The organism is Streptomyces sp. H51 (assembly GCF_035656535.1).
Classification (GTDB): Bacteria; Actinomycetota; Actinomycetes; order Streptomycetales; family Streptomycetaceae; genus Streptomyces.
The window spans coordinates 1-56325 of record NZ_JAYMHD010000022.1 but is presented as its reverse complement, the minus strand read 5'-3'; the positions used below and the strand labels follow the sequence as shown (position 1 = coordinate 56325).

The 56325-nt window shown below is 73.1% G+C and carries 51 protein-coding genes (1 of these 51 only partly in view); 14 read left to right on the top strand and 37 right to left on the bottom strand.

Annotated elements, in window-relative coordinates:
* Positions 1 to 170: the 3' end of a TetR family transcriptional regulator gene (locus tag VKA29_RS07310; RefSeq protein WP_324784389.1), read on the top strand. It extends 448 nt beyond the left edge of the window; 170 of the gene's 618 nt are visible here — the last part of the coding sequence; its start codon lies off the left edge, out of view; its stop codon occupies positions 168 to 170.
* Positions 171 to 340: 170 nt separating this feature from the next.
* Positions 341 to 1126: an SDR family oxidoreductase gene (locus tag VKA29_RS07305; RefSeq protein WP_324784388.1), complete on the top strand. Its 786-nt coding sequence runs from the start codon at positions 341 to 343 to the stop codon at positions 1124 to 1126.
* A gap of 254 nt (positions 1127 to 1380) precedes the next feature.
* On the opposite strand, the gene hsaA is transcribed toward VKA29_RS07305, so the two are convergent.
* The 14 genes from hsaA to VKA29_RS07235 all read right to left on the bottom strand — a co-directional run bounded on the left by hsaA (position 1381) and on the right by VKA29_RS07235 (position 16712).
* Positions 1381 to 2547, bottom strand: a complete 1167-nt coding sequence (gene hsaA / locus VKA29_RS07300) for a 3-hydroxy-9,10-secoandrosta-1,3,5(10)-triene-9,17-dione monooxygenase oxygenase subunit (RefSeq protein WP_324784387.1) — start codon at positions 2545 to 2547, stop codon at positions 1381 to 1383.
* A gap of 23 nt (positions 2548 to 2570) precedes the next feature.
* Positions 2571 to 4253: a FadD3 family acyl-CoA ligase gene (locus tag VKA29_RS07295; protein ID WP_324784386.1), complete on the bottom strand. Its 1683-nt coding sequence runs from the start codon at positions 4251 to 4253 to the stop codon at positions 2571 to 2573.
* Between the two features lie 5 nt (positions 4254 to 4258).
* Positions 4259 to 5053 carry an SDR family NAD(P)-dependent oxidoreductase gene (locus VKA29_RS07290; protein ID WP_324784385.1) on the bottom strand — a complete coding sequence of 265 codons (795 nt, stop codon included), beginning with the start codon at positions 5051 to 5053 and terminating at the stop codon, positions 4259 to 4261.
* A 101-nt stretch (positions 5054 to 5154) separates the two neighbouring features.
* Entirely contained in the window at positions 5155 to 6087 is a 933-nt protein-coding gene (locus VKA29_RS07285) for a 3-oxoacyl-ACP reductase (protein WP_324784384.1), read from the bottom strand.
* A gap of 129 nt (positions 6088 to 6216) precedes the next feature.
* A complete protein-coding gene (locus VKA29_RS07280; protein WP_324784383.1) occupies positions 6217 to 7005 on the bottom strand; it encodes a 2-keto-4-pentenoate hydratase in 789 nt (262 codons plus the stop codon).
* Entirely contained in the window at positions 6998 to 7882 is an 885-nt protein-coding gene (locus VKA29_RS07275) for a MaoC/PaaZ C-terminal domain-containing protein (RefSeq protein ID WP_324784382.1), read from the bottom strand. Before VKA29_RS07275 ends, VKA29_RS07280 begins: the two co-directional genes overlap by 8 nt.
* Complete coding sequence (locus tag VKA29_RS07270) at positions 7879 to 9060, bottom strand: lipid-transfer protein (protein WP_324784381.1); 1182 nt, start codon at positions 9058 to 9060, stop codon at positions 7879 to 7881. Before VKA29_RS07270 ends, VKA29_RS07275 begins: the two co-directional genes overlap by 4 nt.
* The gene (locus tag VKA29_RS07265) at positions 9057 to 9503 is read right to left on the bottom strand and encodes a MaoC family dehydratase (RefSeq protein ID WP_324784380.1); all 447 of its coding nucleotides are present in this window, start codon (positions 9501 to 9503) and stop codon (positions 9057 to 9059) included. Before VKA29_RS07265 ends, VKA29_RS07270 begins: the two co-directional genes overlap by 4 nt.
* Complete coding sequence (locus VKA29_RS07260) at positions 9500 to 10609, bottom strand: acyl-CoA dehydrogenase family protein (protein WP_324784379.1); 1110 nt, start codon at positions 10607 to 10609, stop codon at positions 9500 to 9502. The genes VKA29_RS07265 and VKA29_RS07260 overlap by 4 nt, the downstream gene beginning before the upstream one ends.
* The gene (locus VKA29_RS07255; RefSeq protein WP_324784378.1) at positions 10609 to 11706 is read right to left on the bottom strand and encodes a bifunctional MaoC family dehydratase N-terminal/OB-fold nucleic acid binding domain-containing protein; all 1098 of its coding nucleotides are present in this window, start codon (positions 11704 to 11706) and stop codon (positions 10609 to 10611) included. Before VKA29_RS07255 ends, VKA29_RS07260 begins: the two co-directional genes overlap by 1 nt.
* Positions 11703 to 12869 carry an acyl-CoA dehydrogenase family protein gene (locus VKA29_RS07250; protein ID WP_324784377.1) on the bottom strand — a complete coding sequence of 389 codons (1167 nt, stop codon included), beginning with the start codon at positions 12867 to 12869 and terminating at the stop codon, positions 11703 to 11705. The genes VKA29_RS07255 and VKA29_RS07250 overlap by 4 nt, the downstream gene beginning before the upstream one ends.
* A 42-nt stretch (positions 12870 to 12911) precedes the next feature.
* Positions 12912 to 14570: an AMP-binding protein gene (locus VKA29_RS07245; protein WP_324784376.1), complete on the bottom strand. Its 1659-nt coding sequence runs from the start codon at positions 14568 to 14570 to the stop codon at positions 12912 to 12914.
* Positions 14571 to 14581: 11 nt separating this feature from the next.
* Entirely contained in the window at positions 14582 to 15817 is a 1236-nt protein-coding gene (locus VKA29_RS07240) for an NADH:flavin oxidoreductase (RefSeq protein ID WP_324784375.1), read from the bottom strand.
* Positions 15818 to 15950: 133 nt separating this feature from the next.
* The gene (locus VKA29_RS07235) at positions 15951 to 16712 is read right to left on the bottom strand and encodes an SDR family oxidoreductase (RefSeq protein WP_324784374.1); all 762 of its coding nucleotides are present in this window, start codon (positions 16710 to 16712) and stop codon (positions 15951 to 15953) included.
* A gap of 260 nt (positions 16713 to 16972) precedes the next feature.
* On the opposite strand from VKA29_RS07235, the gene VKA29_RS07230 reads away from it, so the two are divergent.
* Positions 16973 to 18616, top strand: coding sequence for a class I adenylate-forming enzyme family protein (locus VKA29_RS07230; RefSeq protein WP_324784373.1), 1644 nt, complete (start codon positions 16973 to 16975; stop codon positions 18614 to 18616).
* 241 nt (positions 18617 to 18857) lie between these two features.
* Here VKA29_RS07230 and VKA29_RS07225 read toward each other — a convergent pair whose 3' ends face one another.
* The 15 genes from VKA29_RS07225 to VKA29_RS07155 form a co-directional block, all read right to left on the bottom strand.
* Entirely contained in the window at positions 18858 to 19514 is a 657-nt protein-coding gene (locus tag VKA29_RS07225) for a PaaI family thioesterase (protein ID WP_324784372.1), read from the bottom strand.
* On the bottom strand, positions 19511 to 20383 hold the full coding sequence (locus tag VKA29_RS07220) for a MaoC family dehydratase (protein WP_324784371.1): 873 nt from the start codon (positions 20381 to 20383) through the stop codon (positions 19511 to 19513). Before VKA29_RS07220 ends, VKA29_RS07225 begins: the two co-directional genes overlap by 4 nt.
* A complete protein-coding gene (locus VKA29_RS07215) occupies positions 20380 to 22602 on the bottom strand; it encodes an acyl-CoA dehydrogenase (RefSeq protein WP_324784370.1) in 2223 nt (740 codons plus the stop codon). Before VKA29_RS07215 ends, VKA29_RS07220 begins: the two co-directional genes overlap by 4 nt.
* A gap of 6 nt (positions 22603 to 22608) precedes the next feature.
* The gene (locus VKA29_RS07210; protein ID WP_324784369.1) at positions 22609 to 23769 is read right to left on the bottom strand and encodes a steroid 3-ketoacyl-CoA thiolase; all 1161 of its coding nucleotides are present in this window, start codon (positions 23767 to 23769) and stop codon (positions 22609 to 22611) included.
* Positions 23770 to 23922: 153 nt separating this feature from the next.
* The gene (locus VKA29_RS07205) at positions 23923 to 24717 is read right to left on the bottom strand and encodes an SDR family oxidoreductase (protein ID WP_324784368.1); all 795 of its coding nucleotides are present in this window, start codon (positions 24715 to 24717) and stop codon (positions 23923 to 23925) included.
* A gap of 253 nt (positions 24718 to 24970) precedes the next feature.
* Entirely contained in the window at positions 24971 to 25723 is a 753-nt protein-coding gene (locus VKA29_RS07200; RefSeq protein ID WP_324784367.1) for an SDR family NAD(P)-dependent oxidoreductase, read from the bottom strand.
* A gap of 9 nt (positions 25724 to 25732) precedes the next feature.
* A complete protein-coding gene (locus VKA29_RS07195; protein WP_324784366.1) occupies positions 25733 to 25867 on the bottom strand; it encodes a hypothetical protein in 135 nt (44 codons plus the stop codon).
* Between the two features lie 2 nt (positions 25868 to 25869).
* Complete coding sequence (locus VKA29_RS07190; RefSeq protein ID WP_324784365.1) at positions 25870 to 27357, bottom strand: FAD-dependent oxidoreductase; 1488 nt, start codon at positions 27355 to 27357, stop codon at positions 25870 to 25872.
* Positions 27354 to 28301 (bottom strand): VOC family protein, encoded by a 948-nt coding sequence (locus tag VKA29_RS07185; RefSeq protein WP_324784364.1) that lies wholly within the window; start codon positions 28299 to 28301, stop codon positions 27354 to 27356. The genes VKA29_RS07190 and VKA29_RS07185 overlap by 4 nt, the downstream gene beginning before the upstream one ends.
* Positions 28302 to 28344: 43 nt before the next feature.
* The gene (locus tag VKA29_RS07180) at positions 28345 to 29529 is read right to left on the bottom strand and encodes an acyl-CoA dehydrogenase family protein (protein WP_324784363.1); all 1185 of its coding nucleotides are present in this window, start codon (positions 29527 to 29529) and stop codon (positions 28345 to 28347) included.
* Positions 29530 to 29537: 8 nt separating this feature from the next.
* A complete protein-coding gene (gene dmpG, locus VKA29_RS07175; RefSeq protein WP_324784362.1) occupies positions 29538 to 30602 on the bottom strand; it encodes a 4-hydroxy-2-oxovalerate aldolase in 1065 nt (354 codons plus the stop codon).
* Between the two features lie 20 nt (positions 30603 to 30622).
* Positions 30623 to 31531 (bottom strand): acetaldehyde dehydrogenase (acetylating), encoded by a 909-nt coding sequence (locus VKA29_RS07170; RefSeq protein WP_324784361.1) that lies wholly within the window; start codon positions 31529 to 31531, stop codon positions 30623 to 30625.
* Positions 31532 to 31873: 342 nt separating this feature from the next.
* The gene (locus tag VKA29_RS07165) at positions 31874 to 32908 is read right to left on the bottom strand and encodes a ferredoxin--NADP reductase (protein WP_324784360.1); all 1035 of its coding nucleotides are present in this window, start codon (positions 32906 to 32908) and stop codon (positions 31874 to 31876) included.
* A gap of 30 nt (positions 32909 to 32938) precedes the next feature.
* Positions 32939 to 34651 carry an FAD-binding protein gene (locus VKA29_RS07160; protein ID WP_324784359.1) on the bottom strand — a complete coding sequence of 571 codons (1713 nt, stop codon included), beginning with the start codon at positions 34649 to 34651 and terminating at the stop codon, positions 32939 to 32941.
* Positions 34648 to 35514, bottom strand: coding sequence for an alpha/beta fold hydrolase (locus VKA29_RS07155; protein ID WP_324784358.1), 867 nt, complete (start codon positions 35512 to 35514; stop codon positions 34648 to 34650). The genes VKA29_RS07160 and VKA29_RS07155 overlap by 4 nt, the downstream gene beginning before the upstream one ends.
* A 265-nt stretch (positions 35515 to 35779) precedes the next feature.
* On the opposite strand from VKA29_RS07155, the gene VKA29_RS07150 reads away from it, so the two are divergent.
* Entirely contained in the window at positions 35780 to 36361 is a 582-nt protein-coding gene (locus VKA29_RS07150; RefSeq protein ID WP_324784357.1) for a flavin reductase family protein, read from the top strand.
* A 156-nt stretch (positions 36362 to 36517) separates the two neighbouring features.
* On the opposite strand, the gene VKA29_RS07145 is transcribed toward VKA29_RS07150, so the two are convergent.
* Positions 36518 to 37414 (bottom strand): IclR family transcriptional regulator, encoded by an 897-nt coding sequence (locus tag VKA29_RS07145; protein WP_324784356.1) that lies wholly within the window; start codon positions 37412 to 37414, stop codon positions 36518 to 36520.
* Between the two features lie 219 nt (positions 37415 to 37633).
* On the opposite strand from VKA29_RS07145, the gene VKA29_RS07140 reads away from it, so the two are divergent.
* Both VKA29_RS07140 and VKA29_RS07135 read left to right on the top strand, forming a co-directional pair.
* The gene (locus tag VKA29_RS07140; protein WP_324784355.1) at positions 37634 to 38488 is read left to right on the top strand and encodes an LLM class F420-dependent oxidoreductase; all 855 of its coding nucleotides are present in this window, start codon (positions 37634 to 37636) and stop codon (positions 38486 to 38488) included.
* A gap of 32 nt (positions 38489 to 38520) precedes the next feature.
* Positions 38521 to 39093, top strand: a complete 573-nt coding sequence (locus tag VKA29_RS07135) for a nuclear transport factor 2 family protein (RefSeq protein ID WP_324784354.1) — start codon at positions 38521 to 38523, stop codon at positions 39091 to 39093.
* Between the two features lie 345 nt (positions 39094 to 39438).
* On the opposite strand, the gene VKA29_RS07130 is transcribed toward VKA29_RS07135, so the two are convergent.
* The 3 genes from VKA29_RS07130 to VKA29_RS07120 all read right to left on the bottom strand — a co-directional run bounded on the left by VKA29_RS07130 (position 39439) and on the right by VKA29_RS07120 (position 44020).
* Positions 39439 to 40947 carry an MFS transporter gene (locus tag VKA29_RS07130; RefSeq protein WP_324784353.1) on the bottom strand — a complete coding sequence of 503 codons (1509 nt, stop codon included), beginning with the start codon at positions 40945 to 40947 and terminating at the stop codon, positions 39439 to 39441.
* A gap of 113 nt (positions 40948 to 41060) precedes the next feature.
* A complete protein-coding gene (locus VKA29_RS07125) occupies positions 41061 to 42476 on the bottom strand; it encodes an amidase (RefSeq protein ID WP_324784352.1) in 1416 nt (471 codons plus the stop codon).
* A gap of 632 nt (positions 42477 to 43108) precedes the next feature.
* Positions 43109 to 44020 (bottom strand): SDR family oxidoreductase, encoded by a 912-nt coding sequence (locus VKA29_RS07120; protein WP_324784351.1) that lies wholly within the window; start codon positions 44018 to 44020, stop codon positions 43109 to 43111.
* Positions 44021 to 44128: 108 nt separating this feature from the next.
* Between VKA29_RS07120 and VKA29_RS07115 the strand changes: the two genes are divergently transcribed.
* The 4 genes from VKA29_RS07115 to VKA29_RS07100 are packed head-to-tail and all read left to right on the top strand — an operon-like array spanning position 44129 to position 47686.
* The gene (locus VKA29_RS07115; protein ID WP_324784350.1) at positions 44129 to 44884 is read left to right on the top strand and encodes an enoyl-CoA hydratase family protein; all 756 of its coding nucleotides are present in this window, start codon (positions 44129 to 44131) and stop codon (positions 44882 to 44884) included.
* Positions 44881 to 45753: a CoA transferase subunit A gene (locus tag VKA29_RS07110; RefSeq protein ID WP_324784349.1), complete on the top strand. Its 873-nt coding sequence runs from the start codon at positions 44881 to 44883 to the stop codon at positions 45751 to 45753. The genes VKA29_RS07115 and VKA29_RS07110 overlap by 4 nt, the downstream gene beginning before the upstream one ends.
* Positions 45750 to 46520, top strand: a complete 771-nt coding sequence (locus VKA29_RS07105) for a CoA-transferase subunit beta (protein WP_324784348.1) — start codon at positions 45750 to 45752, stop codon at positions 46518 to 46520. Before VKA29_RS07110 ends, VKA29_RS07105 begins: the two co-directional genes overlap by 4 nt.
* Positions 46517 to 47686 (top strand): NAD(P)H-dependent flavin oxidoreductase, encoded by a 1170-nt coding sequence (locus VKA29_RS07100; protein ID WP_324784347.1) that lies wholly within the window; start codon positions 46517 to 46519, stop codon positions 47684 to 47686. The genes VKA29_RS07105 and VKA29_RS07100 overlap by 4 nt, the downstream gene beginning before the upstream one ends.
* A gap of 291 nt (positions 47687 to 47977) precedes the next feature.
* Here VKA29_RS07100 and VKA29_RS07095 read toward each other — a convergent pair whose 3' ends face one another.
* The 4 genes from VKA29_RS07095 to VKA29_RS07080 form a co-directional block, all read right to left on the bottom strand.
* Positions 47978 to 49135, bottom strand: coding sequence for an acetyl-CoA C-acetyltransferase (locus VKA29_RS07095; RefSeq protein ID WP_324784346.1), 1158 nt, complete (start codon positions 49133 to 49135; stop codon positions 47978 to 47980).
* A gap of 144 nt (positions 49136 to 49279) precedes the next feature.
* A complete protein-coding gene (locus VKA29_RS07090) occupies positions 49280 to 49897 on the bottom strand; it encodes a TetR/AcrR family transcriptional regulator (protein ID WP_324784345.1) in 618 nt (205 codons plus the stop codon).
* Between the two features lie 14 nt (positions 49898 to 49911).
* Positions 49912 to 50697 (bottom strand): SDR family oxidoreductase, encoded by a 786-nt coding sequence (locus tag VKA29_RS07085; RefSeq protein ID WP_324784344.1) that lies wholly within the window; start codon positions 50695 to 50697, stop codon positions 49912 to 49914.
* On the bottom strand, positions 50694 to 51860 hold the full coding sequence (locus tag VKA29_RS07080) for an acyl-CoA dehydrogenase family protein (protein WP_324784343.1): 1167 nt from the start codon (positions 51858 to 51860) through the stop codon (positions 50694 to 50696). Before VKA29_RS07080 ends, VKA29_RS07085 begins: the two co-directional genes overlap by 4 nt.
* 46 nt (positions 51861 to 51906) lie before the next feature.
* On the opposite strand from VKA29_RS07080, the gene VKA29_RS07075 reads away from it, so the two are divergent.
* The 4 genes from VKA29_RS07075 to VKA29_RS07060 are packed head-to-tail and all read left to right on the top strand — an operon-like array spanning position 51907 to position 56256.
* Positions 51907 to 52839: an enoyl-CoA hydratase gene (locus VKA29_RS07075; protein WP_420718453.1), complete on the top strand. Its 933-nt coding sequence runs from the start codon at positions 51907 to 51909 to the stop codon at positions 52837 to 52839.
* Positions 52839 to 54008, top strand: coding sequence for an acyl-CoA dehydrogenase family protein (locus VKA29_RS07070; protein WP_324784342.1), 1170 nt, complete (start codon positions 52839 to 52841; stop codon positions 54006 to 54008). The genes VKA29_RS07075 and VKA29_RS07070 overlap by 1 nt, the downstream gene beginning before the upstream one ends.
* Positions 54008 to 55090: an acyl-CoA dehydrogenase family protein gene (locus VKA29_RS07065; protein ID WP_324784341.1), complete on the top strand. Its 1083-nt coding sequence runs from the start codon at positions 54008 to 54010 to the stop codon at positions 55088 to 55090. Before VKA29_RS07070 ends, VKA29_RS07065 begins: the two co-directional genes overlap by 1 nt.
* Entirely contained in the window at positions 55087 to 56256 is a 1170-nt protein-coding gene (locus VKA29_RS07060) for an acyl-CoA dehydrogenase family protein (protein WP_324784340.1), read from the top strand. Before VKA29_RS07065 ends, VKA29_RS07060 begins: the two co-directional genes overlap by 4 nt.
* Positions 56257 to 56325 lie beyond the last annotated feature (69 nt).

Below are 56325 nucleotides of genomic sequence, written 5' to 3'. Positions count from 1 at the left end.
AACACCCCACCGACCGCGACAACCGCCTGATACGGCTGCTGATGAAGAGCTGGCACGGCGTCCTCGTCGCCGCGCTCTACGGCCACACGTCCCCGGCCGACGCGGAGACCGAGATCCGGCTCGCCTGCGAGGTGCTCCTCGCGGGCCGCTCGAACGCCCCGGCCGTCTGAGCCCCTGCCCGCGCGGCGGGCCGCTCGCTCGTCATCGCTCCCCGGCCGGCGGGCCCGTGCACCGCCTCCCGGTCAACGGGATCGTCCGTGCCCGCCCGATGCCCGCCTGCTTCGATCGGGACCGATGACGACGAACGCCGCCGGGCCCCTCCCGGCGGGAAGGGGGGAACATGGACATCGGCAATCCACTGGATTTCTCGGACCGGGTCGTGGTGGTGACCGGCGGAACGAAGGGCATCGGCTTCGCCATCGCCGAGACGTTCCTCGCTGCCGGGGCGCACGTCGTGGTCTGCGGGCGGAGCGAACCCCGGGCACTGCCGGCCGCGCGTACCCGGCAGGCGGTCTTCCTCGCCGCCGACGTGCGTGATCCCGAGGCCGCGAGCGGGCTGATCGACGGCGCGGTGGCCCGGTTCGGACGCCTGGACGTCCTGGTCAACAACGCGGGCGGCTCCCCCGACGCCGACGCGGCGACCGTCTCGCCGCGCTTCGTGGAGAAGATCGTCGCGTTGAACCTGCTCGCGCCCTTCTGGACCGCCCAGGCGGCGAACCGTGTGATGCGGGACCAGGACGAGGGCGGCTCGGTCATCAACATCGGCAGTGTCTCCGCGCACGACCCGCAGCCCGGCACCGCCGCCTACACGGCCGCGAAGGCCGGGCTGCTCGGTCTCACCCGGGCCCTGGCCCTGGAGTGGGCGCCCAAGGTGCGCGTCAACCACGTCACCACCGGTCTGATCCGCACCGAGAGCGCCGCGTCCGTGTACGGCGAGGACGGCGGGGCCGCGGTCGCCGGGGTGATCCCGATGGGCCGGATGGCGGTCCCCTCGGACATCGCCCGGACCTGCCTGTACCTGGCCGGGAACCTGGCCCGTTACGTCAACGGCGCCGACGTGGCCGTGCACGGCGGCGGTGAGGTGCCCGCCCGCTACCTCGCGGTGAGGTCCTCGGACACGCGGTGAACCCGCGGCCGCGGACCTGAGCGCGGACCGCGGACCTGAGCGCGGGCGAGGCGGGTCACCGACCCGGACGAGGCCGGCCCCGGTGTGCCCGGGGCCGGCCTCGCCGTGTTCCGCCCCGGCCGCCCACCGTCGAGGTCGCCGGCCTCCCGCGCGGTGACCGGGCGACGGCGTCCGGCGTGCCGTCGTTCGCCCCGAGCCCGGACCGGGCGACGGGGACCTCCCGCGGGAGCGACGGCGCCGCCGGCTGTGCCGGGTCAGACGAGGTTGTCCTCGACGGTCAGGCCCAGCGCGACGCGGCCGTACATGGCCAGGGTCCGCTCGACGTCGTTGGCGACGTGCACACTGCCGGCGTGCGCGTCGCGCCAGGCGCGTTCGATCGGGTTGCCGCGCCGCAGCGAGTTGCCGCCGGCCGTCTTGAACAGCAGGTCGATCGCGGCGACGGCGCGTTCGGTGCCGCGCACCTGGTCCCGGCGGGTCCTCAGGCGCAGTTCCGCCGGGATGTCGCGGCCCTCGGCCGCGCACGCGGTCAGCTCCCTGATGTTGCGGTCCATCTGGAGGATCGTCGCGTCGATCTCGGACGCCGCCCGCGCGACCGCCACCTGGGTGTGCGGGTCCTCGGCGAACCGGCCGCCGCCCAGGCTCAGCCGCGCCCTTTCCTGCATCAGGCGGATGTAGGACTCGTAGCCGCCGGCGACTGCTCCGACGAGGGGGGCGGTGACCGCGCTGGTGAACACGGCCGCGAACGGCAACCGGTACAGCGGGCCCGGGTTGACCTGCTGGCCGGGGCCCTTCAACTGTGCCTGCTCGTAGTTGCGGATGATCCGGTGTTCCGGGACGAATGCCTGCTCGACGATGATGTCGTGGCTGGCGGTGCCGCGCAGCCCCACGACGTCCCACGCGTCCTCGATCCGGTAGCCGGACCGGGGCACGAGCACGGTCAGGAAGTCGACCGGCCGCCCCTTGTCACCGACCACCAGGGCGCCCAGCAACGCCCAGCGGGCGTACCGGCAGCCGGAGGAGAAACTCCAGCGGCCGGTCAGCCGGTAACCCCCGTCGACGGGGGTGAGGCGTCCCACCGGCGCGTACGCGGACGAGATCAGCGCGTCGGGGTCGTCGCCCCACACCTCGGCCTGCGCCTCGGCGGCGAAGAGCCCCAGCTGCCAGGGGTGCACGCCCAGTACGGAGGTGATCCAGCCGGTGGAGCAGCAGGCGGCCGAGAGGGCGCGTACGACCTCGTAGAAGTCGACCGGGTCGGCCTCCTGCCCGCCGAACGGGCGGGGCTGGAGCATCCGGAAGACACCGGCGTCGGTCAGTTCGCGCACGGTCTCCTCGGGGACGCGTCCCTCCTCGTCGGTGGCCCGGGCCCGCTCCGCGACAGCCGGGAGCAGGGCGCGCACCTTCTCCAGAACGGTGTTCCCCATCGTGTCGTCCCCTTCGAGTGTCCCTACCGGGCGTCCGGAGCGGTCCGGACGCCCAGCTCGGTCTTGCGGATCTTTCCTGCGGCGTTGCGTGGGAAGGCGTCGAGGATGACGACTTCGCGGGGCACCTTGAAGTTCGCCAGGCGGGTGCGGCAGAAGCCGGCCAGTTCCGCCGGGGTGGTCTCGGCGCCGGGGCGGAGGGTGACGTAGGCGCGTCCCACCTCGCCGAGCCGGTCGTCGGGGACGCCGACGACGGCCGCCTCCGAGACGGCGTCGTGCCGGCTGAGGAGCTGTTCGATCTCCGCCGGGTAGACGTTGAACCCGCCGACGACGAACATCTCTTTGGAGCGTCCGGTGAGGGTCAGCCGGCCGCCCTCGTCGAGGTGCCCGACGTCCCCGGTGGTCAGCCAGCCCTCGTCGTCGACCGCGTCGGCGGTGGCCCGGGGGTCGTCCAGGTAGCCGAGCATCACGTTGTAGCCGCGGACCAGGACCTCGCCGTCCTCCCCCGGGGGCAGCGGGCGGCCGTCGGCGCCGGCCACCCGGACCTCGACGCCGTCGATGGGGCGGCCCGCCGTACGGGCGACGGTCTCGTCGTCGTCATCGGCCCGGCAGACGGTCACGGTGCCGCAGGACTCGGTGAGGCCGTAGGCGGTGACCACGACCGGGAAGAGTTCCGCCCGTACCCGTTTGACCAGGGCGACCGGCACCGTGGCGGCGCCGGTGACGGCCAGGCGCAGGGAGGACAGGTCGTGGCGGTCGCGGCCGGGGGCGTCCAGCAGGGTGGTGAAGACGGTGGGCGGGCCGGGCAGGACGGTGATGGTCTCGTCCTCGATCAGCCGCATGGTCCGCGCCACGTCGAAGACGGGCTGCAGCACCATGGTCGCGCCGCGCAGCAGGCAGGCCAGGACGCCCGCCTTGTAGCCGAAGCAGTGGAACATCGGGCTGATGATCAGGTAGCGGTCGCCACGGGTCAGTCCGGTCCGCTCCGACCACGCCAGATAGGTGAGGACGTTCTGGCGGTGCGTGGTCATCACGCCCTTGGGGCGGCCGGTGGTACCGGAGGTGAACAGCACGTCCGACACGTCGTCCTCCCGCACGGCCGAGGACCTGTCGGCGGCGTCGGCGGCGGGGACGGACGCGCCCAGACGCAGGAACGCCTCCCAGGCCGTGGCACGCGGGCGGCCGGACCGGGCGCCCCGGTCGGCCCGGTCGCCCGGATCGCCTGGATCACCTGGATCGCCGGAATCACCCGGATCGCCTGCGTCGCCCTCGTCGGCGATGTCGACCACGTGGGCCAGCTCGGGCAGGCCGGGCACCGGGCCCCGCTCCCCGGTCACGGCGCCGATCATGGCGAGGTAGTCGTTGCCGAGGAAGCCGTCCGCCACGAACAGCAGCCGGGCTCGGCTCTTCTCCAGCAGCCAGTGGGCCTCGTCGCCCTTGTACCGGGTGTTGACGGGGACCAGCACCGCCCCCACGCCCAGCACGCCGAGCGCGATCGTGATCCAGCGGGCGCTGTTGGGTGCCCACAGCGCCACCCGCTCGCCGCGCTGGACGCCGAGCGCCATGAGCGACCGGGTGACGGCGAGGGCGCGCTCGTGCAGTTGGCGGTTGGTCAGCCGCAGGTCGCCGTCGACCAGGGCCTCCGAGTCCGGACAGGTCTCGGCGGCGGCGGCGAGGACGGCGGGGACGGTGCTCTCGTCGACCGGCATGCCCCTCACTCCCCGGGGAGGAGGCGCCGGGATGCCTCGTGGGCGCCGTGGACGAGCCGGGCTCGGTCGCGGACGGCAGCACGATTCTCGGCCGTCGCCAGGTTTCCGCCGGCCACCCACAGGGGACCGTCCGCCAGGTGTTCCAGGCCTTCGCGGGCGACGTCGTCGGGGTCGGCGACGTCGAGACCGGGCAGGTCCATGCGCAGGCCCGCCCGTTCCATCGCGGGGGTGCGGGTCACGCCGAGGACGAGTTCGAGGACGTGCACGTGGTGCGGTGCGAGCTCCAGCCACAGTCCCTCGGCGAAGACCCTGCTGAACGCCTTCACCGCGGAGTAGATGCTCAGCCGTGCCTGGCCCATGTAGCCGGCGAGCGAGCCGACGAGCAGGATGCCGCCCCGGCCGCGTTCCTTCATGAACGTTCCGAAGTGGTGGGCGAGGGCGAGCTGAGAGGTGATGTTGAGGTCGATCACGCCCTGGAACCGGTCGAGTTCACCGCCGATGAACTCGTGGCCGTAGGTGTTGGCGCCCGCGTTGAAGATCAGCAGGCCGACCTCCAGGCCGTCGGTGGCGGCGGCGATCGTCCTGACCGCGCCGGGGTCGAGCAGGTCGAGCCGGAGGGTGCGCGCCTCGACGCCCTTGGCGCGGACCTCGGCGGCCGTCCGTTCCAGGGGGCCCGCCTTGCGGGCGATGAGCACCAGGTTGATCCCGGCGTCGGCGAGCCGGTGGGCGAAGCGGGCGCCCACCCCCTCCGATCCGCCGGCGACGACCGCCCACGGGCCGTAGACGTCCTTGTCGATCATCGGCTTCCTTCCTGCGGAGATACGGGCCGCGCGGTGGCGGGCGGAGTGCGGGCGTTGCCGCGGCGGGCCGGTGCGCCGGCCCGCCGCGGACGGCCGGTGCCTCAGTTGCCGGGCACGGGCTGTGTGCCGGTGGTGTCGAGCGCGGCGACGCTGTAGGCCGCGAAGGTGCGGTACCGGTCGCGGCCGGAGAAGTACGGGGTCAGGCCGGCCTCCAGTTCCTCGGGCGTGAAGGTGCCGTCGGCCGCCGTGAACTTCTTCTCGACGGTGGGGGGTGCGAGCAGGGCGACCATGTCCCCGTAGACGACGAAGACCTGTCCGCTGATCTCCTCGGCGGCCGGGGAGGCGAGGTAGCCGACGAACGTCGCGACGCGCTCCGGGGCCATGATGTCGAGGCCGCCCTCGGCGGTCGCGCCGGTGCCGAACGCCTCGGCGGTCATGGCGGTGCGGGCGCGCGGGCAGATGGCGTTGGCGCGGACGCCGTAACGGGCGAGTCCCTGCGCGGTGGAGAGGGTGAGCGCGGTGATACCGGCTTTGGCCGCGGAGTAGTTGGGCTGGCCGGGGGCACCGAAGAGGAACGCCTCGGACGAGGTGTTGACGACCCGTCCGTAGACGGGGCCGCCCGCCGCCTTGCTGGCCGACCGCCAGTGCGCGGCGGCGGCCCGGATGACGGCCGCGTGGCCCTTGAGGTGGACGCGGATGACGTCGTCCCAGTCGGACTCGGTCAGGTTGAACACCATCTTGTCGCGCAGGATGCCCGCGTTGTTGACGACGATGTCCAGGCTGCCGAAGGTCTCCAGCGCGGTGAGGACCAGGCGGTCGCCCATGGACCAGTCACCGACGTCGCCGGTGACGGCGACGGCGTCGCCGCCGAGGGCCTTGATCTCGGCGACGACCTCCTCGGCGGCGGGGCCCACGTCGTTGACGACGACGCGGGCCCCCTGGGCGGCCAGCGCCAGCGCCTCGCTGCGGCCCAGGCCGGCCCCCGCCCCGGTGACGACGGCGGTACGTCCTTCCAGGCTGGTCCTCGTGCTCATGCTGCCTCTTTCGTTCCTGTCCTGCGTGGCGGATACGGCGCGGCAGAAACTAGTACGAATTCTGGTTTCGCCTTCGTGGCCGTCCCGCTGAGTGGTGAGCGCTCGCTCGGGCCGGTGCGGAGCGGGTTGTCATACGAAGCGGGCCGAGACGTCTCCCAGGCCGTCGAACTCCGCCCGGAAGTGGTCCCCCGGCCGGGCGTCGACCGCCGCGGTGCACGAACCGGGCAGGATCACGTGGCCGGCCTCCAGCCGCACCCCGAACGCCGCGACCTTCCGGGCCAGCCAGGCGACCGCCACGGTCGGGTCGCCCAGGACCGCGCTGGTGCGGCCGCGCGCGATCTCCTCGCCGCCCCGGTACAGCACGGCGCCGATGTCGGCCAGGTTCAGCTCGCCGGGGGCGACGCGCTTCGCGCCGAGGAGGACTCCGGCCGAGGAGGCGTTGTCGGCGATGGTGTCCGCCAGCCCGATCCGCCAGTCGGTGATCCGGCTGTCGATGAGTTCGAGGGAGGCGACGACGTACTCCGTCGCGGCGAGGACGTCCTGCTCGGTGCAGTCCTCCCCGGGCAGGCCGTCGCCGAGGACGTAGGCGATCTCCACCTCGACGCGCGGGGAGCAGTAGCGGCCCGTCTCCACCGGGGTGTCCTCGGACAGCACCATGTCCGACAGCAGATGGCCGTAGTCGGGCTCGTCCACGCCCATCATCCGCTGCATGACCTCGGAGGACAGCCCGACCTTGTGGCCGCGCACACTCACCCCGGGCTGCTCCAGCCGCCTGCGGACGTTGCTCAGCTGGATCTCGTAGGCGTCGACGACGTCGATGCCAGGGAACGTCCCGGTCAGCGGACCGACGGGGGCGCGGTCCTGCTCCGCCCGCCACAGCAGGTCGGCGGCTGCCGCGCGGTGCGATGCGTCAAGCACCGTGAGTCTCCTTGTGCTGTCGGGGGGCGTCGGAGAGCCCCTCGGACGGGGGCGCGGCGGCGAACCGGACACGGACGCCGCTGAGGACCGGACGGCCGTACGCCGACGCCTCCAGGCGCAGCCCGCCGGGGCCGTCGTCCCAGGCGTCCGCGGTGAGCCGGTCACCGGGGAAGACGGGGGCGCTGAAGCGGGCCTCGAGCTCCGTCAGGTCGGCCGGGTGGCTGCCCAGGACGCCGGCGGCGGGCAGGGTCACGGCGGCGAGGGTGCACAGTCCGTGCAGGAACGGCCGGGGCATGCCCGCGGCGCGGGCCGCCCCCGGGTCGATGTGCATATGGTGCCGGTCGCCGAGCAGCCGGTAGTGGGCGGCCTGTTCGGGGTGCGTGGCCACGGTCAGCCGGCGGTCGGCCGCCCGCTCGGGACGCCGCGGGCCGCCCGGCCCGCGCTCCCCGCCGAAGCCGCCGCCGCCGGGGGCGAACAGGGACCAGGTCGCCAGGAAGTGGTCGCTCTCCACCTCGACGTCGAAGACGGCGGCACCGCCCTTGTCCCACACCTCGGCGACACGGGCCGTCATCGACAGTTCCCCGGCCCGCGGCAGCGGCCGGCGCACGGTGAGGCGCTGCGAGCCGTGTACCGCGGTCGCGGTGTCGAAGGCGCCGAGCGCGCCGAGCGCGTCGGGGGCCCACTGGGCCAGGGTCAGCGCGAAGGTCGGCAGGACCCTCAGGCGTTCCTCGAAGACCAGGTCGAGATCGTCGGCCCGCGCGCCCACCGCGAGCGCGTAGAGGATCGCGTCGCGCTCGGTGTACGCGACCGTACGCGTGCCGAGGTCGTGGCCGCGCCACGGGGAAACGGCCGGGGAAGCGGCCGGGGATGCGGTCATCGGGCGGCTCCCAGGATCAGGCCGCTGGTCGGCACGCCGGTGCCGGCGGTGACCAGGACGTGGGCGGCGTTCTCGGGCTGGTTCACGGAGGTGCCGCGGACCAGCCGGACGGCCTCGGCGATGCCGTTCATGCCGTGCAGATAGGCCTCGCCGAGCTGTCCGCCATGGGTGTTCGTCGGCAGCCTGCCGCCGAGTTCCAGGTGTCCGTCGGCGATGAAGTCCTTCGCCTCGCCGGTGGCGCAGAAGCCCAGCTCCTCCAGTTGCGGGAGCACCAGCGGGGTGAAGTGGTCGTAGAGGATCGCGGCGTCGATGTCGTCGGGACCGAGGCCGCTCTGCCCGTACAGCTGCCGCCCGACCAGGCCCATCTCCGGGATGCCGCTGATGCGCTCCCGGTAGTAGCTGGTCATCATGTGCTGGTCGTCGCCCGAGCCCTGTGCCGCGCCGAGGATCACGGCGGGCGGGTGGGGCAGGTCGCGGGCGCGCTCGGCGGAGACGATCACCAGGGCCTGGCCGCCGTCGGTCTCCTGACAGCAGTCCAGCAGCCGCAGTGGTTCGGCGATCCAGCGTGAACTCTGGTGATCCGCGAGGGTGATGGGACGGCCGTGGAACCAGGCGGCCGGGTTGTTCGCCGCGTGCTTGCGGTCCAGGACCGCGACCCGGCCGAAGTCCTCGCCGACGGCGCCGTACTCGTGCATGTAGCGGCGGGCGAACATGGCCACCCACTGGGCGGGGGTGTTCAGCCCGAACGGCGTCATCCAGGAGTAGGCGGCCCGGTCCGCGCCGGTGTCCATGGCCCGGTCGGCCTGCCCGAGGCCGTAGCGTTCGCCGGAGCGCTCGTTGAAGGCGCGGTAGCAGACGACGACCTCGGCGGCCCCGGTGGCCACGGCCATGGCCGCCTGCCGCACGGTGCCGCAGGCGGCTCCGCCGCCGTAGCCGATGCGGGAGAAGAAGGTCAGCTCGCCCATGCCCGTGTTGCGGGCCACGTGGATCTCGCCGCTGGTGTCGGCGGTGAAGGTGACCAGGCCGTCGACGTCGGCGGGGGTGAGGCCCGCGTCGGCGAGGGCGGCGAGGACGGCCTCGCAGGCCAGCCGGAGCTCGCTGCGCCCGGAGTTCTTGGAGAACTCGGTGGCGCCGATGCCGGCGATCACGGCGCTGCCGGCCAGTGCGGTCGTGCTCATCGCGTACCGGCCTTCCGCGGCAGGCGCACGGTGACGGTGCCGGTGACGTGCGCGCCGACGCCGTTGGTGCCGCGGACGGCGATCTCGACCCGGCCGGCGTCCCCGGCATCGTCGGTCTTCGCGGTGACCCGGCCGGTGAGCACCATGGTGTCGCCGGGGTGGTTGGGCGCGCCCAGGCGGACGCGGATCGCCCGCACGGACGCGGCCGGTCCCGCCCATCCGGTGACGTACCGGTCGACCAGGCCGTTGCTGGTCAGGATGTTCATGAAGACGTCCTTCGAGCCGCGTTCGCGGGCCAGTTCGGGATCGTGGTGCACGTCCTGGAAGTCGCGGCCGGCGAGGGCCGTGGCGACGATCAGGGTCCGGGTCACCGGGATCTCCAGCGGCGGCAGCTCCTCACCGACCGCCACCTCGTCGTACGAACGGGTCGCCGCCGTCGTCATGAGGTCACCGCCTTGCCCGCCAGGAGGTCCCCGAGCCGGGACAGGTCCCCGGCGGCCCCGCCGAGGGTGGTGGAGACCTGCTTGCCCCACAGGAAGTGGCGGTGGACCGGGTAGTCGGTGTCGACGCCGATGCCGCCGTGCACGTGCTGGACGCGGTGGACGACGTTGAGACCGCCCTCACCGGCCCACCACTTGGCGACCAGCACCGGCTGCTCGGTGTCCTCGCCGTCCTCCAGCGCGGTCACCGCCTGCCACAGGGTCACCCGCATCGCGTCGGTCTCGATGACGCAGTCGGCGAGCTGGTGCTGGACGGCCTGGAAGGTGGCGAGGGGGCGGCCGAACTGCTCCCGGGTGCTGAGGTGATCGGCCGCGTACCGCACCGCGCCCTCGGCCACGCCCAGCTGCACGGCGGCGAGCGCCACCCGGGCACGGTCGGTGATCCACTCCACCGCTCCGGTCCCGGGCGCGCCGACCGCCTCGGCCGGGGTGGAGTCCAGGTCGAGGTGGGCGGCGAGGTCGTAGGTGGTGGTCTCGGCCGGCGTCCAGGTCGTGCCGGGCGCGTCGCGGCCCACGAGGAAGAGGCCGGTGCCCGCGTCGGTGACGGCGCTGACCAGCACCTGCTCCGCACCGGCCGGGGACGGTACGACCGCCTTGGTGCCGGTGAGCCGCCAGCCCGCTCCCTCGGGCGCGGCCGTGGTCAGCGGCGTACAGGGGTCCGCGGGGGCGAACTCCTCCAGCGCCAGGGTGATCCTGCCCGTGCCGTCGGCCGCGGCCGGGAGCAGCGCGGCGCGCTGCCCGGCCGAGCCGTGGGCGGAGAGGGCCAGCGCCCCGAGGACGGCCGGCCAGAGCGGCACGGGTGCCACGCGGCGGCCCTGCTCCTCCAGCAGGACGCAGAGTCCGGCCAGGTCCAGACCGGCGCCGCCGGCTTCCTCGGGGAGGGGCGCGGCGAGCAGTCCCGCCGCGCTCAGGTCCGCCCAGAGCTTGTCGTCGACGCGGGTCGCGGACGTCTCGACCGCCCGGAGCCGTTCGGGCGTGGCGTGGTCGGTGAAGATCTCACGGGCCAGGTTGCGCAGTTCCTCGAGTTCTTCTCCCAGCGAGAAGTCCATCAGCGGTCCTCCGTGGCGACAGGCCGGAACACCGGCAGGGACAGGTCGGGGTCGGCGTCCAGCCAGTCGAGGACGACGGGCATGTCGACGGTGACGTCCTCGGGCGCGACGCCGGTCAGGTTGGTGATCAGCCGGGTGCCCTCGGCGAGTTCGACGACCGCGACGACCAGCGGGTAGTCGAACGCCGGGTGCCTGGGGTGGTGGTTGACGGTGAAGCTGTGGACACGGCCGCGGCCCGAGGCCCGCACGGTGTCCCAGGCGAAGGAGCCGCAGTGCGGGCAGCAGGGGCCGGGAGGGTGGCGCAGGGTCCCGCAGGAGACGCAGCGCTGGATGACCAGCCGGTGCTCCTTGGCCGCCTCGAACCAGAAGGTGTTGTCCCGGTTGAGGGCGGGACGGGGGCGAAGGGGACGCGGCGCGGCGGTCTGCGTGGCGGCGGGCGTCGCGGCGGCGGGTGCCGGGGCGGCGGGCGTCGCGGCGGCCGGGGCGGCGGATGTCGCGGCGGGCCGGAAGCGGAGTGTGCGCCAGCGCTGGGTGGCGACGATCTCGCCGTCCTGGTCGCGGTAGGTCTTCACCGTGGTCACGAAACGGCCGACGCCCAGCCCGGTCTTCTTCTCCGGCGAGATCGACTCCACGACCTCCTGTACGGAGACGTGGTCGCCCGGCACCAGTTCGCGCGCGAACTCCAGTTCCGAATCGGTCGCCACGACGGAGGTGTAGCCGCCCTCGCCGAGCAGCTCGACCAGCTCGTCGAAGCCGCGGCGGCCGCCGGACGGCGGCGAGACGGTGGCGGCGTATCCGCGCATCGTCCACGCCTGCACCATCGAGGCGGGGGCGACCACACCCGGCCGCCCGGTGGCGCGGGCCGCGGCCTCGTCGGTGTAGACCGGGTTGGTGTCGCCCATGGCCTCGGCCCAGTGCCGGATCATCGGCTGGTTCACCGGGTCCTGGCCGGGGGTGAGGGGCGTCAGCTCGCGGCCGACGAAGGCCGCCAGCCGCTCCTCGTACTCCGCGGCGACACCGGTGTTCCCGACGCCCTCGGCACTCCCGTCGTTCCCGTTGCTCCCGGCGTTCCCGGCGTTCGTACGCTGCGTGGTCACCGGCCACGCCCTTCGCGGGGAAGCCCCAGCCCCTGGACGGCGACCATGTCGCGCAGCACCTCGTTGACGCCGCCGCCGAAGGTGTTGACGATGCCCTGCCGGGAGAGCTGCTCGACCTGCCCGGCCAGGATCGCGCCGGGCGACTCGGGGCGGATGCGGCCCGCCGCGCCGAGGATCTGGGTCAGGGTGCGCTGCACGTCGATGTGGGTCTCGGTGCCGTACGTCTTGGCCGCGCCGGCGTCGGCGCCGGTGAGCCGGTCGTGGGCGACGGCGTCGGTCATCTTCCAGTTCATCAGCCGCATCGCCTCCAGGCGGGCGTGGGTGCGGGCGAACTCCCGGCGGACCCAGGGCTGTTCGAGGGTGCCGTTGTCCCCGGCCCACTCCAGGACCCGTTCCCACAACTGGATCATGCGACCGCCCAGCGCGGCCAGGCCGATGCGCTCGTGGTTGAGCTGGGCCGTCATCAGCCGCCAGCCGCCGTTCACCTCGCCGACCACGTCGGTGGCGGGCACCCGCACACCGCCGTAGTAGGTGGCGGTGACGACCATGCCGCCGACCGTGCGGATGGGGCTCCAGGAGAAGCCCTCCGCGTCGGTGGGCACGATCAGGATGGAGATGCCCCGGTGCTTCGCCGCGTCGGGGTCGGTACGGGCGGCCAGCCACACGTAGTCGGCGGTGTTGGCGCCGCTGGTGAAGATCTTGCCGCCGTCGACGGTGAAGTGGTCGCCGTCGCGCACCGCCCGGGTGCCGAGGGAGGCCAGGTCGGTGCCCGCGCCCGGCTCGGTGTAGCCGATCGCGAAGACGACGTCACCGGAGAGGATGCCCGGCAGGAACCGCTTCTTCTGCTCCTCGGTCCCGTACCGCATGAGCGTGGGCCCGACCGTGTTGACGGTGACGAACGGGAAGGGCAGGCCGGCTCGTTGGACCTCGTCGAAGAACACGTACTGCTCCTCGACGGAACGCCCCTGGCCGCCGTACTCCGTGGGCCAGCCGATGCCCAGCCAGCCGTCGGCACCGAGCCGGCCGACGATCTCGCGGAAGCGGGGGCCGCCGACGCCCTCCTCGCCGGCGCGGCGCCGTTCGTCCTCGGGCAGCAGGCCCGAGAAGTACGCCCTCAGCTCACGGCGCAGTTCGAGCTGCTCGGCGCTCTCGCGCAGTCGCATGTGGTTCTCCAGTTCCTCTCGTGTCCTCGCCGGCGGGGGTGGTCAGGGCAGGAAGCGTCCGCGGCCGCTGGCGAGGAACTCCGCGCGCAGCGCCGCCTTGTCCTCGTCGGTCATCAGGACGTACCCGGGCTCTCCGCGTCCCCGCCGGTGGTAGACGGGGTCGTCCACGCGCCAGCCCTCGACCTGCATCTCCTTCTTGCGGAGCTTGCCCGAACCGGTGGTGGGCAGGGCGTGGGAGACGCGGACGTAGCGTGGTGCGCCCTTGGTGCCCAGATCGCGCTGGCCGGCGAGGAACTCGGGCAGCCGCAGTTCCTCGAAGCGCTTGCCCTCGGGCAGTTCGACGGCGGCCATGACCTGGTCGCCGGAGCGGGGGTCGGGGACGCCGAAGACCGCGGCGGCGACGATGTCGGGGTGCCGGCGCAGGACGCGTTCGGTCAGCAGGGCGGAGGTGTTCTCCCCGTCGACGCGGATCCAGTCCCCGCTGCGTCCGGCGAAGTAGAAGTACCCGGCCTCGTCGACGTATCCGAGGTCGCCGGTCCAGTACCAGCCGTGGTGGACGCGTTCGGCGTTGGCGGCCTCGTTCTTGTAGTAGCCCTCGAAGCGGGCGGCTCCCCCGGTGTCGACGATCTCCCCGATGGCCTCCTCGGGGTTGCGCACCCGGCCGTGCTCGTCGAGGCGCGCGGGCGGGCAGGTCTCGCGGGTCTCGGCGCTGACGATCCGCACCCCCTCGCGCGCGGGCCTGCCGAGTGCGGTGGGCGGCCCGCCGGGCACCCGCTTGAGCATGCCGGCGCCCTCGCTGGAGCCGTAGCCCTCGATCAGGCGGCAGCCGAAGCGGCGCAGGAACGCGGCCTGGTCCTCGGGTGACGCCTCGGTGCCGAAGGCGTGGGTGAGCCGGTTGTCTCCGTCGTCGTCCCGCTCCGGGCGGGCCAGGACGTAGGCGATGGCCTTGCCGACGTAGGTGAAGAAGGTGGCGCCGAAGTACCGTACGTCCGGCAGGAAGCCGGAGGCGGAGAACTTCGGGGTGAGGGCGACGGTGGCTCCGGCCGCGAGGGCCGGGGCCCACAGGGCCATCAGCGCGTTGCCGTGGAACAGCGGCATCGGGCAGTAGCAGACGTCGTCGGCGCCGACCTCGTACTTGGCGGAGTTGCCGTGTCCGAGGGCGGCCAGCCGGCCCTGTGAGCAGATCGCCGCCTTCGAGGCGCCGGTGGTGCCGGAGGTGAACAGCAGCAGCATGCGGGTGGCGGCGGTGACCCCGGGGTCGTGGACGGGCTCGGCCGCCGCGTGCGCGGCCAGCGCCTCGTCGTAGGCCGGTTCGTCCACGATCAGGTACCGCTCCGGCGGGACGCCGAGGTCGAGCCCGTCGAGGAGCTCCAGCCCGGCCCGGTCGGTGATGATCAACTGGCAGTCGGTGTGGCGTACTTCCCGCTCCAGGTAGCTGCCGCGCCGGGTGGGGTTGATGCCGACGACGGACGCGCCGGCGAGGGCGGCGCCGCCGAGCCAGAAGACGTACTCGGGCACGTTGTCGAGGAGGACGCCGATGTGGAACGGGCCGTCGGTGCGCAGCGCACGCGCCAGGGAGGCGCGGACCGCGCTCTCGTGGACGACCTCGTCCCAGGTCCAGTCCCGCTGCCTGGTGCGCAGGCCGGGGCGGCCGTCGCCCTTGCGGGCGAGGAGCAGGCCGGCGATGGTGTCGGGTGCCAACGTCGTCCCTCTCAACCGGTGATGGGCGTCTTGCCGGCGGCGGTGCGCCGGCCGGGCGACTCGACGAGTACGCAACGGGTGCCGCCGTAGATGGTGACGAAGCACTTGTTGCAGTGGATGCAGAGCGAGGGGGTGTCCGCGTCGGCCCGGATGCGGTTGATCAGGTCGGGCTCGCGCAGCAGGGCGCGGCCCATGGCGACGAACTGGAACCCCTCCTTCATGGCCAGGTCCATGCTCGGCCGGCCGGTGATCCCGCCCAGCAGGATCAGCGGCATGTCGACGGCGGAGCGGATCTGCCGGGCCTGGTCGAGGAGGTAGGCGTCCTCGTACGGGTAGCTGTGCAGCACCTTCTTGCCGACGAGCTTGATACCGGTCTTCATCGGCTCGGGCATGATCTGCGCGAACTCGTGCAGCGGCGCGTCACCGCGGAAGAGGTACATGGGGTTGAGCAGGGAGCTGCCCACGGTCAGCTCCAGGGCGTCGAGGCAGCCGTCGCTCTCCAGGAGGCGTGCGACGGGGATGGCCTCGTCGAGCCAGAAGCCACCGGGCACGCCGTCGTCCATGTTGAGCTTGGCGATGACGGCGATCCGGTCGCCGACCGCCTCGCGGACGGCCCGCACGATCTCGCGCGGGAAGCGGAACCGGTTCTCCAGGCTGCCGCCGTACTCGTCCTTGCGGTGGTTGACGCGCGGGCTGAGGAAGGAGCTCGCGAGGTAGTTGTGGCCCAGGTGGATCTCGACGCAGTCGAAGCCCGCCTCGACGGCCATGGCGGCGGCGTCGGCGTGGTTGCGGACGATGCGCTCGAGGTCGGCCCGGGACGCCTCCTTGGCGAAGCTGAGGGTCGTCTTGTGGAAGTGCCGGCTGGGCGAGAGCGCGGGAAGCCTGTTGGACTTCGGATTGGCCACCGGGCCGGCGTGGCCGATCTGGGCGGAGACGGCCGCGCCTTCGGCGTGCACGGCGTCGGTCAGCTTGCGCAGTCCGGGCAGCGCCTCGGGCCGCCACAGCATCTGGTGCCGGTCGGTCCTGCCCTCCGGAGCCACCGCGCAGTAGGCGACGGTGGTCATGCCGACCCCGCCCTGCGCGTACCGGACGTGGAAGTCGATCAGGTCCTGGGTGACCAGGCTGTCACGGCTCATCCCCTCGTACGTCGCCGCCTTGACGACGCGGTTGCGCAGGGTGATGGGGCCGAGTGTCGCGGGGGCCAGGACGTCCGGCGTTCCGGGCGGCTGGTGCGATGTCTGAGTCAAGGGGGAACCTCCGTCCGCGCACCCGTCGTGGTGGCGGTCGCGACGTTATTCAGGGACGGGCCGACGGGCCGGGGCCGTCCCGCTGACCGGGAGGGACGGACGAGGCCGGTCCCGCCGGCCCTTGTCGGTCCCGTCAGTCGAAGTTGGCCTGGCCGCCGTCCAGGGGAACGGTGGCGCCGGTGAGATAGCGGGCGTCCGGTCCGCAGAGCATCGCCACGGCCCGGCCGATGTCCGTCTCGCAGTCGCCGACGCGGCGCAGCGGTACGGAGGCGCGGAACTCCTCGGCCTCCTCGGGGTTGGCCTCGGCCCAGCGCACGTACCCGGGCGACGCCGCGTAGGGGGCGACCGCGTTCACGCGGATGCCGTCGGGCCCCCATTCGTTCGCGGCGGTACGGGTCAGGGAGCGCACGGCGGTCTTGGCGGCCGCGTAGGCGCCGTAGGTGCTCAGGTCCCAGCGGACCATGGCGGAGGTGACCAGGTTGATGACGACGCCTTCGCCGGAGCGCTTCAGATGGGGGTGGCAGGCCTTCATGAACGCGAAGGCGGCGAAGGGGCCGCTGCGGAATCCCCGCTGGAAGTCGGCGTCGCTCAGTGACAGCAGCGGGCCGTAGGCACCGTCGTAGACGTTGTTGACGAGGACGTCGATACGTCCGAACCGCTCGGCGATCCGCTCCACCAGGGACGGGATGCGTTCGGTGTCCAGCACGTCGAAGGTGAACGGTTCGGCCCATGCGCCGCGGGCCCGCAGCAGCGCGCAGGTGGCCTCCAGCTTCTCCGGTGTCCGGCCGAGGACCGCGAGCGACGCCCCCTCGGTGGCCAGGGCGAGGGCGATGCCCTGGCCCACCCCCTGGCCCGCTCCGGTGACGACCGCGACCCTGCCTCGAAGGTGTCCCACCGCTTCTCCTGTCCCGGGTGTCTCGTGTCTCGTGTCTCGTGGGTGTCTCGTGTGTGTCTTCGTGTGCCGTGCCGGTCGGTCCGGCACCCGGGTCGCTCATGTTCCGGGCGGAGCGGAGCACCCTGGGACGTGTGTCCCACTGAGTGGCAGGCCGGCCGCCGGCGGATCGGCCCGTCCCGGTGACCGGGAGCCGCGCTTCCCACCGGGGGCCCGCGAGGAACCATGACGCGCACATCGACCACTCGGAGAGAGGGAGGCACATGAGCGCGACGGCGGACCACCAGGAGACGGTGCCGGAGATCGTGCGGCGGCTGACGGGCCCCGGTGGCGCCTTCGAGCTGGTCCGGGAGGACGTGCTCGGAGCTCGCATCCAGGTGTTCGCACGCCGGGAGAGGTCGCTGGCGGACGTGGTGGCCGCATCCGTGCGGCACGGCGACCGCGACTACATCGTGACCGAGGACCGGCGGATCTCGTTCGCCGGGCACGCGCGTCAGGTGGCCTCCCTGGCCCGGGCCCTGGAGGAGGAGTACGGCGTCGGCAAGGGCGACCGGGTGGCGCTGCTGGCGGCGAACACCCCGGAGTGGATCGTCGCGTTCTGGGCGACGGTCTCGCTCGGCGCCATCGCCGTCGGCTACAACGCCTGGTGGACGGCGCCCGAGATCGCCTACGGCATCGAGCACACCCGGCCCACCGTGGTGCTGGCCGACGCCAAGCGGGCCGCCTCGGTGGACGGCTCGCGCGTGCCGGTGCTGACGTTCGAGAAGGACGTCCCCGATCTGCTGCGGCGGTACCCGGACGCGCCGCTGCCGAAGCCGGAGATCGACGAGGACGATCCCGCGGTCATCATGTACACGAGCGGTACCTCGGGCCGGCCCAAGGGGGCGGTGCACACGCACCGCAACCTGCTGGCCGTCATCGACTACCTGCGCTTCAACAACGCACTGGCCGCGGAGCTGGGCGACCCGACCGCCCCCGAGGACCGGCGGCACCTGCTGGCGCTGCCCCTCTTCCACATCGCGGCACTGCACAACCTCGCGGTCCCCCGGCTCGTGGACGGGGGCACCGTGGTGATGTACCAGGGCCGCTTCGAGGTGGACCGGGTGCTGCGGCTGATCGGGCGGGAGCGGGTCACCAACTGGGGCGCGGTGCCGACGATGGCGCACCGGCTGATCGAGCACGGCGACCTCAGCGGCTACGACCTGTCGTCCCTGACGTCTTTCGCGCTGGCGTCGGCCCCCTCCACCCCGGCCTTCCACGAGCGGCTGCGCGCGGTGCTGCCGGTGGCCCGGCAGGCGCTCGCCAACAGCTACGGGCTCACCGAGTGCTGCACCGGCGCGGCCGTGGCCACCCCGGCCGATCTCGCCGCGGCGCCGGACAGTCTGGGCCGCCCGGTGGTGTCGGTGGAGCTGGAGGTGCGCGACCCGGCCGGCCGGCCGCTGCCGGAGGGCGAGGAGGGCGAGATCTGCCTCCGCAGCCCGTATGTGATGCTCGGCTACTGGGAGGACCCGGAGGCCACCGCCCGGGCCGTCCGGGCGGACCGCTGGCTGCACACCGGGGACATCGGGATGGTGCGGGACGGCCGGCTGCGGCTCACCAGCAGGCGTTCGGACCTGATCCTGCGCGGCGGCGAGAACGTGTACCCGGCGGAGATCGAGAGCGTCCTGTCCGACCACCCGGAGGTGCGGGAGTGCCTGGTGATCGGGGTGCCCCACCCGGATCTGGGCCAGGAGGTGGCGGCGGTGGTCGTCACCGACGCGGACTCCTCCGTCACCCAGGAGTCCCTGGCCGGCTTCCTGCGCGCACGTCTGGCGTACTACAAGGTGCCGTCACGGTGGCGGGTCACCGCGGAGAGCCTGCCGCGGAACGCCACCGGAAAGGTGATCCGGCGCGAGGTGCGCGTCTGACGGCGGCCTTCTCCACTCCCCCGGCCCGGACCCGTGGAGACACGGGTCCGGGCCGCCGCGATGTCCCGGACGTCCCGGGCACCGGGTCCCGGTCACCTCCGGCGGGTCGGCCGGCCCCAGTGGCCGAACCGCGTGTATCCACCCGGCCGAGGCGAGGCCCCGGGGCGGAGGAGTTCCTCCGGCCCGGGGCCCGGCTGTGCTGTCGGGTCGGCCGTGGGGTGGCCGGGTGCGTGTCCGTGGGTCAGCTGGGGCGGGGCAGTTGTCTGGCGATGAACAGTCCCTCGGCCGTCACGCATTCGCGGCCGCCGGCCGTGATCGAGCCGATCGCCCGGATCTTCCTGCCGTCCGCGGAGACCTGGCGGCCGGTGACCGTCAGGGGCTCGAACAGCGGGGTGGGGCGCAGGTAGCGCAGGGTGAGTTCGGCGGTCATCCCCGACAGGCCCGCCCAGTGGTTGGCCACGCCGAGGGTGTGGTCGAGCAGCAGCGCCGACACGCCGCCGTGCACGCAGCGGGGCGGGCCCTGATAGGGGAGGCCGAGGGTGACGGTGCCCTGGACCGAGCCATCGTCCCGGCCGGTGAGCTCCAGCGGCGGGGCGAGGGCGTTCTCGGGGCCGGTGACCGGGTCGTGCCGGGTGATGCCGGTGCCCTGCCACATGACGACCAGGCGGTCCTCCAGGCCGGGAGCCCGCTCGGTGAGCTGGTCGGCGAGGGCGTCGAGCTGCTTGGTCACCTGCGCCATGTCGGTGTCCGGGTGGTCGCCGACCCGGAGCAGGGCGTCGATCAGCCGGCGCGCGGCGGCGGCCGCCGCGTCGACGCCCTCGTCGCGGACGGCGGAGACCAGCCTGTCCGGTCGTGCCACGGCCTCGCGGGACACGGTGGTGGGGTGTTCGGCGGTCATGCGGTGATCCTCGCCGTCGCGTGGGTGAGTACCGGGGCGTCGTCGCGTTCCGGGCAGGTGGCGTGCAGCAGGAGGCGGTCGCCGTCGCGCCATACGGCGGTGCGGACGGTCTCGCCGGGGAAGAGGACGCCCGCGAACCGTACGGAGAGTTCCGTCAGCCTGCTCGCGTCGCCGTCGAGCAGGCCGCCGACGAGGGCCTTGGCGACCAGGCCGTAAGAGGCGAGGCCGTGCAGGACGGGCCGCTCAAAACCGGCGGCCTTCGCGAACTCCGGGTCGGCGTGCAGGGGGTTGAGGTCGCCGTTGAGCCGGTAGAGCAGCGCCTGCTGCGGGCTGGTCAGGGTGTCGAGCACGGTGTCGGGGGCGCGGTCGGGCGCGTTCCACTCGGCCTGCGGTCCCGGCTCTCCACCGAAGCCGCCGGCACCGCGGGCCCAGATCTGCATCCTGCTGGTCCACAGCGGCCCGCCGTCCGGCCCGGTCGCCGTGGTCTCCCGTACGACGACGGCCGCCTTGCCCTTGTCCCACACCTCGGCGACGCGGGAGGAGACGGTGGCCGTGCCTGCTGCCGGGAGGGGGCGGTGGACGCTCAGCTCCTGACCGGCGTGGAGGATGCGGCGCAGGTCGATCTCGATGCCGGGCAGTTCGAAGGACGGGTCCGGGTCGGTGCCCGAGGAGATGCCGGTGCCGGCGACCATCGCGAAGGTGGGCAGCACCGTCAGGCCGCGTTCGTAGGTGAGGCCGGGTTCCGGTCCCGCGGCGGCGTCGGCGCCCGCGCCGAGGCTGAGGTGGTACAGCAGCACGTCCCGGGTGGTCCAGGAGATCTCCTGGACGACGGGGGGCGCGCCGAGCGCCTTGTCACGGTCGATCGTCATGCGCGGGCCTTCTGCTCGGTGGTCCGGTGGGCGGGCTCGGGGTCGCGGGGCAGCCCCAGGATGCGTTCGGCGATGATGTTCAGCTGGACTTCGGTCGTACCGCCCGCGATGGACATGCAGCGGGAGTTGAGGAACCACCAGGTGGGGTCCTGGCGGGGGCCCTCGCCGGTGAGGGAGGCGTCGCCCAGCCAGTCCATGGCGGTCTCCCACACCTGCTGGAGGTGTTCCACTCCGGTCAGTTTGGCGATGCTGGCCTCCGCGCCGGGCTGCTGGCCGGAGACCGAGCGCAGCGTGGTGCGCAGGCCCAGCAGTCCGCCGGACTGGGCGTCGCAGAGGATGGAGCCGAGGGTGGTGAGCCGTTCGTCGTCCATGTCCTCGGGTGCCGCGGCCGCGATGGCGAGCAGGGCCTCGCCGCCCGAGCCGAGCGAGGAGTCGTGGGAGAGGGCGACGCGTTCGTTGGCCAGGGTGGTGCGGCTGAGCCGCCAGCCGTCGCCGGGGGCGCCCACGAGCAGGTCGTCGGGGACGAACACGTCGTCGAGGAACACCTCGTTGAACTCCGCCTCGCCGGTGATCTGCCGCAGCGGGCGGATGTCGATGCCGGGGGTGCTCATGTCGAGCAGGAAGTACGAGATCCCCTTGTGCTTGGGCGCGCCGGGGTCGGTGCGGGCGAGCAGGATGCCCCAGTCGGCGTCGTGGGCCCCGGAGGTCCACACCTTCTGCCCGGTGATCCGCCAGCCGCCGTCGGTCCTGACCGCGCGGGTGGAGAGTCCGGCCAGGTCGGAACCGGCGCCGGGCTCGCTGAAGAGCTGGCACCAGGTGATCTCGCCGCGCAGGCTGGGCCGCAGGAACCTCTCGCGCTGGGCGTCGTCGCCGTGGGCGACGAGGGTGGGCACCACCCAGCCGCCGATGACCATGTCCACGGGCTCGAGGCCGGCCGCGCGCATCTCCTCGGCGATGACGAGCTGCGTGACGGCGTCGGCACCCTTGCCCCAGGGGACGGGCAGGTGCGGGGCGGTGTAGCCGCGGTCGGCGAGGAAGGCGGGCCGTTCGGCGGCCTCGACGGCGCCGGCGGCGGCGAGTTCGGCGCGGATCTCCTCGCGTACGGCCTGGGCGGCGGGCGGCAGTTCGACGCCGAGACGGCGGCGGGCGCCGTCCAGGGTGAGCCGGGCGACCCGGCGGCGCCACCATGCGGAGGGGCCGAGCGCGATGCGCAGGGTCTGGGCCCGGCGCAGGTAGAGGTGAGCGTCGTGCTCCCAGGTGAAGCCGATGCCGCCGAGGACCTGGATGCAGTCCTTGGCAGTGGCGAAGCCCGCGTCGACGCCGGTGGCGGCGGCGACGGCGGCGGCCAGCGACGCCTCGCGAGGGTCGTCGACGGCGCCGGGTTCGGCGGCACGGGCCGCGTCCCAGGCGCAGGCGCGGGCCTGCTCGGCGTGCGCGAGCATCCGTGCGCAGCGGTGTTTGACGCCCTGGAACTGGCCGATGGGGCGGCCGAACTGCTCCCGTACGCGGGCATGGTCGGCGGCGGTGGTGACGGCCCGGTCGGCGAGGCCGGAGGCCTCCGCGGCGAACAGGGTCGCGGCCAGGTCGAGCGGCAGCCGGGAGTCGACGGTCAGGACGTCGCCGGCCGGTACCGTCACCGCCTCGGCGCGCACCAGGGACGAACGGCGGGTCAGGTCGTGGCCGCGCTGGTGGGTGGTCTCCACCGCGGCCCGCGGCAGCACGACCCACGCGGTGGCGTCGCCGTCCGCGGCCGGCAGCACGAACAGGTCGGCGGTGTGACCGCCGATCACCATGCCGGACTCGCCGGTCAGGGCGAGGGCCCCGTCGTCCCCGCGGGTCAGGGTGAGGGTGCCGGGTCGCAGCCCGACGGCGCCGACGATGGTGCCGTCCGCGAGCCCCGGCAGGTAGGTGGGGTGAGCGGCCCGGCTCAGGACCGCCGCGGCGAGCGTGCTCGGCAGGAACGGGCCGGGAGCCACGGCCCGCCCCAACTCCTCTACTACGACGGCGAGTTCGACCAGCCCGTAGCCGGCACCGCCGACCTCCTCGGGCAGGTGGAGGCCGAGCAGGCCCTGGTCGGCGAGCGCCCGCCAGTACGGCGGGAGGGTCTCCTCCTCGGTGTCGACCGCCTTGCGGACGACGTCCGCGGTGAGGTGGCGGCCGGTGAAGGCGCGCACGGAGTCGCGCAGGTCGCGGTGTTCCTCGGTCAGCCCGATGGTCATGGTGCCTCAGATCCGTTCGATGATCGTCGCCGTCGAGTGCGCGCCGCCGGCGCACATGGTGATCAGCGCGGTGGACTTGTCGGCACGCTCCATCTCGTACAGCGCCTGGGTGATCAGCCGGGCGCCGGTGGAGCCCACCGCGTGGCCGAGCGCGATGGCGCCGCCGTTGACGTTGACCTTGTCCATGTCGGCCTTGTGGACCTGGGCCCAGGACAGCACCACGGAGGCGAACGCCTCGTTGATCTCGACGAGGTCGATGTCGTCCAGGGTCATCCCGGCCCGGTCCAGCACCTCGCGGGTGGCCTCGACGGGGCCGTCGAGGTGGTAGTAGGGGTCGGCGCCGACCATGGTGGAGGCGACGATCCGGGCGCGGCCGCGCAGTCCGAGGCGGGCGGCGCGCTCCCGGCTCATCAGCAGGACGGCGGCGGCGCCGTCGCTGATCTGGGAGGAGTTTCCCGCGGTGTGGATGCCGTCGGGGACGACCGGCTGGAGCGCGGCGAGTCCCTCGGCGGTGGTGTCCCTGAGGCCCTGGTCGCGGGAGACGACGGCGCGTTCACCGGTGGGGCCCTCCTTGGTCATCACCGGGGCGTCGACGTCGAGGATCTGCCCCGCGAAGCGGCCCTCGGCCCAGGCGCGGGCCGCCTTCTGCTGGGAGGCGAGCCCGAGGGCGTCGACGTCGGCGCGGGTGATGCCGCGCTTGCGCGCGATCCGCTCGGCGGCGGTGAACTGGTCGGGCATGTCCAGCGACCAGTCGGCCGGTACGGGGACGCCGGTCCCCGGGGTCTGCGCCTGGCCGAGGAAGACCCGGCTCATCGACTCCACGCCGCAGCCGATGCCCACGTCGACGGTGCCCGCGCTGATCAGTCCGTGGATCAGGTGCACGGCCTGCTGCGAGGAGCCGCAGGCGCAGTCGATCGAGGTACAGGCGGTGGTGTACGGCAGGCCGCTGTGGAGCCAGGCGGTGCGGGTGACGTTGTTGGACTGCTCACCCGCCTGGGTGACACAGCCGCCGATGACCTGCTCCACGGCGTCCGGAGCGAGGCCCGCCCGTTCCAGCAGGCCCTTCTGGGTCAGGCCCAGCAGTTCGGCCGGGTGCAGCCCGGACAGGACCCCGCGGCGCCGGCCGACCGGTGTGCGCGCGGCTTCGACAATGACGGCCTCGGCCATGGTTCTCCGTAGGTGTGAGGCGGCCCGTGAGGGCCGGGGACGATTGCGTCCCACCAGAACTAGAATTCATTCTGGTCAGACGCAAGCGGACGTCCCACTCAGTGGGTTGCGCGGCGTCCTCCGGCCCGCCCCACCCACGGTGTTCCGGGCGGCTCAGATCCGGTCGGGCCCGCGCAGAACCACCTCGGCGCCTCCGTCCACGTACAGCACCTGACCGGTCACATGGGTGTTCTCCTCGCTGGTCAGCCAGCGCAGGGCCCTGGCGATCACCTCGGGCTCGGCGTGGCCGTGCAGCGGCATGGGTACGGCCTGCGCGACGATCCTGCGCTGCTCCTCCGTCCTGGCGACGGCGGCGTGCATCGGGGTGAGCACGACGCCGGGGCCGACGGCGTTCAGCGGGATCCCCGCACCGGCCCACTCGTCGGTGACGCTGGTCCGGCGCAGCCAGCGGGCCAGGGCCGTCTTGGAGGCCGGGTAGAGGGCGCCGCCCTGGCCCCGCTCGGCGAGGGCGGCAGCCGCCGCGAGCGCCGCCGGCTCGTCACCGGCGAGGCAGGCCTCGACGACCTCGGGCGCCACGGACTTGGTCCCGACGATGGAACCGACGAACGCGGCACGGGGCGCCTCGGCGCGCGCCAGGGCCGGCCTGAGGCCCTGGAGCAGTTCGGTGACGCCGAAGTAGTTGACCGCGATCGTGGCGGGCACCTGCGCCGAGATGCCGGCGCAGGCGATCACCGCGTCGAGGACCCCCTCGGAACGTTCGAGAACGGCGCGGACGGCTTCCTGCCGGCCCGCGGGGGTGCCGAGGTCGGCACAGACCTCGGCGTCCTTCAGGTCGACGCCGATCACGTCGTCGCCCTGCGCCCGGAGCATGTCGGCGAGCGCCTTGCCGATGCCGGAGGCGGCTCCGGTGACGGCGACCCGGCGCCGTGCGGGTGAGCTGGTGGTCATGGTTCTTCTTCCCTTCGGTCGTCGGACGTGTGCCTCTCACTCCGGCATACGTCCTCTTGCTGACGCACGCCCACCGGTCGGGCGCACGCCCTCGTCGCCGGGAGCGCGCTCCGCCGTCGGACACGCGCCCCCGGGCGCGTGTTCCGCGGCCGGGCGCGCGGTCACGCCGCCGTCCGCTCGGCCCGGCGTCTCCCGCGCTCACCGTCGCCGCACGCGCCCCGGCCCCGGACCAGGGCGCGGTCCGGGGCCGATGTCAGATGTGGGAGCCGCCGTCGGCCCGGATCTCGGCGCCCGTGAGGTAGCCGGCGTCCGGGGAGGCCGCGAAGGCGATGACGCCCGCGATCTGCTCCGGGTCTCCCGCGCCGAACGGAGCGCGGATGCGCTGGTAGTAGCTGGTGTCGAGGTCCGCCGGGAGCATGTCGGGCCGCGCGGTCAGGGGTGTGGCCACGGTGCCGGGCGAGACCGGGACGACCCGGATGCGTCGGTGCGCCACCTCCGCCGCCAGGGACAGGGAGAACGCCAGCACCGCCCCCTTGGAGGCGGAGTAGGCGCTCATGTACGGGTTCCCGTGGGTCGCGGAGGACGAGGCCACGTTGACGATGGCGCCCCTGCCGTCGGGCAGGTGGCGCAGCGCCTCACGGCAGAACAGGGCCGTACCGACGGCGTTGACCGAGAACAGGTGGCGCAGGTCCTCGGCGGTCAGCCGGTCGATGGGCGTGGTGCGGTGCACGCCCGCGACGTTGACCAGGACGTCGATGCCGCCCAGTTCCCGGGCGGCACACGCCACGGCGTCCACGACCGCCGTCTCGTCCGACACATCGGCGACGTGGGTGCGGATCTCGCCGGTCCCCGGGGGGAGACGGTCCGCCGTCTCCCGGAGACCGCTCTCCGACAGGTCGACGCAGAATACGGCGGCCCCCTCGGCGGCCAGCCGGAGCGCGGTGGCGCGGCCGATGCCGGACGCGGCACCGGTGAGCAGGACGCGGGTGCCTTCGAAACGGTTCATTGCGGCCTTTCACATGAGCGTCCCGAGGGCACCGGCCCGTCGGGACCGGGAGCGTGGGAAACCGGTGATGCCGGTGATGCCGGTGATGCCGATGCCGGTGATGCCGATGCCGGTGGGTCGAGGTGTCCGCAGGTGGCCGGACACGGTCAGCTCACCGTCGCGCGTGCGGCCGCCCGGCCCGCCCTGCGGCCGAAGAAGGTGCCGTCCCCCAGCGAAGTGCCACTGATGTAGCCCTCCCCGTGGATGCCGGAAGCGGCCCGGCCCGCCGCGTACAGGCCCGGGACGGGCGTGCCCGAGACGTCCAGCACGGCGCCGTCGACGGTGGTGCGCAGTCCGCCCAGGGTGAACCCGGCGGCGCCCGTCCCGGCCCCCGCGCTCTCCCGGTCGCCGGTGCCGAAGCCGAGCCGTGGGTCGAGCGCCGCGAAGGGCGGTTCCAGCGGGCGCAGCCATGCGGCGTTCTTGTGGAAGTACGGGTCCTCTCCCCGCTCGGCGTGGGTGTTGTACGTGCCGACGGTGGACTCCAGCGCGCCGGGGGGCATGCCGAGTTCCCGTTCCAGGCCGGCCAGGCTCTCCTCGGCGAACCGGGGCACCACACCCCAGCGTTCGGCCTCGGGTACGGCCTCGTAGCCCTCCTGGTCGACGATCACCCAGCAGGGGCCCGGCTGGTTGCGTACCGCGGCCGCGCTGAACAGGCCGGGGTAGACGTCCTCGTTGATGAAGCGCCGGCCGTGGGCGTCGACCAGCATGCCGCGTACGGCCATGGCGGGCAGCGCGGTCATGGCGATCTCCACCGAGGCCATCCGCCGGGTCGCCGCGCCGACCGCGCAGGCCATCCGGATGCCGCTGCCGTCGTCCAGCCCGTCGCTGACCTTGCCGAGGCCGAGCAGGGCGGGCGCGTGGTCGGCGAGCATCTCCTCGTTGTCGACGAAACCGCCGGTGGTCAGCACGACGCCGCGGCGGGCGCGGAAGGCCAGCTCCTGTCCGTAGCCGCGGGCGGTGACACCGACGATCCGGCCGTCGTCGCCGGTGATCAGGGCGGTGGCCAGGGTGTCGGCGCGGGTGGAGGCACCGGCCGCGCGGGCGGCGGCGACCAGCTTCTCCATCAGCAGCCCGCCGCCGAAGTGCCCGACGGCGGGGCGGTGACCGCGCGGCACGGGCCGGGCGAGGGTGTCGTAGGGCCAGGCGTTCTCGCCCAGCCACATCAGGCCGTCGTCGGTGGACGGCATCCAGGTCGGGGCGTCCCACAGGGTGTGCCGGAAGGGGACACCCCGGTCGACGAACCACTGGAAGTGCTCGGTGCTGCCCTCGCAGTAGGCGCGCAGTTTCTCCTCGTCGGCGTGCGGTCCGAGGGCCGCCGACAGGTAGGCGAACATGTCCTCGACGGTGTCCTCGAAGCCGCAGGCGGCCTGTACGGGGGTGCCGCCGCCGAGGTACAGCTCACCGCCGGAGAGCGCCGAGGAGCCGCCAGGCCCTCCGGCACGTTCCAGCACCAGCACCTCCGCGCCCGCCGAGGCCGCCTCGAACGCCGCCGCGGCGCCCGCGCACCCGAAGCCGACGACGAGGACGTCGGCCTCGTCGTCGTACCGGGTGACGGACGCGGCGCGGACGGGGGTGACCGGCCGGGGCGGGGTCATGCGCCCTTCTCGGAGTGCTCGGACTTCTCGGGCGCCGAGAACGCCGCGAGCGGCTCCGAGCCCGACCAGTCGTGGCCCCAGTAGCTGTCGGCGGTGATCTCCTCGGCCGTGTAGTGGCTCTCGTCGACGAGCAGGCCGTCGGTGCCGTACTCCAGGTCCCAGCCGCCCGGGGCGCGGACGTAGAAGGAGACCATCTTGTCGTTGGTGTGGCGGCCCAGGGTGGAGGAGAGCGGGAAGCCGTGGCGGTTGACGTTGTCCAGGGCGCGGCCCACCGCGTCCAGGGTGTCGACCTCGACCATGAGGTGGACCAGGCCCGGGGCCTCGCCGTGCGGTGCCGGGCACAGGGCCAGGCTGTGGTGGCGCTGGTTGACGCCCAGGAAGCGCACCCGGCGCGGCGGCGTGTCCGGGGACTGGACGCTCAGCTTGACCGCGCCGCGCGGCAGGAAGCCGAGGACCTGCGTGTAGAAGGCGACGGTCTCGTCCATGCGGGTGGTGGGCAGGACGACATGGCCCATGCCCTGGGCGCCGGTGACGAAGCGCTGGCCGAGGCCGGTGAGGACCGGGCTGTGGTCGAGGACCGGTCCGAAGAACACCTCGACGCGCATGCCCGCGGGGTCGTCGAAGGCGATGGCCCGCTCCACCCCCAGTTCGCCGGCCTCCCGCCAGGTGAGTTCCTCGACCGGGACGCCGGACGCCTCGACGGCGCGGGCGACCTCGTCCAGCGCGAACTGGTCGCGCACCTCCCAGCCGACGGCCTCGGCCCGGTCGGTGTCGCCGGGCAGGACGGCGAGCCGGGCCCGGCGCTCGTCCATCCTGAGGTAGAGGCCGTCCGGGTCGGGCCCGGAGCCCTCAGCGAAACCGAGCGCGTCGACGGTGAGTTCACGCCAGCGGGCGACGTCCCGGGTCCTGACCCGGAGATAGCCGAGTCCTCGGATGTGCGTCATGTACTTCCTCCAGTCCTTCCAGCCTGCGGCCGTCCCGTCGGGGTCAGATCATCGAGCGCATCGGCCCCTGCGGGGGCTCCACACCGATGTCGGTCAGCGCCGCCACGTGGAAGACCGATCCGGTGACGTGGATGGCGTGGGCGAGGCCGGTGTGGGCGTCGCGCCAGAAACGCTGGATGGGGTTGCTCACCCGCATCGCGTTGCCGCCGGAGCGGGCGACGATCTCGTCGACCGCGCGGACGGCCCGCCAGGCGGCACGGGCCTGGGTGCGGCGGCCGACGGCCCGCCGCTCGAAGCCGACCCGCTCACCGGCCGCGACCACGTCGTACAGGCTGCTGATGTTGTCCAGCAGGGCGGCACGGGAGGCGGCGATCTCGGCGGCGGCCTCGCTGACCGCGTACAGGACGTACGGGTCGTCGCGGACGGCGGTGCCGGTGATCTGGACGCGGTCGCGCTGGTAGGCCAGGTGGTGGGCGAGGGCGCCCTCGCAGATGCCGATGACGGCCGAGGTGATGCCGAGCGGGAAGGCCGCGGAGAACGGCAGCCGGTACATCGGATTGGCCAGGCCGGCTTCCTCGGCGAGGCTGCCGTCGACGACCCTCTGGTAGTCGATGACCCGGTGGTCCGGCACGAAGGCGTCCTTGACGATGACGTCCTTGCTGCCGGTGCCGCGCAGGCCGACCACGTCCCAGGAGTCGGCGACGATCTCGTAGTCGGAGCGGGGCAGGATCACGTGCGCGGAGCGCGGCGGGTTGAGCCGTTCGCCCTTCTCGTCGGCGAGGAAGGCGCCGAGGAAGATCCAGTCGCAGTGGTCGGTGCCGGACGAGAACTGCCAGTGGCCGTTGAAGACATAACCGCCGTCGACGGGACGCAGCAGGCCCATCGGGGCGTACGGGGAGGCGATCCAGGTGTCGGGGTCCTCGCCCCAGACCTCCTCCTGCACCCGGGGGTCGGCCATCGCCATCTCCCACGGGTGGACGCCGACGACGCCGGAGACCCAGCCGGTCGAGCCGTCGCAGGACGCGATCTCCATGACGGTCTCGGCGAACTCCCGCGGGTGCAGTTCGAGGCCGCCGTACTTCTTCGGCTGGAGCATCCGGACGGCACCGGTCTCCCGCAGCACCTTGGCCGCCTGATCGTCCAGCCGGCCCAGCGACTCGTTCGCGGGCCCCAGGGCGCGGATCTCCTCCGCGCGTTCGACGACGGCGTCGAGTACCGGATTGGCCATGGCTGCTCTCACTTCCCCGCGGGCGTCGGCCCGGACGTGTTCTTGGCCGCGGCGGCTCGCTCGGCGAGCCCCACGGCGATCTCGATGAGCTGGTCCTCCTGGCCGCCGACGAGCTTGCGGCGCCCGGCTTCCAGGAGGAGTTCGGTGCCGGAGACGCCGTACTTGGCGGCCTGCCGGCCGGCGTGCGCGAGGAAGCTCGAGTAGACGCCCGCGTAGCCCATGGTCAGCGACATCCGGTCGAGCAGGCGGTCGCCGCCCATGATGGGCAGCACGACGTCCTCGGCGGCGTCGATGATCTTCGGAGTGTCGATGCCGGTGCGGATGCCGAGCTTCTCGGCGACGGCCACGAACGCCTCGACGGGCGTGTTGCCCGCGCCCGCGCCGAAGCGGCGGGTGGAGCCGTCGATCTGCAGGGCGCCGGCGCGTACGGCGTACACCGAGTTGGCGACGCCGAGTCCCAGGTTCTCGTGGCCGTGGAAGCCGACCTGGGCGTCGTCGCCGAGTTCCGCGACGAGCGCGGCGACCCGGTCGCCGACGCCCTCGAGGACGAGCGCGCCGGCGGAGTCCACGACGTAGACGCACTGGCAGCCGGCATCGGCCATGATCCGGCCCTGCCGGGCCAGGGCCTCGGGCGGGGTGCTGTGCGCCATCATCAGGAAGCCGACGGTCTCCAGGCCCAGTTCGCGGGCCAGGCCGAAGTGCTGGACGGAGATGTCGGCCTCGGTGCAGTGGGTGGCGATGCGGCAGATGGAGGCGCCGTTGTCGGCGGCCTCGCGGATGTCGTCCTGGAGGCCGAGGCCGGGCAGCATCAGGAAGGCGATCTTCGCCTGCCGGGCGGTCTTCACCGCTTCCTTGATGAGTTCCTGCTCCGGGGTGCGGCTGAAGCCGTAGTTGAACGAGGACCCGCCCAGGCCGTCGCCGTGGGCGACCTCGATGACGGGGACCCCGGCGTCGTCGAGGGCGGTGACGACGGCCCGCACGTCCTCCACCGTGAACTGGTGCTGCTTCGCGTGCGAGCCGTCACGCAGCGAGGAGTCGGTGACGCGGATGTCGAGATCGGCGCTGAAGGGCATGAGTGTGGACTCCTTGGTGGTCAGCGAGCGGTGCGCCGGGCGATGATCCGCTGGGCGAAGCCCTCACCGACCTTGGTGGCGGCGGCGGTCATGATGTCGAGGTTGCCGGAGTACGGCGGCAGGAAGTCGCCCGCGCCCTCCACCTCCAGGAAGACCGCGACCCGGGCGAGGCCGCCGCTGACGGTGTCCGGTTCGTCGAACTGCGGCTCGGCACGCAGCCGGTAGCCGGGCACGTACGAGGCGACCCGGCGCGCCATTTCGTGGACGGACTCGGTGATCGCCGCGCGGTCGGCGTCGGCCGGGATGGCGCAGAAGACAGTGTCCTGCATGAGCATGGGCGGTTCGGCCGGGTTGAGGATGATGATGGCCTTGCCCCGGGTGGCGCCGCCGATGTTCTCGATGCCCCGGCCGGTGGTGAGGGTGAACTCGTCGATGTTGGCGCGGGTTCCGGGGCCGGCGGACGGCGAGGCGACGCTGGCCACGATCTCCGCGTAGGACACCTCGGTGACCCGGGAGACGGCGTGCACCATGGGGATGGTGGCCTGGCCCCCGCAGGTGATCAGGCTGACATTGGGCGCGTCCAGGTGCTCGCCGAGGTTGACGGCGGGGACGACGGCGGGGCCGAGCGCGGCGGGCGTGAGGTCGATGGCCTGGATGCCGAGTGCGGCGTACTTGGGGGCGTTGGCCTTGTGCACGTAGGCCGAGGTCGCCTCGAAGACCAGGTCGGGCCGGTCGTCCTGGGCGAGCAGCGGGTCCACTCCGTCGACGCCGACCGTCAGGCCTTCCTCGGCGGCGCGCTTGAGACCCGGGCTCTGCGGATCGATGCCGATCATCCACCGTGGCTCGATCACCTCGGACCGGAGCAGCTTGTACATCAGGTCGGTGCCGATGTTTCCGGAGCCGACGATCGCGGCGGTCGCCTTGGTCACAGTTCGAACCTCATCCGAGTCGAGGGGTCGCGGGGGTGCGGGTGCGGGCCCGCGGGGGTGCTCGGGGGCACGGGGCCGCGGGACCGCCCGGGGCGGGAGACCGCGAGGCCGTGCCCTGCGCGGGGCCGTGGTTTCCGCCCGCGGGGGCGCGGGTCGTGCTCCTTCGCGGGGTCGTGGTGCCGGGTGCCGCGGACTCGCGGACTCCCGGAGCCGCGTACTCCCGGGGTCGCGGTGTCCGCCCTCCCGGGGCGGGGCGGGGCTTGTCCCCAACGTGTCAGCGCGGGGGCCCGGCCCGCCGGGGTCCTCCCGCTGAGCGGGAGTGGTCCGGGCGGGCCGGGTCGCTCACCCGTCGTAGGTGATCCTGACCCGCTCGGTGAGCGGGAGTGCCTGGCAGGCCAGGACATAGCCGTCGGCGACGTCGCGCTCGTCGAGCACCTCGTTGTTCTCCATCGCCACCTCGCCGTGGACGAGCAGGCAGGTGCAGGCGCTGCAGTTGCCCTCCCGGCAGGAGTACGGCGCGTCCAGGCCGGCCGCGAGGAGGGCGTCCAGCAGCTTGCTCTTCGCCGGCCAGGGCACGGTCCGGACGGCGCCGTCGAGTTCCACCTCGACCTCGCCGGCCGGACCGGAGTCCTCGGCGGGTTCCTCCGGTGCGGTGAACGGGTCACCGGTCAGGGAGGTGAACCGTTCGACGCGCACCCGGTCCGCCGCCGCGCCGAGGCCGGTGAGGGTCTCGGCGGCGAGGTCCATGAAGGGGCCGGGGCCGCAGATGAACGTCTGGCGGTCGGCGTACGGCCGGGCCAGGGCGCGCAGCGCGGGTCCGGTGGGCAGGCCCTGCACCGACTCCAGCCAGTGCAGCACCGTCAGCCGGTCGCCGAACTCCTCGGCCAGCGCGACGAGTTCGTTCCGAAAGATCACCGAGCGTTCGTCACGGTTGGCGTAGAGCAGCGTGACGGACCCGGTTCCGGCGTGCAGAGCGGACTTGAGGATCGACATCACCGGGGTGATGCCGCTGCCCGCCGCGAGGAGGAAGAAGTCCTCGTCGAGCGTGTCGGGGGTGAACGTGCCCGCGGGCCGCAGGACTTCGAGTGTGCCGCCCGCCACGACGTGGTCGCAGATCCAGTTGGAGCCGTAGCCGTTCACCGTGCGCTTCACGGTGATCTTCAGCTTCTCGTCGCGCAGCGGGGAACTGCACAGCGAGTAGCAGCGGGCGGCTCCCCCCGCGCGTTCGGAGGGCACCCGGACGGTCAGGAACTGACCGGGCCGATAGCTGAACCGTTCCTTCGGTGCGTCGACCGGTTCGAGGACCAGCGAGTGGGCGTCGGAGGTCTCGCGGACCACCTCGACCACTCGGACCGTGAGAGGGGTGTCTCGCCCCATGGTTGCTCTGCCTTTCCTTGCCCGGAGCGGTCAGACCCGGCCGGAGGCCGCCCGGCCCGTCGTGTCGCCGTCCCGGTCGGCGCGGTGTGCGCCCGCGTGCCGGGCGGCGATGTAGCCGAAGACCATGGACGGGCCGATGGTGGCGCCGGGTCCCGCGTACTCGTTGGCCATCACCGACGCCGAGGTGTTGCCGGTCGCGTACAGGCCCTCGATGTGGCTGCCGTCCTCCCGCAGCACCCGGCTGTGCTCGTCGCAGAGCAGGCCGCCCTTGGTGCCGAGGTCGCCGACGTCGATGCGTACGGCGTAGTAGGGAGCCCTGTCGATCACGTCGAGGTTGGGGTTGGGCAGCGTGGGGTCGCCGTAGTAGCGGTCGTAGGCGCTGTCCCCGCGGCCGAAGTCGGTGTCCTCGCCGGTGCGGGCGAAGCCGTTGAACCGTTCGACGGTCGCGGTCAGTTCCTGCTCCGGTACACCGATGGCGCGGGCCAGTCCGGCGATGGTGTCGGCGCGGTGGACCAGGCCGGCGTCGTAGAACCCGCGGGGGAAGGGCATCCCGGGCAGCACCTGGGCGAACGGGTAGCGGGCGCGGGCCTTGGCATCCATCACGAACCAGGCCGGGACGTGCTTGCCGGCCAGCTGGTCGTGGACGAAGTTGACGTACGGCGAGGACTCGTTGGTGAAGCGCCTGCCGCCGGCGGAGACGATCAGCGACGGTGGGATGCACCGCTCGGAGACGAGGGGGATCGTCACGCCCTTGGGATGGCGCACCGACGGCATCCACCAGGCGTCGTCCATGAAGTCCACGGCCGCGCCGAGTTCCAGCCCGGCGAGGATGCCGTCGCCCACGTTCTCCCGCGCGCCGGCGCTGAAGTCCTCCTTGCCGCCGTCGGGCAGGTACTTCTCGCGCATCTCGCGGTTGTGGTCGAAGCCGCCGGCGGCGAGCAGCACTCCGTGCCGGGCGCCGATGCGCACGGTCCTCCCCTCGCGCTCGGCGACGATGCCGGTGACCCGCCCGCCGTCGTCGGTGATCAGGGAGGTCATCGGGGTGCGCAGCCACAGGGGGACGCCGGCGTCCTTGAGCGCCATGCGCATCCGGGCCACCAGGGCGCGCCCGCCGGTGGACATGTGACGGCGGCGGATCACGTTGGAGGAGACCCGCCAGGCGGCGACGACGGAGGCCCAGCGGCCGCGCCAGGTCCGCTTGACCATGGCCAGGTCGTGGTAGTCCTTGCCGGTGACCCACAGGCCGAGGGGGCCCTGGAGGCTGTTGGGGCGCTGGTACTTCTCGTCCTCGCCGAGCTTGCGGGTGTCGAACGGGATCGCCTCGATCGACCGGCCCATGGGGCGGCCGCCCTCGTACTCGGGGTGGTAGTCGGAGTAGCCCTTGGTCCAGGAGAAGCGCATCCACCTGCTGCGGCACAGCAGTTCCATGGCGGCGGGACCCTGGTCGACGTAGGCGTCGAGGCGGGCGGCCGGGACGCGGCCCTCGGTGAGCAGGTCGAGGTAGCGGCGGACGGACTCCCGGCTGTCGTCGTGCCCCTTGGCGCGCAGTACGGGGTTGTTGGGGATCCAGATGCCACCGCCGGAGATGCCGGTGGTACCGCCGTACATGGCGCCCTTCTCGACCACGACGGTGGACAGTCCGGCGTCGACGGCGGCGAGCGCGGCGGTCATGCCGCCGCCGCCGCTGCCGACGATGACGAAGTCGAACTCGTGGTCCCAGGTGGGGGCGGGGGTGCCGGTCATGCCGACTCCTTGCGGGTCAGGAAGGCCAGTACGACGCTCTCCCAGGCCGCCTTCTGCTCGATCATCACCCAGTGACCGCAGTCGGGGAACACGTGCAGTTCGGCGTCGGGAATGGTACGCATCGGCACGATGGACATGTCGACGGGGCTGACGCGGTCGTCGCGGCCCCAGGTGATCAGGGTCTTCGGCTTGAGCCGGTGCAGCATCGCCCAGTACGGGGCCTGGTCGGAGGCGGCCGAGGCGGCCGTGCGGGCGGCGAGGGCGGCGCTGCCGTACATCGTGCGGGCGTTCGCCAGGGCCTCCGGCTGGGTGGCCAACTGCCAGCGTTCCTCGATGAGTTCCTCGGTGACGAGGCTCTGGTCGTACACCATGGACCGCAGCCAGCGGATCAGGCCCTCGCGGGTGGGGTGGTCGGTGAACTCCGTCAGGAGCCTGATGCCCTCGCCGGGGCCGGGGCTGAACAGGTTGCGGCCGATGCCGCCGATCGTGACCAGCCGGCGGACCCGGTCGGGGTGACGGAGCGCGTACTGGGTGCCGACGATGCCGCCCATGGAGTTGCCGATGACGTCGACCCGGTCCAGGCCGAGGGCGTCGAGGAAACGGCCGAGGGCGGCCGGGGCGGTGACCATGGGGTGTCCGTCGGCGGGGTCGCTGACGCCGAACCCGGGCAGTTCCAGGACCAGGCAGCGGAAGTGCTCGGCGAAGGCGGCGAGGTTGCCGCGGTAGTTGCGCCAGCCGGTGACGCCGGGGCCCGAGCCGTGCAGCATCAGCAGGGGCGGCCCGGTACCGGCTTCGTGATAGCGCAGTACGCCCTGGTCGGTCTCGAGCTCGCGCGAGGTGGCCTCGTGGCTCAGCTCCGTCATCTTCCCTGCCTCCACGTCCCGGTGGCTCCACGCCCCGTGGTCAACGCCGGGAACGTAACCAGCGGTCGCCGGGCGGTGCCGCACCGGTCCCGATCAGCGGGACGCCCCGGGCACCGGACCCCGGCCGCACCGGGGGCGGGAACGGCCGCGGGCCGGGTTCCACTCATCGGGAACGCCGTTCACCGCCGGACCCCACGCCCCTACGGTCGGGGCTCCGCCCGCCCACGCAGCACATCACCGTGCCGGTCCCGTCGAGGTGAACCTGATGACAGCTGAGTCCCTGACCGCATCCGAGACACGAGGGAGCACGGCCCCCACACCGCCGGAGATGCGCCGTGCCATGGGAGCGTTCGCGACAGGTGTCACCGTCGTCACCGGGCTGGACGCGGCCCGGGAACCGGTCGGCTTCGCGTGCCAGTCCTTCGCCTCCGTCTCGCTCGAACCGCCTCTCGTCCTCTTCTGCGCCGACCACCGGGGGCGCGCCTGGCCGCGGATCAGGGAATCGGGACGGTTCTGCGTCAACGTCCTGGCCGAGGACCAGGGCGACCTCTGCGCCCGCTTCGGTTCGAGCCGGGGCAGGAAGTACGAGGAACTCGACTGGGACCTCTCGCCCTGGGGGACGCCCGCGCTGCGCGGGGTCCTGATGCGGGCCCATGCCGAGGTGCACGACGTGCATGTGGCCGGCGACCACGACGTGGTGATCGGCCGGGTCCTCGGGCTGGAGACCGCGCAGGAGCGGCGGCCGATGCTCTTCCACCGCGGACGTTTCGGCGTGGAGGACCGGCCGGCCGAACCTCGCACCCCGACGGACCCGTTCGCCTGGGGCTGGGGCGACAACTGGGGCTGAGGGGACGGGGTCCAGGACCGGTCCGGGCCCGGGCGTCCGGGGGCCGGACCGGTCCCCGGAGGCTCGCGGAGCCGGGCCGGCCCAGGGGGTCGCCCGGCCGGACCCGGCCCAGGGGGTCGCCCGGCCGGACCCGGCCCCGGAGCCCGCCGGGCCGGGTTACAGCCAGTCGCCGTTCTGCCCCACCGCGAGCAGTCGGTCCATGGTCCGTGCGGACCAGTTCTGCTCCTGGGCGGCGGAGGCTCGGGCGTGCTGGGCGCGGCCGGGGTTCTCCAGACAGGGGAACAGCTCCAGCGAGATCCGGCGGGCGGCGTCGGCCACCAGCGGCGCGACCTTCTCCAGCGGCGTCCGCTCCTCGCCGGCCAGGGAGAGCGCGGCCACCGGCCCCTCCGGGCCCCGGACGGCCGACGCGACACAGGCGATGCCGGGAAAGTACTCGCCGTGCTCGAAGGCCAGTCCCCGGCGCTGCCTGATGCGGTTGAGCTCCTGGTGCAGCGTCGGCAGGTCGGCGATGGTGCGGTGGGTCAGCCGGCCGATGGTCTCCCCCAGCCGGGAATCGACGTCCTCCGGTTCGAGCCAGGCCAGCATCGCCTTGCCCAGTGCCGTCGCATGGGCCGGGACCCGGCCGCCGACCCATGAGGGGACGGATGCGGCGAACCGGCCGCCGGCCTTGTCGAGGTAGTGCACCTGGCCCTCGTCGAGCACGGCCAGATGGACCACCAGCCCGGTGCGCATCTGCAGGTCGTGGATCCGGCCCGCGGCGGCCGCGCGGATCTCGGCACGCGTGCCGTCGTCGCCGCCGAGCCCGAGCGCCCGGCGGCCGAGACCGTAGCCGAAGGGGGTGTGCTCCAGCCATCGCAGCCGTACCAGCTGCTCCAGGATCCGGTGGGCGGTGGAACGCGGCAGGTGGGTGCGGCGTACCACGTCCTCCAGCGACAGCCGGGTGGTGCGTCCAGTGAACACGTCCATGATCAGCGTCATCCGCTCGACCATGGACGGCGGCAGCTCCTTGCGAGCGGGCGCTTCCACGGCAGGCGCGTCGTCGACAACCGTCATGGGGCCCTCCTTCGGGCGAACTGAAATGAATTCTGCTTTTGGAAGCTAGCAGCGTGTGCGAACGGGCGTAAGGGGTGTGCACAAGATTCCGTTTCCGGACTCGTCCGGCCCGCCCGCGGCCTTCCCGATCAGCGGGACCGCTCCGTGTCAGGTGTGTGCTCCTGCGTTACGAATCGGCTGGACAGCACGCACTCCGCCGACGGCACGAGGAGAGACCGCATGCGGATCGGAATCACATCACCCGTGGTGGTGCAACTGCCGGGGTCCGCCTCCGCCTGGGAGGCGGACGCCGGCATCGACGAGCTGGGCCGGATCGCGAGGGCCGCCGACCGGCTGGGCTTCCACCACCTCACGTGCAGCGAGCATGTGGCCGTCCCGCTCGACATCGCCCGTGAACGCGGCGGAACCTACTGGGACCCGCTGGCCACCCTCGGTCACCTGGCCGCGCTGACCAGCCGCATCCGACTGGTCACCCAGGTCCTCGTGCTCGGCTACCACCACCCGCTCCAGATCGCGAAGCGCTACGGCACCCTGGACCGGATCAGCCGCGGCCGGGTCACCCTCGGGCTGGGCGTCGGCACCCTCGCCGAGGAGTTCGACCTGCTCGGCGCCGAATTCGCCGACCGGGGGGCGCGTGCCGACGACGCCCTGCGGGCGCTGCGGGCCTCGCTGTCCCGGCGGGTACCGGAGTACCGCGGCGAGCACTACTCCTTCGGGGACTTCGTCGTCGAACCGTACGCCGTCCAGGAGCACCTCCCGCTCTGGATCGGCGGCCGGACCCCGCGCTCGCTGCGCCGGGCCGTCTCGCTGGGTGACGGCTGGGTGCCGTTCGGGCTCGCCCCGGACCGGCTGCGCGAGATGCTCGCCGCGGCCGACGTGCCGGACGGTTTCGAGGTCGTCCTCGCGCCCGGCCGCCCCCTCGACCCCGCCGGGGCGCCCGAGGAGACGCTCACCACCCTGGCCCGGCTGCGGGACGCCGGCGCCACCCTGCTGTCCGCCTCGGTCGCCGCGCGGTCCGCGGACCACTACTGCGAGCAGTTGGAAGCCCTGCACACCCTGGCCTCCGGCCTCTGACACCCCCTCACCCCGACCGACGGGAGCGACCGTTGAACGACACCGAGCAGGCCCTGGCGGACACCCGGAAGGCACTCGCCGACAGTCAGGAGGCCTTCGCCGGCCTGCGGCGGACCCTGGCCCGCCTCGAACGGCGGCTGTCCCGGCTCGAGGACGAGGCCGCCGTGACGTCCCTGATCCTGTCCTACGGCCCGCTGGTCGACAGCGGACAGGCCGAGGCGGTGGCGGGCCTGTGGGAGGAGGACGGCGTCTACGACGTCGACGAACTGCTGATGACCGGACGCGCGGAGATCGAGGCGATGGTCCGCTCCCCCGACCACCAGCGGTGGATCGGCCGGGGCTGCGCCCATGTCGTGGGCGCCCCGCGGGTGCGGGTGCGCGGTGACGAGGCCGTCGCCGTCTGCTACACCACCATGATCGTCCGCGATCCGGAGGCCGGGGCGTTCACCCTGCGCCGGGCCACCGCGAACCACTGGCGGCTGCGCCGGGGGCCCGACGGCTGGCGGGTGACCACCCGCACGAACCGGGTCCTGGACGGCCGTACCGAGTCCCCCGGACTGCTCGCCTCCGGCGTGCTCGCCGACGGATGGGCGGAGGAACCGTGACCGGGCACCCGGGGGGACGGGAGGGCGGGGAACGGGAGAGCCGTCGGAACGGGTGTGCCCGACGACCGCCGGCCGATCACCGGGGAACTCGCCCGGCCCGCCCCTGCGCCCGCCTCCCCCGGGAGCGGGACGGTGTCACCGTCCCCGCCCCGGGTGCGGCCGGTTGCGGAGCCACCCGCGTGGCGGGCGTCGTCGCCGTCGTCCGTCGCCGTGCGGCGGCAACCGAGCGGGAGACGTCGGTCCGGTGGCTCCCTTCCCGCGGCTCAGAGCCGTCGTGAGCACCCCTGAGCGGGAACACACCGCCCGGCCGCGGCCGGGCGGTGTGTGTGCCCGGTGCCGCCGGACTCAGCCGGCCGCCTCGCTCGCGGACAGGCGCACCTCCCCGACCGGCGGGAGGCCCTCCGCCGGTTCGATCAGACCGCCGCGCGCGGGCACCCGGCCGTGCTTCATGATCAGGGCGACCGCCACTCCGACGGTGCCCACCACCGCCGCGTACGCGTAGGCGTGGGTGAGGGCGCTGTCGGCGTAGACCACCGAGCCGGTGGCCGCGTCGACCATCAGTACGTGGTCGGACATGATCACACCGGTGAGTGCCGTGGCGACACCGGCGGCCAGCAGGGTCGTCATGCCGCCGATCGAGTTGCCCACCGCGTTCTGCGAGGGGGGCAGCGAGTCCTGGATCAGGTTGGCGTTCGAGGAGTGCAGGAAGCCGTTGGCGCAGCCGCCGACCAGGGCCAGGAGGCCGATCTGCCACTGCACGGTGAACAGGCGGGAGCCCAGGAACATCACCAGGAGGTAGCAGGCGGCACCGGCGATCAGCACGTTGCGGGCGCCGATCCTGGTGGTCAGCCATCCGCCCAGGGGGCCCACGAACATGGCCGTGATGCCCAGCGGGCAGGTCCAGATGGCGAGTTGGGTGGCGGACAGGCCGGCACCGTAGCTGAGGCCCGGAATGCCGGCCGGCGTCCTCAGCAGGGTGGGGCTGATCAGTGCGTGCGCGTTCATCATGTACGACACGCACGCGACGGCCAGGACGGTCGGGCCGAACCTGCGGCCCAGCAGGACGTCGAGCGAGATCAGCGGGTGGCTGCAGACCCGCTCCCAGACCCCGAAGGCGATCAGCATGGCGACGCCGAGGACCAGGAACGTCAGCGTGGACCCGGCGGACCAGCCCCAGTTGCCGCCCTGGGTGATGCCGAGCAGCAGCACACCGATGCCCGGACCGAGGAGGAGGGTTCCGACGTAGTCGACGGGACGGTCGACGCGCACCGGGCTCTCGGGTATGACGAACGCGTAGAACGGCAGCAGGACGACCGCGTAGAGCGCGAGGAACCAGAAGACGCCTTCGGGGCCGTGGTCGTCGATGAGCCAGCCGGCCAGGAACGGACCGGCGACCGCCGCCATGCCGATGCCGGTCACCACGGTGCCCAGGGCGATCGGCACGAAGTCGCGCGGCATGATGTCGCGCACCAGGCTGTACGAGAGGGAGACGATCCCGATGAGGCAGCCCTGCAGCGCCCGGCCGACCAGCAGCATGGCGAAGGAGGAGGCGAGCGCGCAGATCACACTGCCCGCGAGGAAGACGAGGCCGAGCAGGAGGATGACCCGCTTCTTGCCCCACTTGTCCGCCGCCTTCCCGACCAGCGGCATGACGGTGGCACCGGCGAGGGTGACGATCGAGGCGGCCCAGGCGATGTTCAGGGTCTTGAACTCACTGGCCAGGTTCGGCAGTGCCGGGTAGACCATCGTGATCTCGAAGGTGCCGGCCTCCGAGAGGAGGATGACCAGGGCGAGCACGGCGAGTGCCCTCCCCTTGGAAATCGCCGCGGGAGGCGGGGTGACGTTGTCTGCCATCGTGATCCTTTGTCGAGGGTACGGGGGTGCGGGGGTGGCGTTCGGGTGAGCGGTGAGCGGTGTGGGGGGTACCGTGGGGGAGCTCTGATGGGCCCCGACTTGGTGACGGGCCATCACTTTCCGGCGGGGAAAGGGGCGTCGAGGTCCCAGGGCGCGGCCTGCTCCAGCTGGGCGGCCAGCGCGAGCAGCAGCCCCTCACCTCCGGCGGGGGCGGCGAACTGCACGCCGAGCGGCAGTCCGTCGCCGTCCCGCCCGAAGGGGACGGACATCGCCGGCATGCCGGTGACGTTGTGGACGCTGGTGAACGCCGACTGGACGGCGGCGTGTTCATGGACGGTCTCGGGCCGGCGTGTGTCGAGGGTGCCGAGGCGGGGTGTGGGCTGCGGAAGGGTGGGGCTCAGCAGGACGTCGTAGGCGTCGAACGCGGCGCCGACCTGCCAGCCGATCTCCTGCACCCGGCGCAGGGCGCGGCTGACGTCCGCGGCGGTGAGGGCACGGTAGTGGTCGTAGACCACCCTGGTGAAGGGTTCGATGTCGTCGTCGGCGAGTGGCCGGCCGAGCTGCTGGAGACGGCCGTCGATCTGGGTCACCACGTCGGCGCCCATCAGGACGGCCGAGGTGGCGCCCACATCACCCGGCCGGTAGGGGGCCACGACCTCGAAGACCCGGTGTCCGAGGGTCTCGCACACACCAGCGGCGTCGAGCACGGCCCGCAGCGGTTCGGGGTGCACCTCGGGGCCGTCCGGCAGCGAGGTGAGCAGACCGATCCGCAGCGGTCCGGGGTCGCGCCGCGCGCAGACGGCGAACGGGCCGGCCGGGGCGGGCGCGGCGTAGGCGTCGCCGGGCAGCGGGCCCGCGGCGATGTCGAGCAGCAGCGCGCTGTCGCGCACCGTGCGGGTCACGGCGTGGTGTCCTGAGACCAGCGCGGACAGGGTGGTGGGCCGGGGCGCGGGTGACACCCGGCCGCGGCCGGGCTTGAGACCGAAGAGCCCGCAGGCCGCGGAGGGGATGCGGATGGAACCCCCGCCGTCGCTTGCGTGCGCGACGGGGACCATTCCGGCGCTGACGGCGGCGGCCGAGCCCCCGCTCGAACCGCCGGGTGAGTGCCCCGTGCCCCAGGGGTTGCGGGTGGGGCCGTACAGCGCCGGTTCGGTGCTGGAGTTGAGGCCGAACTCGGGGGTGTTGGTGGTACCCAGAACGACCATGCCGGCGCGTCGGTAGCGCTTGACGAGTTCGCTGTCGCGGGTGGAGACGGCGTCGGCGAAGAGCCGGCTGCCGCTGGTGGCCGGCAGGCCTGCGACCTGCGTGCCGAGGTCCTTGACGAGAACCGGCACGCCGCGCAGCGGGCCGTCGGGCAGTCCGGCGTCCACCTCGGCGAGCGCCTCGTCGAATCGGGTGTGGATGACGGCGTTGAGTTCGCCGTTGAGTTTCTCGATGCGGGCGATGGCGGTTTCGACCACCTCGCGGGCGCTGACCTCACCGCCCGCTGTCGCGGACGCCGTCGCGACGGCGTCCCACCTGTCGGCCACTGGCTTCTCCTCACAGTCGGACAACCGCGCGGCGTGACCGTGACCGGGCTCTGGACCGGGTCGCGGGCGCGGCTCGCCGCACGGCACTGCTTCATTGCGGTCCGTGTCCGCCGGCCCCGGTGCCGGGGCACGGAGCGGGCGGAGAACGGGGCGGAGCCTTGGGGGTGAGGGGAAGTTACGGCTCGGCACACCCGCCGATGTGAGGTGTCCCACTCACCGGGAGCGCCCGGTGCGGGGGCGGCGGCGATCTGGCAATCGGAGACCGGGTGCCGGGATCCAGCACCCCGGGACTCGGAGACCGGCTGCCGGGATCCAGGATCCCCGGGGCTCGAAGGCCGGGTCCCGGGACCGGAAGACCGGGACTCGGAAACCGGGTCCCGGGACCGGAAGACCGGGACTCGGAAACCGGGTGCCGGGACCGGAAGACCGGGACTCTCGGGCGCCGGGGGCCGGGTGCCGGGTGCCGGGTCCGGGAGCGGATGACCGGGCCCCGTGGCTGTGGGCCCGGCCCTGGGCACGGGGCGGGCGTGGTCGGTCCTGCCCCGCCGCCGCCGGGCATGCCCGGGAGCGGCGGGGCGACATCGCACCCCGGCCACCGGGCGGAGCGCCCGGCGCCGGGCAGCGGGCAACGGTTACCGGGCGCCGTACACCGGCTGCGGGCGCAGGGCGTCCGCCAGGAGTTTCCGGGTGGCCTCGCCCGCCTCGGCAGGGGTCCAGCGGGCTCCCTTGTCGGCGGTCGGGCCCGGCCGCCAGCCCTCCATGACGGTGATCCGGCCGCCCTCGGCCTCGAACACCCGGCCCGTCACGCCGGCCGAGTCGGCGGAGCCCAGCCAGACGACGAGCGGTGAGACGTTCTCCGGGGCCATGGCGTCGAATCCGCCCGGTTCGGGAGCGGCCATGGCGTCCGCGAAGGTCTGCTCCGTCATGCGGGTGCGGGCGGCCGGGGCGATGGCGTTGACCTGGACGCCGTAGCGGCCCATCTCGGCCGCGGCGACCAGGGTCAGGCCGACGATCCCGGCCTTGGCGGCCGAGTAGTTGCCCTGGCCGACGCTGCCCAGCAGCCCCGCGCCCGAGCTGGTGTTGACCACGCGGGCCGCGGGCGTACGGCCGGCCTTCGCCTCGGCCCGCCAGTGAGCGGCCGCGTGCTTGAGCGTGAGGAAGTGGCCCTTGAGGTGGACACGCATGACGGCGTCCCAGTCGTCCTCGTCGAGGTTGACGAGCATGCGGTCGCGCAGGAAGCCGGCGTTGTTGACGAGGGTGTCCAGCCGGCCGAAGGTGTCGACGGCGGCGGCGATCAGCGAGGCGGCGCCGTCGGAGGTGGCGATGTCGCCCGCGTGCGCGACCGCCTCTCCGCCGCCCGCCCGGATCTCGTCGACGACCTCCTGGGCGGGCCCCGAGGCCCCGCCGGTGCCGTCCAGTCCGACACCGAGGTCGTTGACGACGACCCTGGCCCCCTCGGCCGCGAGGGCGAGCGCGTGCGCGCGCCCGAGTCCGCGTCCGGCTCCGGTCACAACGGCCACGCGTCCAGTGCACAGTCCGGTCATGTGAGGTGAGGTCCTTCCAGTCGAGGCGCGGGGATGCCTTCCCGCAGCGCACGAACCGCTGCTACATTCCCCTAACAAACGTTTGGTGGAAAGGTAGCTGATCTGCTCATGGGTGTCTCCGCCTCCGCCCCGGACAAGGGCGTCGCCGTCATCACCGTGGACTACCCCCCGGTCAACGCGCTGCCCGTACGGGGCTGGCACGACCTGGCCGCCGCGGTCCGCGTCGCCGGGGCCGACCCCGATGTGCGCTGTGTGGTGCTCACCGCCGCCGGCCGGGGTTTCAACGCGGGCGTCGACATCAAGGAGATGCAGCGCGCGACCGGCCACGAGGCGCTCATCGGCGCCAACCACGGCTGCGCCGACGCCTTCGCCGCGGTCTACGACTGTCAGGTCCCCGTGGTCGCCGCGGTGCACGGCTTCTGCCTGGGCGGGGGCATCGGCCTGGTGGGCAACGCGGACGCGGTGGTCGCCTCCGAGGACGCCACCTTCGGCCTGCCGGAGCTGGACCGCGGCGCGCTCGGCGCGGCCACGCATCTGGCCCGGCTGGTCCCGCAGCACCTGATGCGGACGCTGTACTACACCTCGCGCACGGTGACCGCGCGGGAGCTGCACGGACACGGCTCGGTGTGGCGGGTGGTGCCCCGCGAGCAACTGCTCGACGCGGCCCTGGAGCTGGCCCGGGAGATCGCCCTGAAGGACGGGTATCTGATCCGGCTGGCCAAGGCCGCCATCAACGGCATCGACCCGGTGGACGTGCACCGCAGCTACCGCTTCGAACAGGGCTTCACCTTCGAGGCCAACCTCAGCGGTGTCGCCGACCGTGTGCGCGACACCTTCGGCACGGACCGGGAGAAGCAGTCATGAGCAAGGACAAGACCATGACCGTCGAGGAGGTCGTCGGAAGGCTGCGCAGCGGCATGACGATCGGCATCGGCGGCTGGGGATCGCGGCGCAAGCCGATGGCCCTGGTCCGGGAACTGCTGCGCTCGGAGGTCACCGACCTGACCGTGGTGTCGTACGGCGGCCCCGACGTCGGACTGCTGGCGGCGGCCGGGAAGATCCGGAAGCTGGTCGCGGCGTTCACCACCCTCGACTCGGTCCCGCTGGAGCCGCACTTCCGCGCCGCCCGGCAGCGCGGCGAGCTGGAGCTGGTGGAGCTGGACGAGGCGATGTTCATGTGGGGGCTGACCGCCGCCGCGCACCGGCTGCCGTTCATGCCGATCCGCGCGGGGCTGGCCTCGGACGTCATGCGGGTCAACCCCCACCTGCGGACGATCACCTCGCCCTACGAGGACGGCGAGGAACTGGTCGCCGTGCCCGCGCTGCGCCTGGACGCCGCACTGGTGCACCTCAACCGCGCCGATGTGCACGGCAACGCCCAGTATCTGGGACCGGACCCCTACTTCGACGACCTCTTCTGCGAGGCCGCCGAGACCGCGTACGTCGCCTGCGAGCGGATCGTGGACAGCGCGGAGCTCCTCAAGGATGCGGGCCCGCAGTCGCTGCTGGTCAAGCGCGCCTTCGTGAGCGGCGTGGTGGAGACCCCGAACGGCGCGCACTTCACCTCCTGCACCCCCGACCACGACCGGGACGAGGCGTTCCAGCGCGCCTATGTCCGGGCCGCCGACGATCCGGAGTCCTGGGCGGCGTTCACGCGGCGGTTCCTCTCCGGTGACGAGCAGGCGTACCAGGCCGCGGTGGCGGCGTTCCACGAGGAGGAGAAGACAGCATGAGCGACACCGCTACGACGACGGCGACCCGGGCCGAGTACTGCGTGGTTGCCTGTGCCGACGCCTGGCGGGACGCGGGCGAGGTCCTGGCCAGTCCGATGGGCACCGTCCCGACGATCGGGGCCCGGCTGGCGAAGCTGACCTTCTCCCCCGACCTGCTGCTCACCGACGGCGAGGCACTGCTCATGGCCGACGTACCGGCGGTCGGCGCCCGCGCGGAGGTCGTGGAGGGCTGGCTCCCCTACCGTCAGCACCTGGCGATGGTGACGAGCGGGCGGCGGCACGTGATGATGGGCGCCTCCCAGATCGACCGCTTCGGCAACCAGAACATCTCCTGCATCGGCGACTGGGCCCGGCCCGAGCGGCAGCTGCTGGGGGTGCGCGGCGCGCCCGTCAACACCCTCAACAACCCGACGAGTTACTGGGTGCCCCGGCACTCTCCGCGGGTGTTCGTGGAGAAGGTGGACATGGTCTGCGGGGTGGGCTACGACAGCGCGGCCGCCGCGGGGCCCTCCGCCACCCGCTACCACCGTGTGCCCGAGGTCATCAGCGACCTGGGCGTCTTCGACTTCGAGACGCCCGACCACTCGATGCGACTGCGTTCGGTGCACCCGGGTGTCACGGTGGAGCAGGTGGTCGCGGCCACCGGCTTCTCCCTCGTCGTCCCGGACGAGGTGCCCTTCACCCGTGAGCCCACCGCCGGGGAACTGCGGCTGATCCGCGAGGTCGTCGACCCCGCGGGCGCGAGGGACCGCGAGGTCCGCTCGTGAGCGCGACGGCCGGTACCGGCGACGTGTGCGAGACGGCCGGGTCCCACGGCGCCGGCCGCGCGGGCGCGGCGGACAGCGCGGGCGCGGCGCCGGAGGCGCGGGCGGGGAACACCGGATTCGCCACCCCGCTGACCGAGCTGGTCGGTGTGCGGTACCCGATCGTGCAGACCGGCATGGGCTGGGTGTCCGGGCCCCGTCTGGTGTCGGCCGCCGCCGGCGCCGGCGCGCTCGGGATCCTCGCCTCGGCGACGATGTCCGTGGACCGGCTGCGCGCGTCGGTGCGCGAGGTCAAGTCCCGCACCGACGCGCCGTTCGGCGTCAACCTCCGCGCCGACGCCGCCGACGCACCCGAACGGGTGAAGGTCATCATCGAGGAAGGCGTGAAGGTCGCCTCGTTCGCGCTGGCGCCCTCCCGGGAGCTGATCACCCGGCTCAAGGACGCCGGTGTCGTCGTCGTCCCCTCGATCGGCGCCCGCCGGCACGCCGAGAAGGTCGCCGCGTGGGGCGCGGACGCCGTGATCGTGCAGGGCGGCGAGGGCGGCGGCCACACCGGTGACGTGGCCACCTCGGTGCTGCTCCCCCAGGTCGTCGACGCCGTGGACATCCCGGTCGTGGCGGCCGGCGGTTTCCACGACGGCCGCGGCCTGGTCGCCGCGCTCGCCTACGGCGCCGCCGGCATCGCCATGGGCACCCGCTTCCTGCTCACCTCCGACAGCCCCGTCCCCGACGCGGTCAAGGCGAAGTACCTGGCCGCCACCGTCAAGGACGTCACGCTCACCACCAAGGTGGACGGGCTGCCGCACCGGATGCTGCGTACGGACATGGTGGACGGCCTGGAGCGGTCCGGCCGGGTCTCCGCGCTCCTGCGGGCAGTGCGGCACGCGGCGGCCTTCCGCCGGGAGTCGGGAATGAGCTGGCCGGCCATGGTCCGGGACGGCCTCGCCATGAAGCACGGCAAGGAACTGACCTGGAGCCAGGTGCTGTTGGCCGCGAACACCCCCATGCTGCTGCGGGCCTCCCTGGTCGAGGGCCGTACCGACATCGGTGTGATGGCCGCCGGCCAGGTCACCGGGGTCATCGACGACCTGCCCTCCTGCGCCGAACTGGTCGAAAGGATCATGGACGAGGCAGGCAGGACACTGCGGAGGCTCCCCGGCAGCGGCTGACGGCCGACGCGTCTGCCGATGGGGACCTCCGCCGGTACGGACGTCCGCGCGCCCGCACGGCCGGCTCGCACACGACTGCGCCTGAGTCCGCCCCGGGCGATCCCCGGGTGCGCGGACCGATCGAGCGGTACGCCCCGCCGGCCGGACCGAGCGGGTCCTCGGCATGGACGGACGGACCCACGCGGGCGCCGGCCGCAACGTCCCGCCGGCCGCGACGTCCCCGGGCGTCGCGGCTCCGATCCGCGGTGCGACGCCCGGTCAGCGGACGCCGCACCGCGGTGCGGCGTCCGCTCAGAGGCGTTCGATGATGGTCACGTTGGCCTGGCCGCCGCCCTCGCACATCGTCTGCAGGCCGTACCGCCCGCCCGTGCGCTCCAGTTCGTGCAGCAGCGTGGTCATCAGCTTGGTGCCGGTGGCGCCGAGCGGGTGGCCGAGGGCGATGGCGCCGCCGTTGACGTTGACCTTCTCGGGGTCGGCGCCGGTCTCCTTCAGCCAGGCCAGGACGACGGAGGCGAACGCCTCGTTGATCTCGACCAGGTCGATGTCGTCGAGCGACATGCCGGCCTTCTTCAGCGCGTACGCCGTGGCCGGGATCGGCGCCGACAGCATCCGGATCGGATCCTCGCCGCGCGCCGAGAGGTGGTGGACACGGGCGCGGGGGGTGAGTCCGTGCTCGCGCACGGCCCGCTCGGAGGCGATGAGCATCGCCGACGCCCCGTCGGACACCTGGGAGGAGACCGCGGCGGTCAACCGGCCGCCCTCGACGACGGGCTTGAGGGACGCCATCTTCTCCAGCGTGGTGTCGCGGCGCGGGCCCTCGTCGGCGGTCACGTCACCGAAGGCGACGGTCTCGCGGGCGAAGCGGCCCTCGTCGAGGGCACGGATGGCGCGCTGGTGCGAGCGCAGCGCGAACTCCTCCATGTCCTCGCGGGAGATCCCCCACTTCTCGGCGATCATCTCGGCGCCGGCGAACTGGTTCACCGGCCGGTCGCCGTAGCGGGCGCGCCAGCCCTCGGAGCCGGCGTAGGGGCCCTGGGTGAGCCCGAGCGACTCGGCGGCCTGCCGAGTGGCGAAGGCGATGGGGATCATCGACATGTTCTGCACGCCGCCCGCGACCACCAGGTCCTGGGTGCCGGAGAGGACACCCTGGGCGGCGAAGTGCAGGGCCTGCTGGGACGAGCCGCACTGCCGGTCCACGGTCACGCCCGGCACCTCCTCCGGCAGGCCAGCGGCCAGCCAGCAGGTGCGGGCGATGTCACCGGCCTGCGGACCCACGTTGTCGAGGCAGCCGAGGACGACGTCCTCCACGGCGGCCGGGTCGACGCCGGAGCGTGCCATCAGCTCCTTGAGGACGTGTGCGCCCAGATCGGCCGGGTGGACGGCGGACAGTCCGCCGTTCCGGCGGCCGACGGGGGTGCGGACCGCTTCGACGATGTATGCCTCGGCCATGACTGCTGCTCCTTGTGTGATGTTCGGCTTGTCCTGTCCGTACGGCGCCGTGTCCGTACGGCTTCGTCTCCGTACGGCGTCTCTCCGTACGGCGTCATGTGTTTACGACGTCAGGTCCGCTGGGACGTCGGGTCCCCTGCGACGTCACGGCCCGACGACGATCCCCTCCAGCACCATCGACAGGTACTGGCGGGCGATCTCCTCCGGACTGTGCTGTCCGTCCGGCCGGTACCACGACGCGGCGACCCACACGGTGTCGCGCAGGAAGCGGTAGGTGAGCCGTATGTCCAGGTCGGCGCGGAAGGTTCCGGTGGCCACACCGCTCTCCAGCGTCCCGAGCCAGGCCCTGGCGAACTTCTGCTGGGAGCCGGCGAGGTAGGCGAACCGCGGCAGCCTCCGCAGGTGCCCGGACTCCTGCTGGTAGATGGCGACGGCGGCACGGTGCCGGCCGATCTCCCGGAAGGACTCGGTGACCAGTGCCTCTATGGTCTCCCGGGGGCCGAGCCGCGCGTCCAGGACGGTGTCGTAGCGGTCCCAGAGCTCGTCCAGGAAGGTGGAGAGGACCTCGTCGACCATCGATTCCTTGGAATCGAAGTGGTAGTAGAGGCTGCCGGCGAGCATCCCCGCCTCGTCCGCGATCCGGCGCATGGTGGTGGCGTTGTAGCCGTGCGCGGCGAACACCTCGGCGGCGGTGGCGAGGAGTTCCGCGCGCCGCTCGGGCGAGGCCGGTGTCGCCCTCTTCTTGCTGCTGGCTTTCGGCACCCGCTCGTCCTCGCTCAGGCGTGCTGGCTGCTGACGGAGAGGACCTCGCCCGTCAGATACGAGGAGTAGCCGCTGGCGAGGAAGACGATCGTGTTCGCGACCTCCCAGGGCTCGGCGTAGCGGCCGAACGCCTCCCGGGAGGTCAACTCGGCCAGCAGTTCAGGGGTGGTGACCTTCACCAGGTGGGGGTGCATGGCCAGGCTCGGCGCGACGGCGTTGACCCGCACTCCGTACTCGGCGGCCTCCAGGGCGGCGCAGCGGGTGAGCGCCATCACCCCGGCCTTGGCGGCGGCGTAGTGGGCCTGGCCCTTCTGCGCGCGCCAGCCGATCACCGAGGCGTTGTTGACGATCACCCCGCCGCTGCCCGCCTCCTTCATCCGGCGCAGCGCGGCGCGGGTGCAGCGGAAGGTGCCGTTGAGGGTGACATCGAGGACCGTGTCCCACTGTTCGTCGCTCATGTCGACCACCGCCGCGGTGCCGCCGAGTCCGGCGTTGTTGACGACGACGTCCAGCCGGCCGTGCCGCTCCCGGGCCAGGTCGAAGAGCGCGCCCACCTGGTTCTCGTCGGTGACGTCGCAGGTCAGTGCCGTGACCCGGTCCGCGCCGAACTCGTCGGCCAGTGCGGACCGCGTCTCCTCCAGCCTGCGGGCGTGAGTGTCGGAGACGAGCACGTCGGCGCCCTCTTCGAGCAGCCGCCGGGCCGTGGCGCCGCCGATGCCCGCGCCCGCGGCGGCGGTGACGACGGCGGTCCGGCCCTCCAGCAGGCCGTGGCCGGGGACGTAGACGGGGTCGGTGGTCATGGGCGGACCTCTCTGGGCAGACCGAGCACCCGCTCGGCGATGATGTTGCGCTGGATCTCGTTCGAGCCGGCGTAGATGGTGTCGGACCGGGAGAACAGGAACAGCCGCTGCCAGTCGTCGAGGTCGTAGGGTTCGCCGGCGGCGAGCATCCCGTCGGCGCCGCGGACCTCCATGGCCAGTTCGCCGAGTTCCCGGTGCCAGGTGGCCCAGTAGATCTTCCCGATGGAGGCCTCCGGGCCGGGGGCCCCGGCGGCGACCCCTTCGAGCATGCGGAGCGCGTTGAACCGGATGGTCTCCAGGCCGGTCCAGGCGCGGGCGAGGCGGTCGCGGATCAGCGGGTCCCCGGCCGCGCCGTTGCGGCGGGCCAGGTCGATCAGGGTCTCCAGCTCGCGGCGGAAGCCGACCTGCTGGCCGAGGGTGGAGACACCGCGTTCGAAGCCGAGCGTGGCCATGGCGATCTTCCAGCCCTCGCCGGGCTCGCCGACGATGTGCGAGGCGGGCGTGCGGGCGCCGTCGAAGAACACCTCGTTGAACTCACTGGTGCCGGTGAGCTGGGTGATGGGGCGGATGTCCACACCGGGCTGGTCCAGCGGAACCAGTAGGTAGGAGAGCCCCTGGTGGCGTACGGAGCCGGGTTCGGTGCGGGCGACGACGAAGCACCAGTCGGACTCGTGGGCGAGTGAGGTCCAGATCTTCTGTCCGGTCACCGTCCACTCGTCGCCGTCGCGCTCGGCCCGGGTGCGTACGTTGGCCAGGTCGGAGCCGGCGTCCGGCTCGCTGTAGCCCTGGCACCACAGCTCCTCCACCGCGACGATCGGCGGCAGGAAGCGCTCGCGCTGCTCGGGTGTCCCGAAGGCCATCAGGGTGGGCCCGAGGAGCTGCTCGCCGATGTGGTTGACCCGGGCGGGGGCGTCGGCGAGGGCGTACTCCTCGTGGAAGGCGACCTGTTGCTCCAGGGTGGCCCCGCGGCCGCCGTACTCCTCCGGCCAGCCCACGCACGTCCAGCCGGCCGCGGCCATGTGGCGCTCCCAGGCGAGCCGCTCGGCGAACGCCTCGTGCTCACGGCCGGGGCCGCCGCGCCCGCGCAGGGCCGCGAACTCACCCTTCAGATTGGCCCCCAGCCAACCGCGGACCTCGGTGCGGAACTCCTCGACGCTGCTCATGGATGTACGTTAACCTACCAAACACTTGTTAGGGAAGGAGGGGCGGATGTCCGCTGCCCACGACCAAGCGGCCGAGCGCTCCCGGGAGCAGGACGGCCCGGCGCACTCGCAGAAGCAGGACGGCCCGGCGCGCTCCCCGGAGCAGGACGGCCCGGTGCGCTACGACCGGCAGGGGCCGGTGGCGACGATCACCATGAACCGGCCGGAGTACCGCAACGCCCAGAACTCCGCGATGACCTACGCCCTGGACCGGGCCTTCTACCGGGCCGCCGCGGACGACGAGGTCAAGGTCGTCGTCCTCGCCGGCTCGGGTAAGCACTTCTCGGCCGGCCACGACATCGGCACCCCGGAGCGCGACGCCCACCTGCCCTTCGAACGGAAGGCGGGGCTGTGGTGGGACCACTCGGACAAGGCGGGGGCGGAGAGCCGTTTCGCCCGCGAGTCCGAGGTCTACCTCGGCATGTGCCGCCGCTGGCGCGAGCTGCCCAAGCCCGTGGTGGCCTCGGTGCAGGGCGCCTGCGTCGCCGGCGGCCTGATGCTGGCCTGGGTGTGCGACCTGATCATCGCCTCCGACGACGCCTTCTTCGCCGACCCGGTGGTCCGCATGGGCATCCCCGGCGTCGAGTACTTCGCGCACCCCTGGGTGATGCCGCCGCGCATCGCCAAGGAGTTCCTGTTCACCGGGGAACGGATGAGCGCGCAGCGCGCCTACCAGGTCGGCATGGTCAACCGGGTCGTCCCCCGGGCCGAACTCACCGATCGCACGACGGAGTTGGCTCTCCGTATCGCCGAGATGCCCCGCATGGGACTGGCGTTGACCAAGCGTGCCGTCAACCAGGCCGAGGACCTCCAGGGTCTGCACACCGGCGTGGACTCGGTCTTCGGACTGCATCACCTGGCCCACGCGCACAACGCCGAGACCGCCGCCGACTCGCTCGGCGGCATGGACATCCGCGCCATGAAGGAGGGTTCGGCCTGATGGACCTCGGATTCACCGCCGACGAGGAGGCCTTCCGCGGCGAGGCCCGCGACTGGCTGCGCGCCCACGTCCCCGCGAAGCCGCTGCCCTCCCTGGAGACCGCGGAGGGCTTCGCCGCCCACCGGGACTGGGAGCGCACCCTGTTCGCCGACCGCTGGTCGGTGGTCTCCTGGCCGGAGGAGTACGGCGGGCGCGGCGCTTCGTGGCTGGAGTGGCTGATCTTCGAGGAGGAGTACTACGCGGCGGGCGCGCCCGGCCGGGTGAGCCAGAACGGCATCAACCTCCTCGCCCCCACCCTCTTCGAGCACGGCACCGACGAGCAGCGCGCCCGGATCCTGCCGTCGATGGCGAGCGGCGAGGTGATCTGGGCCCAGGCCTGGTCGGAGCCGGAGTCGGGCTCCGACCTCGCCTCGCTGCGCTCCACCGCCGTCCGCACCGAGGGCGGCTGGCTGCTCAGCGGCCAGAAGACCTGGTCGTCGCGGGCCGCCTTCGCCGACCGTGCCTTCGGCCTGTTCCGCAGCGATCCGGACACCGACCGGCCCCACCACGGTCTGACGTATCTGATGTTCCCGCTGGACGCCGACGGGGTGACCGTACGGCCCATCGGCCGGCTCGACGGCAAGCCCGCCTTCGCCGAGCTCTTCCTCGACGACGTCTTCGTCCCCGACGAGGACGTGATCGGCGAGCCCGGCCAGGGCTGGCGGGCCGCGATGAGCACGGCCGGCAATGAACGCGGACTGACCCTGCGCAGTCCCGGCCGCTTCACGGCCGCCGCCGACCGGCTCACCGAACTGTGGCGCTCGGCGGCCGAGCCGACCGACACCGCCCTGCGCGACCGGGTGGCCGACGCCGTCATCGCGGCCCGCGCCTACCGGCTGTTCGCGTACCGGAACGTCTCCCGGATCGCCGAGGGGGACTCGATCGGCGCCGAGTCCAGCCTGAACAAGGTCTTCTGGTCCGAACTGGACATCGCGCTGCACGAGACCGCCCTGGACCTGCTCGGGGCGCACGGCGAACTGTCCGACGCCGCCCCCGACGCCCCGGCGCACGGCGGCTGGGCCGAGGGCTACACCTTCTCCCTGGCGGGCCCGATCTACGCGGGCACCAACGAGATCCAGCGCGACATCATCGCCGAGCGGCTGCTCGGCCTGCCGAAGGGACGCCGGTGATGCGGTTCCTCCTGACCGACGAGCAGCGGCAGTTCGCCCGCTCGCTGGACGCCATGCTCGCGGCGGCCGGCACCCCCGCCGTGGTACGGGCCTGGGCCGACGGGGACACCGCGCCGGGGCGCGCGCTGTGGTCGAAGCTGGCCGACGCGGGTGTCTTCGCCCTCGCCGTGCCCGAGCGGTACGACGGGGTCGGCCTCCTGCCGGTCGAACTGGCCGTCGTTTTCGCCGAACTGGGCCGGCACGCGGTGCCGGGTCCGCTGGTGGAGACGGTGGCGGCGGCCGCGTTCCTGGACCGGCTCGGCAACGGTGCGATCGCGGCCGACTGGCTCCCGGGCATCGCCGCCGGCACGTCGGTCGTCTCCTTCGCCCTGCTCACCGCCGACGCTCCGTACGCGCTGGACGCCGCCACGGCGGACGCGGTGTTCGTGGTCGAGGGTGACACCGTCCGCCTCGCGGAGTCGGCGGGTGGGGTGCAGCGGTCCGCCGACCCGGCCCGCCGGCTCGCCCGTCCGCTCGGCGGTGCCGTCCTCGCCCGCGGTCCCGCCGTGACCGCCGCGGCCCGGCACGCGTCGCGCGTGGCCCGGCTGGCGACGGCCGCGCAGTCCCTCGGCCTGGGCCGCGCGCTGCTCGCGCGCACCGTCGAATACGTCGGACGGCGCACCCAGTTCGGTGTCCCGATCGGCTCCTTCCAGGCGGTCAAGCACCGGCTGGCCGACGTACTGATCGCGCTGGAGTTCGCCCAGCCGCTGCTCCACTCCGCCGCTCTCGCCCTGGCCGCGGACGGCCCGGACGCGGAGGGCCCGGACGCGGGCCGCGAGATCGCCGCGGCGAAGGTCGCGGCGGGACGGGCGGCCCACGGTGCGGCGCTCACCGCGCTGCATCTGCACGGAGCCCTCGGCTACACCGACGAACTCGACCTGTCCCTGTGGATCCGCAAGGCACGGCCCCTCCGTGATGCCTGGGGCACACCCGCCGTGTGCCGGGCCCGCGTCCTGGCCGGACCGGGCACCGCACCCGCACCCGCACCCGCACCCGCACCCGCGTCGGCGTCGGCGTCGGCACAAGAGGCGGTGGACGAGTGAGGCCGACCCAGGAGCAGGACGAACTCCGTTCGGCCGTACGGTCGTTGCTCGCCCGTCAGGAAGGCGCGAAGGCCTGGCGCCCGCTGACCGAGCAGATCGGCGCCGCCGGCCTGTGCGTACCCGAGGAGTACGGAGGCGCCGGGTACGGAGCGGTCGAGGTGCACGTGGTGATGGCGGAACTGGGCCGGGTGCTGAGCCCCGTACCGTATCTCGGCTCGGCCGTCGCGACCGTACAGGCGCTGCTCGCCTCCGGGGACGAGGCGGCCCGTGCGCGGCTGCTTCCGGGCATCGCCGCCGGCACCGCCGTGGGAGCGCTGGCCTGGGCGGAGGACGGGACCTGGGACCCGGCGGCGGTACGGAGCACGGCCGCACCGGGCCCCGGCGGATCCTGGCGGATCCACGGGGTCAAGCAGTACGTGCTCGACGGCGCCACCGCCGACGTCCTCCTGGTGGCCGCCCGCACCGACTCCGGGGTCTCCCTCTTCGAGGTGGCCGCGGACGATCCGGGAGTGCGCGCCGCCCCGTCCGTGACCATGGACGGGACCCGGCCACTGGCGCGGCTGACGTGCGAGGGGGCCGAGGGCCGGCTCATCGGGGCGGACGGTGACGGCGCCCGAGTGCTGTCCCACGTCCTGGATCTCGTCTGCACCGCGCTCGCCGCGGAGCAGGTGGGGGCGGCGGAGCGGTGCCTGGAGATCACGGTCGCCCATGTCCGGGAGCGCGTGCAGTTCGGCCGGCCGCTGGGCTCCTTCCAGGCCGTCAAACACCGGCTGGCGGACGCGTACGTCCTGGTGGAGTCGGCACGTTCGGCGGCGCTGGGCGCCGCCTTCGCGGCGGCGGAGACGGATGCGGATGCGGATGCAGGTACCGGGTCGGGGTCGGGGGGCCTCAGCAGGTACGCGGCCGTCGCCAAGTCCACCTGTTCGGAGGCGTTCTCGACGGTGGCGGGCGAGATGATCCAGCTGCACGGCGGTATCGGCATCACCTGGGAACACGACGCCCACCGCTACTTCAAGCGTGCGCACGGGTCCTCCCAGCTCTTCGGCCCGCCCGCCTGGCACCGGGCCCGGCTCGCCCGCGGTCTGGGGCTGACGGAGAAGAGCCGGCCGGACCGAGAAGCACGACAAGAACGACGAGAACGACAGGAACGGAAGGAAACGGCGTGAGCTTGAGGATCGTTGTCACTGTGAAGTACGTGCCCGACGCCACTGGCGACCGGCACTTCGCCGATGACC

Coding starts and splice junctions, on each gene's coding strand:
- VKA29_RS07305 (WP_324784388.1), top strand. CDS start 341: ATGGACATCGGCAATCCACTGGATTTCTCGGACCGGGTCGTGGTGGTG.
- hsaA (WP_324784387.1), bottom strand. CDS start 2,547: ATGGGGAACACCGTTCTGGAGAAGGTGCGCGCCCTGCTCCCGGCTGTC.
- VKA29_RS07295 (WP_324784386.1), bottom strand. CDS start 4,253: ATGCCGGTCGACGAGAGCACCGTCCCCGCCGTCCTCGCCGCCGCCGCC.
- VKA29_RS07290 (WP_324784385.1), bottom strand. CDS start 5,053: ATGATCGACAAGGACGTCTACGGCCCGTGGGCGGTCGTCGCCGGCGGA.
- VKA29_RS07285 (WP_324784384.1), bottom strand. CDS start 6,087: ATGAGCACGAGGACCAGCCTGGAAGGACGTACCGCCGTCGTCACCGGG.
- VKA29_RS07275 (WP_324784382.1), bottom strand. CDS start 7,882: ATGACCGCATCCCCGGCCGCTTCCCCGGCCGTTTCCCCGTGGCGCGGC.
- VKA29_RS07270 (WP_324784381.1), bottom strand. CDS start 9,060: ATGAGCACGACCGCACTGGCCGGCAGCGCCGTGATCGCCGGCATCGGC.
- VKA29_RS07265 (WP_324784380.1), bottom strand. CDS start 9,503: ATGACGACGGCGGCGACCCGTTCGTACGACGAGGTGGCGGTCGGTGAG.
- VKA29_RS07260 (WP_324784379.1), bottom strand. CDS start 10,609: ATGGACTTCTCGCTGGGAGAAGAACTCGAGGAACTGCGCAACCTGGCC.
- VKA29_RS07250 (WP_324784377.1), bottom strand. CDS start 12,869: ATGCGACTGCGCGAGAGCGCCGAGCAGCTCGAACTGCGCCGTGAGCTG.
- VKA29_RS07230 (WP_324784373.1), top strand. CDS start 16,973: ATGAGCGCGACGGCGGACCACCAGGAGACGGTGCCGGAGATCGTGCGG.
- VKA29_RS07225 (WP_324784372.1), bottom strand. CDS start 19,514: ATGACCGCCGAACACCCCACCACCGTGTCCCGCGAGGCCGTGGCACGA.
- VKA29_RS07220 (WP_324784371.1), bottom strand. CDS start 20,383: ATGACGATCGACCGTGACAAGGCGCTCGGCGCGCCCCCCGTCGTCCAG.
- VKA29_RS07215 (WP_324784370.1), bottom strand. CDS start 22,602: ATGACCATCGGGCTGACCGAGGAACACCGCGACCTGCGCGACTCCGTG.
- VKA29_RS07210 (WP_324784369.1), bottom strand. CDS start 23,769: ATGGCCGAGGCCGTCATTGTCGAAGCCGCGCGCACACCGGTCGGCCGG.
- VKA29_RS07205 (WP_324784368.1), bottom strand. CDS start 24,717: ATGACCACCAGCTCACCCGCACGGCGCCGGGTCGCCGTCACCGGAGCC.
- VKA29_RS07200 (WP_324784367.1), bottom strand. CDS start 25,723: ATGAACCGTTTCGAAGGCACCCGCGTCCTGCTCACCGGTGCCGCGTCC.
- VKA29_RS07190 (WP_324784365.1), bottom strand. CDS start 27,357: ATGACCCCGCCCCGGCCGGTCACCCCCGTCCGCGCCGCGTCCGTCACC.
- VKA29_RS07185 (WP_324784364.1), bottom strand. CDS start 28,301: ATGACGCACATCCGAGGACTCGGCTATCTCCGGGTCAGGACCCGGGAC.
- VKA29_RS07180 (WP_324784363.1), bottom strand. CDS start 29,529: ATGGCCAATCCGGTACTCGACGCCGTCGTCGAACGCGCGGAGGAGATC.
- dmpG (WP_324784362.1), bottom strand. CDS start 30,602: ATGCCCTTCAGCGCCGATCTCGACATCCGCGTCACCGACTCCTCGCTG.
- VKA29_RS07165 (WP_324784360.1), bottom strand. CDS start 32,908: ATGGGGCGAGACACCCCTCTCACGGTCCGAGTGGTCGAGGTGGTCCGC.
- VKA29_RS07160 (WP_324784359.1), bottom strand. CDS start 34,651: ATGACCGGCACCCCCGCCCCCACCTGGGACCACGAGTTCGACTTCGTC.
- VKA29_RS07155 (WP_324784358.1), bottom strand. CDS start 35,514: ATGACGGAGCTGAGCCACGAGGCCACCTCGCGCGAGCTCGAGACCGAC.
- VKA29_RS07150 (WP_324784357.1), top strand. CDS start 35,780: ATGACAGCTGAGTCCCTGACCGCATCCGAGACACGAGGGAGCACGGCC.
- VKA29_RS07145 (WP_324784356.1), bottom strand. CDS start 37,414: ATGACGGTTGTCGACGACGCGCCTGCCGTGGAAGCGCCCGCTCGCAAG.
- VKA29_RS07140 (WP_324784355.1), top strand. CDS start 37,634: ATGCGGATCGGAATCACATCACCCGTGGTGGTGCAACTGCCGGGGTCC.
- VKA29_RS07130 (WP_324784353.1), bottom strand. CDS start 40,947: ATGGCAGACAACGTCACCCCGCCTCCCGCGGCGATTTCCAAGGGGAGG.
- VKA29_RS07120 (WP_324784351.1), bottom strand. CDS start 44,020: ATGACCGGACTGTGCACTGGACGCGTGGCCGTTGTGACCGGAGCCGGA.
- VKA29_RS07115 (WP_324784350.1), top strand. CDS start 44,129: ATGGGTGTCTCCGCCTCCGCCCCGGACAAGGGCGTCGCCGTCATCACC.
- VKA29_RS07110 (WP_324784349.1), top strand. CDS start 44,881: ATGAGCAAGGACAAGACCATGACCGTCGAGGAGGTCGTCGGAAGGCTG.
- VKA29_RS07105 (WP_324784348.1), top strand. CDS start 45,750: ATGAGCGACACCGCTACGACGACGGCGACCCGGGCCGAGTACTGCGTG.
- VKA29_RS07095 (WP_324784346.1), bottom strand. CDS start 49,135: ATGGCCGAGGCATACATCGTCGAAGCGGTCCGCACCCCCGTCGGCCGC.
- VKA29_RS07085 (WP_324784344.1), bottom strand. CDS start 50,697: ATGACCACCGACCCCGTCTACGTCCCCGGCCACGGCCTGCTGGAGGGC.
- VKA29_RS07080 (WP_324784343.1), bottom strand. CDS start 51,860: ATGAGCAGCGTCGAGGAGTTCCGCACCGAGGTCCGCGGTTGGCTGGGG.
- VKA29_RS07075 (WP_420718453.1), top strand. CDS start 51,907: ATGTCCGCTGCCCACGACCAAGCGGCCGAGCGCTCCCGGGAGCAGGAC.
- VKA29_RS07070 (WP_324784342.1), top strand. CDS start 52,839: ATGGACCTCGGATTCACCGCCGACGAGGAGGCCTTCCGCGGCGAGGCC.
- VKA29_RS07065 (WP_324784341.1), top strand. CDS start 54,008: ATGCGGTTCCTCCTGACCGACGAGCAGCGGCAGTTCGCCCGCTCGCTG.